The 57,671-nt window shown below is 60.8% G+C and carries 45 protein-coding genes and 1 tRNA gene (2 of these 46 running past the window's edge); 10 read left to right on the top strand and 36 right to left on the bottom strand.

All coding sequences use genetic code 11. The features are described from left to right. The 5 genes in view from mnmG to pheS are tightly spaced (at most 52 nt apart) and all read right to left on the bottom strand, a layout consistent with a single transcriptional unit that may run on beyond the window. Positions 1–870: the beginning of a tRNA uridine-5-carboxymethylaminomethyl(34) synthesis enzyme MnmG gene (gene mnmG / locus INF32_RS10985; RefSeq protein WP_226388450.1), read on the bottom strand. The gene continues 1,053 nt to the left of window position 1, outside the view; the window shows 870 of its 1,923 coding nt (coding positions 1–870); its start codon is at positions 868–870; its stop codon lies off the left edge, out of view. Continuing rightward, positions 867–1,307, bottom strand: a complete 441-nt coding sequence (gene ybeY, locus INF32_RS10990) for an rRNA maturation RNase YbeY (protein WP_226388451.1) — start codon at positions 1,305–1,307, stop codon at positions 867–869. The genes mnmG and ybeY overlap by 4 nt, the downstream gene beginning before the upstream one ends. A 13-nt stretch (positions 1,308–1,320) precedes the next feature. Beyond that, positions 1,321–2,508: a murein hydrolase activator EnvC family protein gene (locus tag INF32_RS10995; RefSeq protein WP_226388452.1), complete on the bottom strand. Its 1,188-nt coding sequence runs from the start codon at positions 2,506–2,508 to the stop codon at positions 1,321–1,323. Further along, positions 2,505–4,232 carry a tetratricopeptide repeat protein gene (locus tag INF32_RS11000; RefSeq protein ID WP_226388453.1) on the bottom strand — a complete coding sequence of 576 codons (1,728 nt, stop codon included), beginning with the start codon at positions 4,230–4,232 and terminating at the stop codon, positions 2,505–2,507. Before INF32_RS11000 ends, INF32_RS10995 begins: the two co-directional genes overlap by 4 nt. A 52-nt stretch (positions 4,233–4,284) precedes the next feature. Next, on the bottom strand, positions 4,285–5,307 hold the full coding sequence (gene pheS / locus INF32_RS11005) for a phenylalanine--tRNA ligase subunit alpha (RefSeq protein WP_226388454.1): 1,023 nt from the start codon (positions 5,305–5,307) through the stop codon (positions 4,285–4,287). A gap of 69 nt (positions 5,308–5,376) precedes the next feature. Here pheS and INF32_RS11010 point away from each other — a divergent pair, with 69 nt between their 5' ends. Beyond that, positions 5,377–7,671, top strand: coding sequence for a patatin-like phospholipase family protein (locus tag INF32_RS11010; RefSeq protein ID WP_226388455.1), 2,295 nt, complete (start codon positions 5,377–5,379; stop codon positions 7,669–7,671). Between the two features lie 109 nt (positions 7,672–7,780). Here the strand turns inward: INF32_RS11010 and INF32_RS11015 are convergent, their stop codons facing one another. From INF32_RS11015 to INF32_RS11055, 9 genes are read right to left on the bottom strand one after another with little or no spacing between them, the layout of a single operon-like run. Next, the gene (locus INF32_RS11015) at positions 7,781–9,973 is read right to left on the bottom strand and encodes an alpha-N-acetylglucosaminidase (RefSeq protein WP_226388456.1); all 2,193 of its coding nucleotides are present in this window, start codon (positions 9,971–9,973) and stop codon (positions 7,781–7,783) included. Between the two features lie 8 nt (positions 9,974–9,981). Beyond that, entirely contained in the window at positions 9,982–12,765 is a 2,784-nt protein-coding gene (locus INF32_RS11020; RefSeq protein ID WP_226388457.1) for a glycoside hydrolase family 3 N-terminal domain-containing protein, read from the bottom strand. A gap of 6 nt (positions 12,766–12,771) precedes the next feature. Continuing rightward, positions 12,772–14,685: a right-handed parallel beta-helix repeat-containing protein gene (locus INF32_RS11025; protein WP_226388458.1), complete on the bottom strand. Its 1,914-nt coding sequence runs from the start codon at positions 14,683–14,685 to the stop codon at positions 12,772–12,774. Between the two features lie 3 nt (positions 14,686–14,688). Further along, on the bottom strand, positions 14,689–15,672 hold the full coding sequence (locus tag INF32_RS11030; RefSeq protein ID WP_226388459.1) for a hypothetical protein: 984 nt from the start codon (positions 15,670–15,672) through the stop codon (positions 14,689–14,691). Between the two features lies 1 nt (position 15,673). Further along, positions 15,674–16,645, bottom strand: a complete 972-nt coding sequence (locus tag INF32_RS11035) for a hypothetical protein (protein WP_226388460.1) — start codon at positions 16,643–16,645, stop codon at positions 15,674–15,676. Continuing rightward, positions 16,635–18,332 (bottom strand): RagB/SusD family nutrient uptake outer membrane protein, encoded by a 1,698-nt coding sequence (locus tag INF32_RS11040; RefSeq protein ID WP_226388461.1) that lies wholly within the window; start codon positions 18,330–18,332, stop codon positions 16,635–16,637. The genes INF32_RS11035 and INF32_RS11040 overlap by 11 nt, the downstream gene beginning before the upstream one ends. Positions 18,333–18,343: 11 nt before the next feature. Beyond that, positions 18,344–21,559: a SusC/RagA family TonB-linked outer membrane protein gene (locus tag INF32_RS11045; protein WP_226388462.1), complete on the bottom strand. Its 3,216-nt coding sequence runs from the start codon at positions 21,557–21,559 to the stop codon at positions 18,344–18,346. Between the two features lie 24 nt (positions 21,560–21,583). Then, a complete protein-coding gene (locus tag INF32_RS11050; RefSeq protein ID WP_226388463.1) occupies positions 21,584–23,092 on the bottom strand; it encodes a hypothetical protein in 1,509 nt (502 codons plus the stop codon). Between the two features lie 18 nt (positions 23,093–23,110). Beyond that, positions 23,111–25,561: a fimbrillin family protein gene (locus tag INF32_RS11055; protein ID WP_226388464.1), complete on the bottom strand. Its 2,451-nt coding sequence runs from the start codon at positions 25,559–25,561 to the stop codon at positions 23,111–23,113. A 178-nt stretch (positions 25,562–25,739) separates the two neighbouring features. Here INF32_RS11055 and INF32_RS11060 point away from each other — a divergent pair, with 178 nt between their 5' ends. Then, entirely contained in the window at positions 25,740–29,681 is a 3,942-nt protein-coding gene (locus tag INF32_RS11060) for a hybrid sensor histidine kinase/response regulator transcription factor (RefSeq protein WP_226388465.1), read from the top strand. Between the two features lie 73 nt (positions 29,682–29,754). Here INF32_RS11060 and INF32_RS11065 read toward each other — a convergent pair whose 3' ends face one another. Both INF32_RS11065 and INF32_RS11070 read right to left on the bottom strand, forming a co-directional pair. Beyond that, positions 29,755–30,219, bottom strand: coding sequence for a dCMP deaminase family protein (locus INF32_RS11065; RefSeq protein WP_226388466.1), 465 nt, complete (start codon positions 30,217–30,219; stop codon positions 29,755–29,757). A gap of 4 nt (positions 30,220–30,223) precedes the next feature. Further along, positions 30,224–31,192: a type I phosphomannose isomerase catalytic subunit gene (locus INF32_RS11070; RefSeq protein WP_226388467.1), complete on the bottom strand. Its 969-nt coding sequence runs from the start codon at positions 31,190–31,192 to the stop codon at positions 30,224–30,226. An 85-nt stretch (positions 31,193–31,277) separates the two neighbouring features. Here INF32_RS11070 and INF32_RS11075 point away from each other — a divergent pair, with 85 nt between their 5' ends. Genes INF32_RS11075 through galE form a run of 3 tightly spaced genes read left to right on the top strand, consistent with a single transcriptional unit; the run spans position 31,278 to position 34,571 of the window. Beyond that, positions 31,278–32,198, top strand: a complete 921-nt coding sequence (locus INF32_RS11075; protein ID WP_226388468.1) for an ABC transporter ATP-binding protein — start codon at positions 31,278–31,280, stop codon at positions 32,196–32,198. A gap of 10 nt (positions 32,199–32,208) precedes the next feature. Further along, positions 32,209–33,528 carry an ABC transporter permease gene (locus tag INF32_RS11080; RefSeq protein WP_226388469.1) on the top strand — a complete coding sequence of 440 codons (1,320 nt, stop codon included), beginning with the start codon at positions 32,209–32,211 and terminating at the stop codon, positions 33,526–33,528. A 17-nt stretch (positions 33,529–33,545) separates the two neighbouring features. Continuing rightward, entirely contained in the window at positions 33,546–34,571 is a 1,026-nt protein-coding gene (galE, locus tag INF32_RS11085) for a UDP-glucose 4-epimerase GalE (RefSeq protein ID WP_226388470.1), read from the top strand. A 183-nt stretch (positions 34,572–34,754) separates the two neighbouring features. Here the strand turns inward: galE and INF32_RS11090 are convergent, their stop codons facing one another. From INF32_RS11090 to INF32_RS11155, 14 genes are all read right to left on the bottom strand, one after another. Beyond that, entirely contained in the window at positions 34,755–36,176 is a 1,422-nt protein-coding gene (locus INF32_RS11090; protein ID WP_226388471.1) for an amidophosphoribosyltransferase, read from the bottom strand. 70 nt (positions 36,177–36,246) lie between these two features. Then, on the bottom strand, positions 36,247–36,852 hold the full coding sequence (gene folE, locus INF32_RS11095; protein ID WP_226388651.1) for a GTP cyclohydrolase I FolE: 606 nt from the start codon (positions 36,850–36,852) through the stop codon (positions 36,247–36,249). A 97-nt stretch (positions 36,853–36,949) separates the two neighbouring features. After that, entirely contained in the window at positions 36,950–38,185 is a 1,236-nt protein-coding gene (locus tag INF32_RS11100) for an amidohydrolase family protein (RefSeq protein WP_226388472.1), read from the bottom strand. Continuing rightward, positions 38,094–38,966, bottom strand: a complete 873-nt coding sequence (locus INF32_RS11105) for a DUF4296 domain-containing protein (protein ID WP_226388473.1) — start codon at positions 38,964–38,966, stop codon at positions 38,094–38,096. The genes INF32_RS11100 and INF32_RS11105 overlap by 92 nt, the downstream gene beginning before the upstream one ends. Beyond that, complete coding sequence (locus INF32_RS11110; RefSeq protein WP_226388474.1) at positions 38,963–40,186, bottom strand: ABC transporter permease; 1,224 nt, start codon at positions 40,184–40,186, stop codon at positions 38,963–38,965. The genes INF32_RS11105 and INF32_RS11110 overlap by 4 nt, the downstream gene beginning before the upstream one ends. A 15-nt stretch (positions 40,187–40,201) precedes the next feature. After that, positions 40,202–40,543 (bottom strand): 30S ribosome-binding factor RbfA, encoded by a 342-nt coding sequence (gene rbfA, locus INF32_RS11115; protein WP_226388475.1) that lies wholly within the window; start codon positions 40,541–40,543, stop codon positions 40,202–40,204. Then, entirely contained in the window at positions 40,488–41,468 is a 981-nt protein-coding gene (locus tag INF32_RS11120) for a porin family protein (protein ID WP_226388476.1), read from the bottom strand. Before INF32_RS11120 ends, rbfA begins: the two co-directional genes overlap by 56 nt. 10 nt (positions 41,469–41,478) lie before the next feature. Next, complete coding sequence (locus tag INF32_RS11125) at positions 41,479–43,470, bottom strand: Ig-like domain-containing protein (protein WP_226388477.1); 1,992 nt, start codon at positions 43,468–43,470, stop codon at positions 41,479–41,481. Positions 43,471–43,506: 36 nt separating this feature from the next. Then, positions 43,507–44,106, bottom strand: a complete 600-nt coding sequence (locus INF32_RS11130; protein ID WP_226388478.1) for a hypothetical protein — start codon at positions 44,104–44,106, stop codon at positions 43,507–43,509. After that, a complete protein-coding gene (folK, locus tag INF32_RS11135) occupies positions 44,103–44,675 on the bottom strand; it encodes a 2-amino-4-hydroxy-6-hydroxymethyldihydropteridine diphosphokinase (RefSeq protein ID WP_226388479.1) in 573 nt (190 codons plus the stop codon). Before folK ends, INF32_RS11130 begins: the two co-directional genes overlap by 4 nt. Continuing rightward, positions 44,672–45,817 (bottom strand): DNA polymerase III subunit, encoded by a 1,146-nt coding sequence (locus INF32_RS11140; protein WP_226388480.1) that lies wholly within the window; start codon positions 45,815–45,817, stop codon positions 44,672–44,674. The genes folK and INF32_RS11140 overlap by 4 nt, the downstream gene beginning before the upstream one ends. Before the next feature lie 4 nt (positions 45,818–45,821). Beyond that, positions 45,822–46,025 carry a hypothetical protein gene (locus INF32_RS11145; protein WP_226388481.1) on the bottom strand — a complete coding sequence of 68 codons (204 nt, stop codon included), beginning with the start codon at positions 46,023–46,025 and terminating at the stop codon, positions 45,822–45,824. Between the two features lie 6 nt (positions 46,026–46,031). Further along, on the bottom strand, positions 46,032–46,463 hold the full coding sequence (gene dut, locus INF32_RS11150; RefSeq protein WP_226388482.1) for a dUTP diphosphatase: 432 nt from the start codon (positions 46,461–46,463) through the stop codon (positions 46,032–46,034). Continuing rightward, positions 46,460–47,965 carry an oligosaccharide flippase family protein gene (locus INF32_RS11155; protein WP_226388483.1) on the bottom strand — a complete coding sequence of 502 codons (1,506 nt, stop codon included), beginning with the start codon at positions 47,963–47,965 and terminating at the stop codon, positions 46,460–46,462. Before INF32_RS11155 ends, dut begins: the two co-directional genes overlap by 4 nt. 346 nt (positions 47,966–48,311) lie before the next feature. Between INF32_RS11155 and INF32_RS11160 the strand changes: the two genes are divergently transcribed. Beyond that, positions 48,312–48,578, top strand: a complete 267-nt coding sequence (locus INF32_RS11160; RefSeq protein ID WP_226388484.1) for a hypothetical protein — start codon at positions 48,312–48,314, stop codon at positions 48,576–48,578. Positions 48,579–48,773: 195 nt separating this feature from the next. Here the strand turns inward: INF32_RS11160 and INF32_RS11165 are convergent, their stop codons facing one another. The 3 genes from INF32_RS11165 to INF32_RS11175 all read right to left on the bottom strand — a co-directional run bounded on the left by INF32_RS11165 (position 48,774) and on the right by INF32_RS11175 (position 50,501). Beyond that, complete coding sequence (locus tag INF32_RS11165) at positions 48,774–49,208, bottom strand: thioredoxin family protein (protein WP_226388485.1); 435 nt, start codon at positions 49,206–49,208, stop codon at positions 48,774–48,776. Beyond that, entirely contained in the window at positions 49,205–50,305 is a 1,101-nt protein-coding gene (gene rlmN / locus INF32_RS11170) for a 23S rRNA (adenine(2503)-C(2))-methyltransferase RlmN (RefSeq protein ID WP_226388486.1), read from the bottom strand. Before rlmN ends, INF32_RS11165 begins: the two co-directional genes overlap by 4 nt. A gap of 122 nt (positions 50,306–50,427) precedes the next feature. Then, positions 50,428–50,501 (bottom strand) — tRNA-Ala (locus INF32_RS11175). 196 nt (positions 50,502–50,697) lie between these two features. On the opposite strand from INF32_RS11175, the gene INF32_RS11180 reads away from it, so the two are divergent. The 3 genes from INF32_RS11180 to upp all read left to right on the top strand — a co-directional run bounded on the left by INF32_RS11180 (position 50,698) and on the right by upp (position 53,496). Next, the gene (locus tag INF32_RS11180) at positions 50,698–51,378 is read left to right on the top strand and encodes an energy transducer TonB (RefSeq protein ID WP_226388487.1); all 681 of its coding nucleotides are present in this window, start codon (positions 50,698–50,700) and stop codon (positions 51,376–51,378) included. Positions 51,379–51,586: 208 nt separating this feature from the next. After that, positions 51,587–52,786, top strand: a complete 1,200-nt coding sequence (gene hflX / locus INF32_RS11185) for a GTPase HflX (RefSeq protein ID WP_226388488.1) — start codon at positions 51,587–51,589, stop codon at positions 52,784–52,786. A gap of 56 nt (positions 52,787–52,842) precedes the next feature. After that, positions 52,843–53,496, top strand: a complete 654-nt coding sequence (gene upp, locus INF32_RS11190; protein ID WP_226388489.1) for a uracil phosphoribosyltransferase — start codon at positions 52,843–52,845, stop codon at positions 53,494–53,496. Between the two features lie 245 nt (positions 53,497–53,741). Here upp and INF32_RS11195 read toward each other — a convergent pair whose 3' ends face one another. From INF32_RS11195 to INF32_RS11205, 3 genes are all read right to left on the bottom strand, one after another. Then, complete coding sequence (locus INF32_RS11195; protein WP_226388490.1) at positions 53,742–54,281, bottom strand: hypothetical protein; 540 nt, start codon at positions 54,279–54,281, stop codon at positions 53,742–53,744. 108 nt (positions 54,282–54,389) lie between these two features. Beyond that, positions 54,390–54,782, bottom strand: coding sequence for a hypothetical protein (locus INF32_RS11200; protein WP_226388491.1), 393 nt, complete (start codon positions 54,780–54,782; stop codon positions 54,390–54,392). A 171-nt stretch (positions 54,783–54,953) separates the two neighbouring features. After that, on the bottom strand, positions 54,954–57,110 hold the full coding sequence (locus INF32_RS11205) for an elongation factor G (RefSeq protein WP_226388492.1): 2,157 nt from the start codon (positions 57,108–57,110) through the stop codon (positions 54,954–54,956). Between the two features lie 249 nt (positions 57,111–57,359). Here INF32_RS11205 and INF32_RS11210 point away from each other — a divergent pair, with 249 nt between their 5' ends. Beyond that, on the top strand, positions 57,360–57,671 hold the beginning of the coding sequence (locus tag INF32_RS11210) for a S41 family peptidase (protein ID WP_226388493.1). It continues 981 nt past the right edge of the window; 312 of the gene's 1,293 nt are visible here — the first part of the coding sequence; its start codon is at positions 57,360–57,362; its stop codon lies beyond the right edge, outside the window.

Raw genomic sequence — 57,671 nt, forward strand, 5'->3', positions numbered from 1 at the left:
GTAACGGGGACCGATTCCCCGGATGATTCCCTGGAAAAGAGGGGAGTCGCCGAATCCGCGTCGCAGGGTTTCGTGCACTTCCGGAGAGGTGTAGACCAGATAACAGGGCATTTGCTCCTTTACGGGTTCGATTTCCGGTAAAAAGGAGAATTTGGAGGGTTCCGGATCTCCGGCCTGGGGTTCGAGCCGTTCGAAATCTATGCTTCTCGCATCGAGCCGGGCGGGGGTTCCGGTCTTCATCCGGCCCGCTTCGAATCCCAATCCGACCAGCGATTCGGTTAGTCCGAGCGAACTGGCATCGCCCGAACGGCCTCCTTCGGCATGGGTACGGCCGATGTGCATCAGTCCGTTCAGGAAGGTCCCATTGGTCAGAATGACGGCTTTTGCGCGGAATTCCACTCCCATACGGGTGCGGATACCGCATACTTTGTGCCGGTATGTTTCGGATTCCGACGGACCCGGATTCGTTTCCGCATCCGTCTTTTCGGTCAACAGTTCGGTTACGGAATCCTGCCAGAGGTACAGGTTGTCGATGTTTTCGAGTATCCGGCGCCACTCTTCGCTGAACTTTTGTTTGTCGCACTGCGCCCGGGGACTCCACATGGCCGGTCCTTTCGAGCGGTTCAGCATCCGGAACTGAAGGGTCGTGCGGTCGGTGATGATACCCATATAGCCTCCCATGGCGTCGATTTCGCGTACGATCTGTCCTTTGGCTACTCCGCCTACAGCCGGATTGCAGGACATGCTTGCGAATTTGGTCATGTCCATCGTCACCAGCAGGGTGGAGGAGCCCAGGTTCGCCGCCGCCGCCGCCGCTTCGCATCCGGCATGGCCGCCGCCCACTACGATGATGTCGTATTCCAGTCTCATTTTACACCCTCTGTTTCCGGACGCCGGGCCAGGTAGAAGTTCTCCTTTTCTCGCATGATCCGGGCTTCCGGATCGCTTTTGTCGCCGTAGCCGCACAGGTGCAGTACGCCGTGTATGATGACACGCTGCATCTCTTCACGGGGTGCGACACCATACTGCGCTGCGTTGTCGGCCACGGTGTCCACGCTGATGAAAAGGTCGCCGCTCACGATTCCCCGTTCCTTGTCGTCGTAGTCGAACGTGATGATATCCGTGTAGTAGTCATGGTTCAGGTACTTCCGGTTTATCTCCAGCAGGGAGGCGTCCGAACAGAATACGACGGATATGTCTCCAGTCGTAAGTCCTTCGTTTACAATGGTTTCTTTGATCCACCGGGAGGTGATCCGCTTGCCGCTGTAACGGTACGAACACCCCTGGGTATAGTAGTTTATTGCCATATATTTTTGTTAATCAACGTCTTAACCAAGATTCCGGATTCAGATTCTGGGTCTCTTTCCAGATTTCGAAATGGAGCATGCAGTCGTCGTCGTTGTCGCTGTCGGGGATGCGTCCGATCACTTGTCCCGTGGTCACTTTATCGCCCGTTTTAACGTGCACAGAGGCAAGATTGGAGTAGACCGTGATAAAGTTACCGTGACGGATCATGACGTTGTTATTCAGCCCTTGAAAGAAGAATATGCGGGATACCGTCCCTTCGAAGACGCAGTGTACCGCTGCTCCCCTCTCTCCGGCGATGTTTACCCCCTTGTTGTTGATGGTAAGACCCTTCTGGGTAGGATGGGCGTGCACGCCGTAACGGTCGATGACGACTCCGCCCCGGATCGGATAGGGCAGACGTCCCATGTTCTGGTCGAACCGGCCCGACAGTTCGTAGTCGGCCTGCTTCTGGGCGGCGCTTTTGGGGGTCGCCTTCGATTTGCGGGCCTCTTCGGCGATGATCCGCTGGATCTGCTGCTGGGCCCGTTCGATCTGGGCCTTTTTGGTGCGGAGTTCGCGCGAAATCTTGCTCTCCCGCGCCTTGAGTTGGTTGACGGCTCCCCGGTACTGGGTCTCGTCCTTTCCCAGCGAAGCGAGCTCCCGGGTCCGGCTGCTGCGTGTCTGGTCGAGTTGGGCCCGCTGCGTGTCGAGGGCCGATATTTCACCGGAGAGGCGTTTCGATACGGAGTCGATTTCGGCGGCCTTGATCTCCCGCATCCGGTTGTACCGCTTCATGAACGCTATGCGCCGCGTGGCGTCGTTGAAATCTTTCGAAGCGAACAGGAATACCAGGAAATTGTTGAGCTTGTAATTCTTATAGGCGGCGCGGATCATGGAGGCATAGTCCTCTTTCAAGGCGTCGAGCCGGGCGGTGAGAAGTTTTACCGTGTCGCTTTTCCCGTTTATATCGGTGTTTATCAGGTCTATCTGCTTTTCGAGCGACCGGACGATGTTCTGCCGGTTGCGGATGCGCGACTGAATCAGCTTGAGCTGGCTCTGGGTCATGCGCTGGTCTTTCCGGGTTTTGTTCAGCAACTCGGTGTTGATCCGTATCTCCTCTTCGGCCCGGCGTATCTGTTCGCGCAGCGATTCGAGACTCTGGGCTCCGACGCTTCCCGCTCCCAGGACCAAAAACAGCAGTATGCAGAGTCGTTTGATCATTTTCCTTTGATCAGTTTAAACCTTTCGGCGATTTCCTCGGCGTCATACCCCCTCTCGAGCGCCTTTTTCCAATAGACCGAGGCCATGAAATAGTCGTTGAGCCGGTAGAGGATGTCCCCATAGTGGAGCGACAGCTCGGCGCTGTTGCTCCGGTCGAGGGAGATGGCCTGCTGCATCACCTTCTTGGCTTCGGCATATTGTCCGAGCTTGTAGCAGGCCCAGGCATAGGTGTCCAGATAGGTGGGGTTCCCCGGAGAGAGTTCCGTCGCACGGCGGCCCATCTTCAGCGCCTTTTCCAGTTCCCGGTCGCTCGTGCTGAGGAAATAACTGTAATTGTTCAGTACCATCGCGTTGGAACTGTCGGCACGGAGTGCCTTTTCGTAGTAGGCGTAACTTTTATTTGTCTGATTTTTCTGATGAAAAGCATCTCCCATGATTCCATACACCACGCTGCGGAGCGAGTCGCTGCCGGCGTATTTCAGCGCGTTCCGGTAGGAATCCAGCGCCTCCCTCTCCCGTTTGAGGAAAGCGAGGATCGAACCGTGGCGGATATGGAGCTCGGCGTTGCGGGGAAAGTGGGCGAGGGCTTCCGTCGCGTATTTCGAGACCGAATCCGGTCGCTGCAGATAGGCTTCGATGTCGAGAATGTTGTTGTAAGCGTCCAGGCTGACCGAATCCGCCACGAAAGTTTTGTAGAGTTTCAACGCCTCCTCCGTACTGCCCGAGGCGATCAGATGGTTTGCGTAGAGTTTCAGCACCCGGTAATCTTTCGGATATTTGATCAGCAGCGTGGAGGCCAGGTCGTTCATCTGGAAATAGTGGTCCCGGTAGAAGGGAATGTCCCGGATCAACTCTTCGAAAAAGGCGATTTTCGTCTCTGCCGGCACATCGTCCAGATTGAAAAGCTGCCGGGCCGTGGCCATGAAATTGATGTCGTCGCCCTTTTTCTTGTAGTAGTCGTTCATGGCTCCCAATACGTTGGCGCTCGTCGGGTTGAGGGCCAGCGCCTCGTCGTAGCACACCCTCGCCAGCGAATCCTTGCCCGTGGCCGCGTAGAGTTCGGCCAGCACCAGATAGTTCTCCTCCTTGTAGGGAAAATCGCGGATCAGGGCCTTGCTTTCGGCGATCGCCTTGTCGTACAGTTTGACCTGGATGAGCAGCTGGAGCTTGAAACCGGCCAGCTCCTCCATGCGTCCCAGCCGGTTTTCCGCCGAGTCGAGCAGCGATATGGCCGTGAAGGGCTGTCCGTTCTGTTCGTAGAGAGCCGCCAGCATCCGGTAGTTTTCCGGATTGCGGGGCGCTTCGCGGGTGAGCCGTTCGTAGATGTCCTGCGCCTTGCCGAACTCCTTGTTGATGACCATCAGCCGGCCCAGCTGGCTCTGGTACCAGAGGTTCGCGGTATCCAGCCGGTTGGCCTTCTGGCTGTACGGGAGGGCCCGCGCGGGGTCGGTGCCGATCAGGGCATTGGCGGCTTCGTAGTAGGAGGGGGCATGGGTGGAGTCGGCCGCGATGGCCTTGTCGAAGATTTTCACGGCTCCTTCCGGATCGCCGTAGAGCATGCCCCGTTTCATCCCTTCGGTGTAGTAGAACGTAGGGAGCAGTTTTCCCGTATAGCCTGCGTCCTGGGGTGTAAACCGAGGAGAGGCGCTCTTTTGCGGTCTCAGGCCGCAGGAGAGCACCGACATGCCGGTCAGTATGATGCAGAGCGCTTTCTTTCCCCTCATCCGTCCTCGTTTTACCCCGGGAGGACCCGGGCTGTGGTTTGGCGGCCGGCCTTTACAGAACCGACTCGAATTGCTGCAGGAAGCGTATGTCGTTTTCGAAATAGAGCCGCAGGTCCTTTACGCCGAATTTGAGCATGGCGATCCGTTCGACGCCCATTCCGAAGGCGAAACCGCTGTATTTGCGGCTGTCGATGCCCGAGGCTTCGAGCACGTTGGGGTCCACCATGCCGCAGCCCATGATCTCCAGCCATCCCGTGCCTTTGCAGACATTGCATCCCTTGCCGCCGCACAGGTTGCACGATACGTCCACTTCGGCCGAGGGCTCCGTGAACGGGAAGTAGGAGGGACGCAGCCGGATACGGGCGTTCTCCCCGAAACACTCCTTGGCGAAGTAGAGGATCGACTGTTTCAGGTCGGCGAACGAGACGTGCTCGTCGATATAGAGTCCTTCGATCTGGTGGAAAATGCAGTGGGCCCGCGCCGAGATGGCTTCGTTGCGGAACACGCGGCCCGGGCAGATCACGCGGATCGGAGGCTGCTGTTTTTCCATCGTGCGCACCTGGATCGAACTGGTGTGGGTACGCAGCAGGATGTCGGGATTCTTCTCGATGAAAAACGTGTCCTGCATGTCGCGTGCCGGGTGTTCGGGCGGGAAGTTGAGCGCCGAAAAGACATGCCAGTCGTCCTCGATCTCCGGCCCTTCGGCCACGGTGTAGCCCAGGCGCGAGAAAATGGAGACGATCTCGTTCCGCACGAGCGAGATGGGATGGCGGGTTCCCGGCGCATCGTTCGATCCGGGGCGGGTCATGTCGCCGATCGACCCGGTGTTTTCGGGTTGCCGGGCGGCCTGCGCCTTGAGTTCGTTCACGCGTTCCAGCGCGCGCGTCTTGAGCCGGTTGAGCTGCTGCCCCAGTTCCCGTTTCATTTCGGGAGCCACGGCCTTGAACTCCTCCATCAGGGCGGTGAGTTCCCCCTTCTTGCCGAGAACCTTGATGCGGAACTCCTCTATGTCGGCCGCGGCCTTCGGTTTGAACTCCTCCACACGCCGGAGCAGGTCGTTTATTTTTTCGATCATTTTTTGTTATTTTGAGCTTTATACCTACTTTTATCCCAGTTTAACAGGCAAAGTTAAGAAAATTTGCGGATGATACGCATCAAAATAGCATTAATCCTCCTGTTTTTGTCTTCCGCCGCGGTGTCGGAGGCCCAGCGGGTAGGACTGGTGCTCAGCGGCGGGGGAGCCAAGGGACTCTATCATATCGGCGTGATCCGTGCCCTGGAAGAGAACGGGATTCCGATCGACTATGTGACCGGAACCTCCATGGGAGCCATCATCGGCGGCCTCTATGCCACGGGTATCACGCCGCAGCGCATGGCCGACGAGTTCATGTCCGAGCAGATCGTCTACTGGCTCACGGGCCGGATCGAACCCGCCTATATCTACTATTTCAAGAGGATGAGGCCCAATGCGGCCATGATTACCCTGCGGTTCGATCCCAGGGCCAAAAAGAAAGTTTCGCCCATTCCGGCCAATTTCGTTTCGTCGAGTCAGATCGACCTGGCCTGCGTCGATTTCTTTTCGTCGGCCACGGCGGGCTGCGACGGTGATTTCGACCGCCTGTTCGTGCCGTTCCGCTGCGTGGCGACCGATGCGGCCAACCACCGGGAGGTGATCCACCGCAGCGGCGACCTGGGCAAGGCGATCCGTACTTCGATGACTATTCCGTTGTTGTACAAGCCGATCCGCATGGACTCCGCCGTGCTTTACGACGGCGGACTGTACGACAATTTCCCGTGGCGGGTGATGGACGCAGAGTTCCATCCCGACGTGCTGATCGGCAGCTCCTGTGCCGAGGGGCATGCCGATCCCGAGGAGAACAACCTGACCGACCAGATTTTCGCCCTGACCACCATGCACACCGACTATGACCTGCCGGCCGACCGGGGGGTGATGATCCGCCGGGTTTTCGACGATGTGACCACGCTCGATTTCAGCAAGGCGGCCTATGTGATCCAGCAGGGTTACGACGATGCCATGGCCGTCATGGACCGGATCAAGGCGAAAGTTTCCCGGCGGGTCGATCCCGACCGGCTTGCCCGGCGACGGGAGGAGTACCGCAGCCAGCTGCCTCCGCTGATTTTCGACCGCTACGACATCGGCGGACTTAACCGGGCCCAGCAGGGATACGTGCGGAAACTGCTCCGCCTCGACCGCCGCAATGCCTCCTACGACCTCGACCGGTTCCGTTCCGAGTATTTCAAGATCCTTTCCGAAGGGGAGATCGAGGGCGATTATCCGGACGTGACCTACAACGATTCCACGGGCCGGTTCGACCTCAGCATGAAGATGCACACGAAACCCAGTCTGAAATTGATGTTCGGCGGCAATATCTCCTCCACGGCCCTGAACCAGGCCTATATCGGACTGGAGTACAAACGGATCGGCCGCACGGCCCAGAGCTACAATCTGGACGGCTATTTCAGCGCCTTCTACTCTTCGGTGGCGCTCAGCGGACGCACCGACTTTTTCATCAAGGTTCCCTTTTATCTGGAATACGGCTTTACGGGGAACTACTACAACTATTTCCGCAGCAATTTCGGGTTCCTGTCCAAAAACCACGACCTGACCTATTCGAAATACAACGACAACTATTTCACCGCCTCGATCGGCATGCCCGTGGGGCGTCATGCCGTGGTCAGCATCCGGGCCAACGTGGGGCAGAACGATTACCGCTATTTCCAGCAGTCGGGCTTCGACAAGGATGTGGATACGCTCGACAAGACCCGGTTCCGGTTCGTGGGGGCGAAGATCGAACTCGAACGCCGCAGTCTCAATTACCGGTTCTACCCCACGCGGGGCATCCATCAGTCCATGTCGCTCATGTTCATCGACGGCAAGGAGTATTTCTGGCCGGGCACGACGGGACGCCTGGCCGGCCAGCTCGGCGACGAGGGACACCGTTTCTGGTTCGGGGCCCATTTCCGGCGGGAACATTTCTTCCCCGTTCATCCCGTGAAGTGGTTTTCGTGGGGATATATGGTCGATTGCGTGCTCTCTTCCCATGCCGATTTCCTCAATCAGTACGCCACCAATATCTCTTCGCCGGCCTTTACGCCCACGCCGCACAGCAAGATCGTCTATCTGAAGGAATTCCGCAGCAGTTCGTTCCTCGGGGCGGGTCTCGTGCCCACCTTCGAGTTCGGCCCCAACTTCTATTTCAAGGCCGGAGCCTACGCTTTCCTGCCCGACAACTATCAGGGATTCGAAGAGGGAATCCGCCAACGGCTGCGCTACATTTTCGACGGCACGCTGGTCTACCAGACCCTGATCGGCCCGATCAGCCTCTCCGTTTCCAAGTACGACACTAACCGGAACAACTGGTTCATCACCTTCAATTTCGGGTATGCGATCTTCAACAAAAAGGGGCTCTTCTATTGACGGCCGGGGCGGAGGACGGTCCGGTCAGGCCCGGAAAAACGATCGTCACCCCCGCCGGAACGAACTCCGGCGGGGGTGAAACGGTTCAGATCGGACGGTTCCGGGGAGTTTAGTTCCCGGCTATTTTTTCCCTGTATTTCCCGTACATCCGGCGCGACAGTGCGACAGGATCTCCCTGGGGTTCGGCAGGGAAGGGATCGGTGCGGCCCACCCATTCCCATTCGAAATCGTACATCCGTTCCTGCAGGGCCTCTTCGTCGAGCGGTTTTCCTTCGTCCAGCGACCGGATCAGCGCCTCCCGGAACATCTCCCAGCGGGGTTTGTAGTAGCTCCCTACCAGTCCGGCCCAACAGCGGTTCGCATAGTCGTTGAGCGACTGTTTCCGGCCGCCCCAGGTGGTGAGGATATTGCGTGCGTCGCGTTCGAAATAGGCCTTTTCCGGAGCGGTTTCCCCCCATCGGCGGGCGTCCGCGATCCATTTCCCCAGCAGGAAATAGGCGTCGCTGCCCAGCAGCGCCTCCAGGTCGTCGAGCAGGTCGAGCATCTCTGCGGATGCCGTTTCCACACCGGTCCGGTCACCCCTGCGGTAGGCTTCGAGGTTTCGTGCGGCCAGTTTCCCGAAATGGTTTTCCAGACATTGCCGCCCGATGTTCACGCAGTCGAACCGGTAGGAGGGCGAATCGCTTCCGCGGGCCGCGAGCAGTTCGCCCCATGCCTGGAGCAGCGTGCGGTTGTCGTAGCAGATTTTGGAACTGTTCCATTTACCGTATCCTTTGAGGTCGGGTCTCGCGCAGACCATCGAACCCCGGTTGGTCGAAGCTTCCCGGTAGATGCTGTCGCAGAGCAGGCGCCATGCCTTCCGCATGTGTTCGTCCCCGTGGCCCAGACGGCGGTCGGCCAGCCGTTCGATCCACTCCCGGTCGGAAAGAGGCAGGTCCCACGCGCGGTCGAGCACGTATTCGTACATGAACGGGTTGACGTCCAGTCCTTCCAGTGTGCAGCCCACACCGGAAAAGCCGGGGCCTGCACTCCTGTAAGCGCTGTCCAGTTTCGAGCCTGCGTCGTGCAGGTCGCCGGCGAGCATGGTGTTGCCGCCGAAGTTTCCCAGGTAGCACCAGATGAAGGGCCGGCCGTAGAACGATTCGGTACGGCGCCAGATTTCCGTGCGGTCGCAGTAGTAGTCGAGCATCAGCAGCCGCTCTTCCGGTACGGCGGTCAGGTAGGCCCGCAACCGTTCGGGCGTCCAGTGTTTCCGTTTGTGGTAGAAGACCCACGCCATTTGCAGCCACACGGCCTCCGGATCGAAACGGGCCATCGACTCGTAGGTGAGCCGGGCGGCCCGGGCCAGATAGTCCGGTTCCCAGTCGGGCGGGTCCAGTTCGTTGAAGGGGTCGGCTCCGTAGATGTGGCTGCGGCCGAAAAGCCTCTCCTGTTCCTGCATGAAGGCTTCCTGGATCCGTCCGAAAAGGGGGTCTTCCGGATTCAGGTAGTAGGTGTTGTATGCCTCGCCGAATCCTCCCCACGGATTCAGCCGGCTGATGTCGGCCCCGGGATAATGCTCTTTCAGCACGCCGGGGACGTGTCCCGTGAACGAGGTGAAGATCGGCCGGATCCCCAGCTCCCGTTCCCGGGCCACGATCCGCTGCTGGAGCCGGAGCTGACCTTCGAGCCAGCTTTCGGGCAGGGGGCCGTGCCATGCGTCGACGTTGGCCATGCGGTGCCAGCCCAGGTAGGAGGGCCCCGTGAAGTAGGAGAGTATCTCCCCGCGGCTCAGCCCCATATCGCTCCACACCTTGTACCATACCGATTCCTGGGCCGTAGTGGCCAGCGCCATGTTGACGCCGTTGAGGGCCATCCAGTCGATCAGCCGTTCCCAGTCCTCCCATTGCCACCAGTTGAGCGAATATCCCGACGTACAGTAGTTCAGGAAGAAGCGGTGAGGGACTTTCGCGGACGCCTCCACCGTGCCCGTCACCTGCGGCAGACGGTCGGGTTCCCGGAGCGTGTCGCGCCGGTACCATGTGACGGTCAGGTCGCAGTAGTTTTTCAGATAGTAGTTCAGGCCGAAGGCCATCGACCCGGCCGAATTTCCCCCGATCACGATCCTGTCGCCTTCGCTGCGCAGGGTGAAGCGGTCTCCGTTCTCTTGTCCGGGAAGTTTTTCGAACCCGACCGCTCCGTGGTTGCGGGGCAGTATCCGGCGGGTCAGGGCTTCAGCGGCCGTTATGTCCGGGTCGGCAGCTTCCCGGCAGGCGGGAAACAGGATCAGCGACAACAGAACTGCGGCGGCCGTTTTCATCATCGTTTTCCTCATTTCTTTACGGGTGTAAGGTTGATACTCTCCACGGCACCGCTTCCTCCGGTGATCAGGATGCGGATGTCGCTGGCATTGGTCAGCGGGAAGGTGTAGTTCACGAAATTCAGGTCGGCGTCCACTTCGCCCCGGTGTACGGTGAGAAACTGTCCGCCGCCCGAGGTGAGCTGGATTTCGAAGCGGCACCGCGTGCCGTTCATCCAGCCGATCCCGATCTCCCGGACCCGGGCCGCCTCGCCCAGCGGCAGGGTGAGGTATTCCCCGGCGGCTTTGAAACGCCACGGATAGCGCGGGCCGTTCTGCTCCTTGGCCGGGGCCTTCGTTGCGACCACCGTGAGGGTCGATTTCAGCCGGATGTCGCCCGACGAGGCTCCGACCATGATGTCGAAGTCGCCCGGTTCCACCACCCGGTGCATGTCCCGGTCGAGCAGCGAAAGGTCTTTGGGCCGGAGGGTCATTGTCACGCGGCGGGTCTCGCCCGGTTTCAGATGGATGCGGTCGAAGCCGCGCAGGTTCTTTTCGTAGGTGGTCACCGAGGAGACCACGTCGCGCGTGTAGAGCTGCACCACTTCGTCCCCGGCCATCTTTCCGGTGTTGGTCACATCGAACGATACCTCAGCCGGCTCGTGGGGCGTGACGACGGCCGGTTCGATCTGCAGGTTCGAATATTCGAACGTGGTGTAACTCAGTCCGTAACCGAATTCGTACAGGGCCCCGTTCACGCGGCTCTGGTCGCCCGACGGTCCCGGCTTCACCCCTCCGTCGAGGTTGGCGGCCGGTTTGCTGGGAAAATTGAAGGGAATCTGCCCCACGTGTTTGGGGAAGGTGACGGTCAGTTTACCTCCCGGGTTGTACTCGCCGAAGAGGACTTCGTAGACGGCCTGCCCGCCCTGCGCTCCCGGATACCAGGCTTCCAGGATGGCGTCCACATGGGCGTCGGCCCAGTTGATCGAATTGGGGCGGCCGTTTATCATCACGAGGATCACGGGCTTGCCTGTGGCATATACCGCCCGCAGCAGTTCTTCCTGCCGTCCCGGCAGTTCGAGGCTCGAGCGGGAGCGGTTTTCCCCGCAGGTGCGCGTTCCGCCTCCCAGCACCACGATCGCCACGTCGCTCCGGCGGGCGGCTTCCGCTGCCCGTTCGATGCCGGCCCGCTCGCTGTCCGTGAGCTCTTCGTGCAGGATTTCGGACTGGGGCCAGTTGGCGTCGACCAGTTCGCAGCCCTTTTCATAGAGGATTTCGCAACGGCCGCCGAGGTTCCTTTTCAGCCCGTCCAGTACCGAGGTGACCTCCACGGCCAGCGGTCCGTAATGGAGCAGGGCGTAGGACCGTTCGTCGGCATTGGGTCCGCAGACGGCGATCCGTTTCACTTGCGAAGCGTCCAGCGGCAGGATTCCGTCCCTGTTTTTCAGCAGTACCAGCGACTCGCGGGAGGCCTGCAACGCCACTTTCCGGTGTTCCGGGCCGTCCACTTCGCGGTCGGCCGCCTCCAGGTCGGTCTGGTAGGGACGGTCGAACAGGCCCACCGTGAATTTCACCCGCAGCACGTCGCGCACCCGGTCGTCCAGCGTCTCGCGGCTGACGGCTCCTTCGCGCAGCAGCTCCCGCAGGGGTGTCACGTAGGTCTCCGGTGCGCTGAACGTGCAGCGTACGTTGAGACCTGCCTCGAAACTCTGGCGGACGGCCTCCTTCATGTCCGGTGCCGTGCGGTGCTTGGTGTGGAGATACTCCACCGAACCGCTGTCCGAAACCACGTACCCGCGGAAACCCATCTCCTTTCTCAGACGCTGGGTCAGCCAGTAGCGGCTGCCCTCGATCGGGATGCCGTCGTAGTCGTTATAACTGCACATCACGCCCAGGAGTCCGGCCCGGCCGATCACTTCGGCGAAAGGATAGACGTGAATGTTTTCCACCTCGCGCGGGGCGATCTGCGGGTCCACGCGCGACATGCCCTCGCGTCCTCCCTTGTTGTTGCTGTACGCCACGAAATGTTTGGCGGTGGCGGCGATCTGACAGTCGGTCTGCATGCCGCGGGCCATCTCCACGCCCAGTTCCGCCACCAGGTAGGGACTCTCGCCGTAAACCTCCTCGTAACGGCCCCAGCGCTGGTCGCGCCCCACGTCGAGTATCGGGGCGTAGACGTTGGTGTAGCCCAGCAGCCGTGCTTCGCGGCCGGTGATGTAGCCCACCTGCCGGATCAGTTCCCGGTTCCACGTGTGTCCCAGTCCGAGCTGGCAGGGGAAGTTGGTGGCCCGGTAGGCTTCCACTCCGCGGATGCCCTCGTTGGTCATGTCGGCCGGGATGCCCAGCCGGGTCCGTTCCACGAAAAAGCGCTGCACCTCGTTGATCGCCCATGCATGGCGCGATGCGGGCCACACGTTGGGATCGTCGCAGACCGGTTTCCCCCATTGCAGGAATCCGTTCAGGTGCTCGTCGATGGCACCGATCCCGTCCTTCCAGAGTTTCGTGTCCCACTCGGGCGTGGGCAGCGCGTCGCGCAGGACCCTTCGGAATCCGTAGAGCGTGACCAGCTGGCAGGTCTTCTCCTCGTCGGTCATCTGCGAGAGAAGGTCTTCGATCCGGTCTTCGACCCGGGCCGCGGGGTCTTCGTAAATGTCTTTTTTCCCGTTCTTGTTGAAGTCGATCCATCCCTTCCGGTAGATGGAGTTTTTCGGCAGGTCATATCTGCGCACGGGCTGTCCGGGTTCGGGCGTCTGCCCTGCGCAGGGACCCCCTGCGGCCAGCAGGGCCGCCAGACAGAGGATAGTCGGTTTTTTCATCGTCGTTCAGTCTCTTTTTTCTGCGGGATCGAATCCCCTGTTATTCTCCATGCGGACTCCCTCCCGGCTGAAAGGGTCCGTATATATGCCCCGTTCGTGGCACGGTTTCCGGTTTTCCAGCCGGTTTCCGGTCAGTTCCACCTCTTTCGAGCGGAGAATGAACACGTTGCCCATTCCCCGGTAGTTTTTCTGGACGGTCGGCCGGGTGTTGGAGTCCAGGAAGAGATTGTTCCGCACGGTCACGTTCTCCGCCGAGAAGAGGGCGAAGGCCGCGCAGGCGGAGTTTTCCACCCGGTTCTCCTCGATCAGGATGTCCCGCACCACGGGTTCCTCCACCGGCAGGTAGTTGGAGGGTGCCCGGTCGTAGCCCGCCCCTACGAAGAGCGAAGCCGGGTCGCGCTGGGCGGTGTTGTTGTCCGTCAGGATGTTGCCCCGGATGATGACGTTCGAAACGGGGTTCCCGATGAACCAGCGGTCCCACCGCAGCACCGTGTTGACCACCAGCGGAGGATAGGCGAAGTTGGTGAAACGGTTGTTCTCCACCAGGCCGTTCGAGAGTCCCAGGTAGAGCGCATGGCAGAGCCCGCCCCGGAAAACGTTGCCGCGGATCACGTAGTTGCCCGTGAACATATCCTCGTTCCAGAGCTTGTCGTCCTCCCTCAGGTCGGCAGGCAGCGGGTCGCGGAAACGGATCTTCACCCGGTGGGCGTTGGCGCTCTTGTGCACGTTGAACTCGTATGCGTATTCGGCGATTTCGGAGCTCCAGCCCCGGGGCCGGAACTGGGCGTCGCGCAGCTGCATCCGGGCTCCCCGGTAGAGCAGGTCCTTGCTCGACCACTGTTGCAGGTAGTTGGCGTACACCGTGCGGTCGTCTATGCGGGTGAGCCCGCCGCCCAGATAGTGGTTCGACAGATGGAGGTTGTCGTCCCCGATCCCTTCCACATGGCAGTTTTCGAGCCGGAAATGTCCCCTGACCTGGTGGATCTCCATGCCTCCGTAGGTGGAGAGCACCCGGTCGGCGCCCGGTCGGGGTTCGATCCGCGAGCCGACGATCTGGAAATAGTCCGTGGCCAGCGAATTGACCGCGATGTAGGGTGCGCTGTAAATGGTGATGCCGTCGAAGGTCAGATGCCGGCAGTCGTGCACGCCGATGGCCGACGGCCAGCCGTGTTCCGGTTTGAACGAGAGCTGTATCTGCTGCCCGACCTTCACGCGCTCCATGTCGTGAGACTCCTTGTACCGCACCGAAATCCGGTCGGGTGCGGTCTTCGTGCGGGAGAGAATCCGGTCGGGTGCGGGGAACGTATATCCCTCGTTCCGGCTGCGGTTGCCGATGGCGGGATTCCATTCGCGGTTCACGCCGAACAGGAGCGGTTCGGCGTCGGGAATCGCACCGTGGACCCTTTCCAGGATCACTTCGGCCTTTTCCCGGTTCACTTCCGCCACGCGGGCGATGGCGAACAGCGGGAAATCGGCCCAGTCCCAGTCGAGCGTCACGCCCGAGAGCCTCACGCGGCGGCACCGCTGGAAAAAGATGTAGTTTTCGTGTTTGCCTGCGGCGTGCCGGCCGAAGACCAGTTCCGCCCCGTCGCCTTCGACCGAGAGGTCTTCCAGGTCGGTGAAGAGCAGGTCGGAGGGACGTTCCGCTCCGATGCGGTAAACGCCCCGGGGAATCTCCAGTACGGAGGCTTTCGTCCGCCGCACTTTCTCCAGGGCCCGGTCGAACGCTTCGGCGTTCTGCCGGGGCGAGGCGTCGGGCGAGGCTCCGAATTCGGCGACCGACACTTTCCGACCGTTCTGCCGGGGCAGCTCCACTTCGAAAGGGGCTGACCCCGTGACCCGCTGCGGTTGTGCGGCCGGGCCTGTCTGGCAGAGCGAGACGGCCAGCGGCAGAATCCACCATCTGATGCGGTTTTTCATCGGCTATTCGATTATATCCAGTTTAAAAATAGTATTTGCTTTCCAAATCTCGCCTTTTTTCGCAGCGTATTGTCGGCAGAAGTCGAAATAGAGTTTGTTGTAGTTCGGCGAATACATGCTGCAGAAGAAGCGGCGTCCCGGCAGTTCGGGTTCGTAGCGGACCGTCACTTCGGCCGTCACACCGCTCTCCCGTCCCCATATCTTCACGTGTTCCACGCCGTCGCCGCCCACCTTGAGGTTGCGGTCGGTGCGGCTTACGTCGTACTCTTCCGGGTCTCCCTCCATCGAGAGCCGGTCGGTGATCTGCCGTCCGTTCCGCTGGCTGCGCACGACGGGCAGCATCGTCAGGTAGGCGTTTTCCACCCGGGCATCCTCGAGCCATTCGATCTCCTGCTGCAGTTCGATTCCTGCCGGAATGAACCGGTAGCGTTTCAGATGGTTCGCCACGGGCCGGCCGGTTCCGTAAAGGTACAGGACGGAACGTTGTTCGAAGCAGAGTTCCGCTCCGTTCAGTTTTTCGTTCCGGGTCAGGTCGATGTCCCTGCCGTCCAGCCGGGCTTCCACGCCCGTGAAGAGTTCGTAGCCGTGGAATCCGCCCATGAAATCGGCCATCCTGCGGCCCTCTTCGGAGAGCATGACCGCACACTCCCACTCTCCGGGCCGGACGATCTCCTCCCCGAGCCGGTCGGCGAAACCGGAGTCGCCGCGCCTCTCCACGTCGAATACCCGGGTCAGACGCCAGAGGTCCATCCGTTTGGACGAGTCCGTCATGCGGCGCAGGCAGATCCGCAGGTAGCGGTCGCCCGGAGCGGTGCATTTCAGGTAGAGGTCTATCTGCCGTCCGGCCGTGGTCGATATGAAAATGCCCGGAGCCGGCTCCTCCGCCCGGCAGAGCGGAATGGCGATCAGGCCCAGGACGGCCAGTATCGGGATAAGGGCGGCTTTCATGATCCGGTATCGGTTCCGGAAATTGCGTTCTGTCTCCATGTTATCGGATTATGTCGAGGATATAGGTGGTGCGTATCTTCCATTTCTCCCCCTTCTTCACGTCGCGGGGGGAGCAGAAGTCGAAATAGAGTTTGTTGTAGTTCGGCGAATACATGCTGCAGAAAAAGCGGCGTCCCGGCAGCTCGGGTTCGTAGCGGACCGTCACTTCGGCCGTCACACCGCTCTCCCGTCCCCATATCTTCACGCGTTCCACGCCGTCGCCGCCCACCTTGAGATTGCGGTCGGTGCGGCTTACGTCGTACTCTTCCGGGTCTCCTTCCATCGAGAGCCGGTCGGTGATCTGCCGTCCGTTCCGCTGGCTGCGCACGATGGGCAGCATAGGCATGCGGGCGGTCTCCACCCGGGTGTCTGCGAGCCATTCGATCCGCTGGAGGAGTTCGATCCCTTTCGCGATGATGCGGTAGCGCTTCAGGTGTTTCGCCCGGGGCCGGTCGGTCCCGTGGAGATACATCACCGATCGCTGTTCGAAGAGCAGCACCCGGCCGATGCACCGATCGCTGCGGGAGAGGTCGAGCCGCTTTCCGTCCACCTCGGCCTTCACTTCCGTGAGAAGTTCGTAGCCGTGGAATCCGCCCATGTCGTCCTCCGTCCTGCGACCCTCCTCGGAGAGCCGGATCGCACACTCCCACTCTCCGGGCCGGACGATCTCCTCCCCGAGCCGGTCGGCGAAACCGGAGTCGCCGCGCCTCTCCACGTCGAACGCCCGGGTCAGACGCCAGAGGTCCGTCCGTTTGGCCGGATCGGTCATGTGTTGCAGGGAGACCTGCACGAAGCGGTCGCCGGAGACGGAACAGGGCAGGCAGAAGTCGATCTTCCGGTCCGCCGTCGTGGAGACGTGCAGTTCCGGAAGCGGCTCCGCCCGGCAGGGGCCGGCGAGCAGGAGGCCCGCCGCGGCCAGTACCGGAGGGAGAGCCGCTCCCGAAGCCGCACGGCATATCCGTTTAATCCACATAGATCGGATTCTGTTCGAGGTTGGTGTTCAGGTCGATTTCCAGCTGCGGAATCGGCAGCCAGATTTTGTACTCCCGCCAGTTGTCCTTGAGCGTTCCCACGCCCAGCACCAGGTTGTTGGTCCCTTCGGCGGGCAGGTCCTGGATGTATTCGGTGATCTTCCCGAAACGGATCAGGTCCACCTTGCGTTTGGATTCGAAGCAGAGTTCCCGGGCACGTTCCTCGAGCAGCTCTTCGATGAAGTCCTCGCGGAAATAGGTCGTGGTCAGATTCTCCAGTGTTCCGTCGGAGGCGACCACGCGGCTGCGCACCTTCTCCAGCTGTTCGCGGGCACCGCTTTCGTCGTTACAGAAGTAGAGCGCTTCGGCGTATTGCAGGTGGACGTCGGCCATGCGCATCAGCGGATGGTTCATTTCGCACTGGCGGATTCCCAGCACCGTGCGTCCCTTCGGGTCGGAAACCCGGAACTTGCCTGTCGCCCAGAGCGTGTAGGACATGCCCGAAGCGGCACCCGACGAAGGATCGGGCAGGTAGTATTTCACGCCGTTGACCGTCTCGAACGGCACGCCGGTGGACACGTTGTTGTACTTGCCGTTGGGGTTGTAGATGCCGGTGATGAAACGGTCGCGCCGCACGTCCTTGTCCGCGTAGGACTTGTAGAGCTTCATCGTCGGGAAAATCCGCTGGTAGCTGCCTCCGTAGTCGATGCCCGCCGGCGAGAGAATGTAGTAGATCGAGGCGGCTTTGCTGGTGTTGTTGGCGAATTCGGACTGGAAGAGACATTCGCGGTACTGGATGTCCTTGGACATTTCGTAGAACAGGTAGCGGTAGTCCTCGGCGGGAACCAGTTCGTAGCTGCTGTTTTCGATCACGTCGAAGAGGATGTCCCGTGCGTCGCGGCTCATCTGCTCCTCGTTCACCCACGAGAAGCTGTTGAGCGGGCAGAGTTTGACCAGTTTGGCGCCTACCCCGTAGCGTTTGCAGCTGGCCAGGTAGTTGTACACGCTGGCCAGATAGGCTCCGGCCGTCCATTTGTTGGCGCTCGAGCGGAACGTTCCGGTTTCGGTCAGGTTGTCGTAGGCGAACCGGAAGTCGGCGATGATGTGGCCGTAGACGGTTTCGAGATTGTCACGGGCCGCCTGCGGATCGGCTTCCGGCGTGTCGTAAAAAGGTACGCCGCCGAACATCTGGGCCAGGTGCAGATAGTAGAATGCGCGCATGAACCGCGTTTCCCCTTCGAACCGCAGTTTCTGTTCGGGTGTCAGTTCGCTGCCGTCGAGCGAGGCGAGCAGATAGTTGCAGCGGGAGACGCCGTTGAAGAAGGCGATCCAGAAGGCCCGTATTTCCGCCTGGTTGGTCTGGTAGGAGCCGCGGACCAGGTCGTAGTGGCTTCCCGATCCGACGCCGGCGATGGCGATGTCGCTGCATCCGTCGAGCATGTAGAAGAGTCCGTAATTGTAGGTTCCCAGCGCCACCTGCGCCGTGGTCACGCCGCTGGCGCCCCCGATCGAGGAGGCGTTGATCACGGCATAGCATCCGGTCAGGGCCTGTTCGAAGTCGGTCTCCGTTTTATAGAAGGTCTCCGGCGTGGAGGTGGAGTAGGGAAGCTGGGTCAGGAAGTCGTCCAGACACGATTGGAGTCCGGACACCGAAAGAATCAGGGTGATGTATAAAACGATCTTTTTCATGGTTTCTGGCATTAGAAGGTGAGGGTGAGTCCGATCATGTAGTTACGGGTGCGGGGATAGGCCGACTGGTCCATGCCGCGCAGGAACTTTTCGTAGGAGCGTACCTCCGGGTCCAGGCCCGAATAGTTGGTGAAGGTGTAGATGTTGTCGAGGATGGCGTAGATCTTCAGGCTTCCGATGCCGGTGCGGCCGAAATACTTGCGGCCGAAGGTGTACCCGATATTGATGTTCTTGATGCGCAGGTACGAACCGTCCTCCACGTAGTAGGACGAGGTCTGCTGGTCCAGCTTGTTCATGATGCCCGGATAGGTGTCGGTGGGGTTTTCCGGCGACCAGCGGTTCTCCCACACTTTGGCCAGCATGTTGTTCGTGTAGTTGTTGGCGCCGCCCTCGATCATCCGGCGGAAGGCGTTCAGGATCTTTCCGCCGTACGAGCCGTCGAGGAAGAATCCCAGTTCGAAGTTCTTGTAGGTGAACTGGCTGCCGAATCCGAAGTTGAATTTGGGGTTGGTGTCGCCGATGACCTCCCGGTCGTTCGGGTCGATGGTGCCTTCACCCGTCAGGTCTTTGTACTTGCGGTCGCCCGGGGCCACCGTCACGCCCTTGTAGCTGACCACGCCCTCTTTCAGCGTGTAGTTATACCGGCTCATGTTCTCCGAGGTGATGGTCGAGGGGTCGATCTGGGCTCCGGTGGCCTTGTCCGTCCAGACGAAGTCGCCCACCTGGTAGTTGCCGTCGTAGCGGTATCCGTAGACCAGTCCGATCGGTTCGCCCACGATCACGCGGCCCACGTCGGTGAAAGCCCCGTAATTGAGCGACACGGGGAAGAACTGTTCGCCGCCCAGCGAAATCACCTGCGTCTTGTTGGTGTCGAAGTTGAGGGTGGTCGTCCACGTGAAGTTCTTGGTCACGATGTTTCGGGTGGTGAGCGTGAGCTCGAATCCCCGGTTGGTCATGCGGCCCATGTTGCGCCACTGGCGGGAGAAACCCGACTGGGCCGGCACGTTGGCGTTATAGAGCATGTCGCGCGTGTCTTTCAGGTAGATGTCGGCCACGAGCGAAATGCGGTTCTTGAGCAGGTCGAGGTCGAGTCCCAGGTCGTACTGGTAGGTGGTCTCCCATTTCAGGCCCGGATTGCCCGACGAAGCGGTGTAGAGGCCGAAATTGGCGGCTCCGTTCTCCCCGTAGTAGGTCGATCCGAGCACGGAGAGGTAGGAGTAGGCCGTGATGCGGTCGTTGCCGGTGACGCCGGCGCTGGCGCGGATCTTCAGGTTGTCGATCGCCCCGGCTCCCTTCATGAATCTCTCTTCGCTGACGCGCCAGGCGAGGGCCATCGAGGGAAAGTAGCCTACGCGGGCATCCTTGGCGAAGTTGGACGAGGCGTCCACGCGCAGGTTGGCCGTCACGTAGTATTTGCCCTTGTAGTCGTAGTTGATCCGTCCGAAGGCCGAGGCCCGGTTGGTCTGGGTGACGTTCGAGGAGGGTTTTTGGGGAATCTGTCCCTTGCCGATGTCGAATACGCCCGTCCGCTGGTCGTCGAACTGGTCGACCCGCATGCTCGACGACTCGTAGTGGTAGCCGTTGATTTCGGCGCCGAGCAGGGCGGTCAGGCGGTGCACCTTGTTGAAGCGTTTGGCGTAGTTGGCCGTGGCCGTGACGGTGTATCCGGTCGAGTTGATGTTCTGGATTCCGGCCCGTCCGCTGGTACTGTATCCCCAGCGGCTTTTCGAGGAGTAGAATTCGCTCATCTTCGAATAGGTGTTCGAAAGGGAGGCGTTGACCCGCAGGGTGAGGTCGCCGATCGGTCTGTACTGGATGTAGGCGTTGCCCAGCAGACGGTCGAACAGCGTGCGCTTGTAGGTTTCCGAAGAGGTCATCGAGCTGAGGGGCGTGTATCCGTTGGCGAATTCGCCCGCGATTTCGCCCGGGGTGTAGAGCGCCACGGGACGTTCCGTGTACATCAGCTGCACGATGCCCGTGTATCCGCTGGTTCCCGAGGTTCCGCCGCTGCTGATGGCTCCCTGGGTGTCCACGCGTCCGTAGGTCATCGAGACGCCGGCGTTGACCTTCTTACCCAGCTCCTGGTCCAGCTTGAGCCGGGCCGAAAGACGGTCGAAGGTGTTGTCGTTGATCGTGGCCTTTTGGTCGAAATAGCCCAGGCTGGCGGAGATGCGGGTCTTCTTGACCACGGAGTTGACCGACACGTCGTAGTTCTGCATGAATCCCGTGCGGGTCATCTCGTCCTGCCAGTTGTAGGTGCCGAGCCCCTCTTTGGCGACATCGCGCGGAACCAGCCCTTCGCCGTAGTCCTTGCCCCATACATCCATGTCGCTGCCGCCGCGGGCGAACTTGTAGTTCACGTAACCCTGACCGTCGAGCATATCGTATGTCTTGGCGATGCGGTTGATGCCGAAATAGGTGTTGAACGAAACGTCGGTTTTCGAGGAACTCCCGCTCTTGGTGGTGACGATGATGACGCCGTTGGCACCGCGGGCCCCATAGATGGCTGTGGCGGAGGCGTCTTTCAGAATGTCGATCGAGGCGATGTCGCTCGGATTGATCGAGGCGAGGGGATTGTAGGTGGTCTGTCCGCCCACGGACGAGTGAGCGAATTCGTTCGAGTTGATGTCGATCTGCATACCGTCGATCACGTAGAGCGGTGCCGTCCCGGCGTTGAGCGAGTTGGTGCCCCGGATGGTGATGTCCACCCCGGCTCCGGCCTCGCCCGACTGGGTGGTCACTTTCACCCCGGCCACCCGGCCCTGGAGAGCTCGGGTGAAGTCGACGGTTCCCGTTTTCATGATCTCCTCGGAGCGTACGGCCGCCACGGAACCGGTGAGGTCCTTGCGCCGCACTACGTCGTAGCCGACCACGACCACTTCGTCCATCTCCGTAGCCGCCTCTTCGAGCACTACCTCGTAGCGGGTCCTGTCGGTCACGGCGATTTTCCGTGTCTGGTAGCCGATATAGCTGAACGACAGGCTGTCGCGCACTCTGGCCGTGATGTTGAACATGCCCTTCACGTCGGTGGTGGTGCCCTGCGAGGTGCCGACCACGACGATGGTTACGCCGGGCAGCGGGTTTTTCTGGTTGTCGGTCACCTGCCCCGTGATCCTCACCGTCTTGCCCTTGGCCTGTTGTGCCTCCGTGCGTGCAGGGAACAGAAGCGCCGACAGGCACATCAGCGTCAGGGAGAGACATATCTTTGCAAACGATCTGTTTTTCATAAATATCGAAGTTTTTGGGTTGTTTTACTTGGCGTCGTAGTGGTCGGCCAGCCCGTAGACGTTGTCGTTGAGCTGTTTGACGTACTCCATGAAATCGACGTAGGGGTAGTAGTTGAGGGCCAGCATCCCCTTGTTCGTATAGCCCTGGTATTTGGCGTCCTCGTAGGTGTCCACGTAGTTGAAGTGGTACCATCCCACGCAGTTCTGTGCGGCGATCAGGCCGATGCCGATGTTCTGGTGGAACTTGCCCCGGTCTTTCTGGGTCTTGACGATCCATCCGCCGCCGGGTCGGTTGCTGTACGGCTCCCCGTCGACGTTGGCGTCGGCCCCCTTGGTGTAGAATTCGGTCACGATGAACGGTTTGTCGAACCAGCTTTTCAGGTTGGCGATGTAGGCCGGGTCGACCGACCAGGCGTTGTAGTAGTTGATCGACACCACGTCGCAGTATTTGGCGCAGGCCTTCATCACCCGTTCGTCGTACATGTTGCTGGCGTAGATGCGGTTGCCGAGGATCAGGTGGTTCGGGTCGTGGCGGCGGATGGCCTCGGTGGTGGTCTTGAAGTAGTAGTCGGCCATCACTTCCCGGAATTCGTCGTAGACGGCCTGTGTGATGACGTCCTGCGGGGTGTATCCCCGGTCGGCGACGAACTTCTCGGCGAACTTGCGGATACCCGACCCTTCGGGCATGTCGAGCGCCATCCGTATGTCGAGTCCCTGGCTGCCGTTGGTGTTGCTCATCATCTTTTTGTAGTTCAGCTCATTGTCGAGCATGTAGCCGATGAAGTGCACGTCGTCCTTGTACATCGCGCAAACCTTTGCAGCCCACTGGTCGAGATAGTCCAGGTAGGTCTCCTCGAACATGACGTACAGACGGTTGTGCACGGCGTCGTCGAATTTGAAGGAGAAGTTCTTGGAGTAGTTGTAGTCCCACAGGTAGGAACGCAGCATGTAGACGATCTCTGCATAGGCGATTTTGCGGCCTTCCACCGGATTCAGTATCAGATCCTTGTACTCCGCAGGCATGACCGCGGGCCTCAGTCCGCCCTGAAGGGTGGCGTTGAGGTTGTTGTCCACCAGAAACTGTCCCGCTTCGGCCGCCCATGCCACGTCGGTCGCAAAGCGAGCCTTGTAGGCGTCCGTCGTGCCGGGCCGGACGTCCTGCGTCCCGCGGAGGATGACGGGCGAGTTGTCGGGGGCGATCAGGTACCACCGCTGTCCGATCTTCCCGACCCGGAAGAATCCTTCCGTTCCGGTCACCTGGGTGAACGTGTAACTGCCTGGCCGGCCGCCCCATTCGGTCTGGGAGCGTCTGGCCACGGGGGTATAGTTTCCCACGTTGTCCACGATCAGGGTCTCTCCCTCCAGCCAGGTCGCGTCGGTCGGGAGTTTCTTGTAGGAGACGCTTTCGTAGCGGTCTTCCGTGTTGCCGGCGGGCGGCTGCGGTCCCGGTTCCTCCCCGCCCTTGGGATCGTCCCCGCAGGCGGAAAGGGCGAACAGGAGTGCGGCCGCGCCGAACAGTATATTCGTTTTCATGGAATCGGATGTTTGGGGTTATTGGATTTTCACGCAGCGTATGCCGTTACCCGTCGCCCTCGGCTGATACTGGTTCGGGTCCACTTCGTTGTTGAGGAAGTAGAGCACCGCTCCGTTGGCCGATCCGGCTCCGCTGGGACAGTTGTTCCAGTAGCGGGCGCGGGCTCCCAGATAGCCGCTTGTGGCGCTGGAACCGATGTTCCCGATGGCGGGGAAGAATATGCCGGTCTTGTCGGCGCTGTTGGCCTTGAAGTAGAATCCGGCGGCGGCCCCGCTTCCGAAGTTGCCCACGATCTGGGCGGTCGTGACGCTCTTGCCCGAGGGGTTGAATCCTGTCCAGACGTCGCGGGCCGGAACCGTATAGCCGGGAGGACACGGGTCGTAGATGGATTTCACGCCCCGTTTGGTGCTCCCGTCGCTCTCTTTCGCGTAGCCTTCGGGATTGCCCCACAGCTTGTCGTTTTTGGTTGCGAGCCAATCGTTTCCGTTCTTATAGAAGATGCCCGGATGGGATATGCCGTCGGCTATCGTGATTCCCGTTCCTCCGGCCACTGCCTCGAGGGCGGCGATTTCGTTGTTCTCCCCGTCGAAGCGGATGAATTTGGGAGCCATCGAGGAGGTGAACGGGGTCACGAACGGGTCCTTGCGTCCCCATTGGTATTTCATGCCGTGCGTCATGTACTGGCCGTAGGCTCCGGTAGTCGTGACACCGGCCTGGTAGACCTCCACGGAGAAGGATTTCCCGGTGGGCACGGCTTTCGTGTCGTCGGCGTACTGGGTGATCGTGATCGTGCCGTTGCGCGGCGAGACGGTCGATTGCGGGCCGCTCGGACTCGACGCCATGGCACCCAGGTTGCGGTCCATCATCAGGAACCTGTTGGTCCCGTTGGCCACGGCCGTCGCATTGGTGTTGGCGTTGGTCACCTCGATGTCGTCGCCCAGCGGTTCGGTGAACCATATCTGCCACGACCATACGATCTTGCCCGATCCGTCGTAGAGGGCGATGACCGCGTTGCCCGGGAAGACCGTTTCGGCGGTCGTGAATTCGATGGCCGATCCCTTGAGTTCCACGGAGGCGATCTGGTCGACGCACTCCTGCCACAGCACTCCGGCGCTCACACCGCCCGTAATCGAGGCCGACGAGATCGTGGAACCGTTGTAATCGGTGAAGTCGCTTCCCGCGGGGATTCCCGTGTCGCCGTTGCCCATCACGTCGGCCCGCAGGCTGTAAGTGCCGGGGGCGTGCACCATGTAGGTGTTCGCCGTTCCGGAGGCCGACAGGTCGGTCACGGCGGACTGGGCGGTCCCGGTGAGCGGCTTCAGGTTCGGCAGTACGGTCACGGCGATGTCGGCCTTTCCGGTGCCTTCGCTCTGGCTGAGCCGGATCCAGTCGGGACAGGTCGCTTCCCAATATACGTCCCGTGTCGCAGGGGCCGAACCCTCGTATTCCTCGGTCACGCTGCTGGCCGACACGGTGATGCCCTTCTGGGCGCTTTCGGTGTTGCGGAACGCACCCTGGAAGTTCAGGCGGCCCGTATTGGCCTGGAGGCCCAGCACGCCGCTCGTGGCCGTGAAGGTGTATTCGCGGCTTTTGGGGCCCGGAACCAGCTGCTGGCTGATCTTATAGACGGTGCCCTGTTCGAAGTCGGCCGCGTCGCATACGGCCAGTTCCAGTGCGCTGGAAGGGGTCGTTCCGGAAAAGGTGAATTTCTTGCCTTCGAGGCGCACGGGGAGCACCACGGCATAGGCCTTGTAGTTCTGTCCGGTCACCATCGGCAGTCCGGTCTCGCCGAAGTCGAGGGTCACGGCCTCGCCGGCCGATTCGCGGGTGTTGACCGAATTGTCGGTCACGTCGAGCTTGTAGTCACCCGTGATGCCTTTCCCGGCGGACGTGCCGCTCACGGTCAGGGTGAGGGTTTTCAGGGTCATGTTCTTCTCGCAGCTCAGGTCGAGTTCGAGCAGCGACAGGGCCGGTTCGAATTCGAGTTTCACCTCTTCGCCGGGTTTGACCGACGCGGCGGCACTGCTCACCATATAGGCGGAATAGCCCGCCCCGTGGGATTGGGTCGCGGGAAGGGTCATCGCCACGGCGGAGGGGTCGGCCCCTTCCCGTTCCGCGATCGACTGGCCGGGGACAAGGCCGTAGAAGACGTGGTTCCGTACGTTGTTCTTCCAGGCCTGGCGGCCGGTGAAGGCCCCTTCGAACGTTTCCGTCCCGATGCTTTGCGCATCGACGGCGAAAGTGCTCCATTCGCCCAATGCCGAATAGTAGAGATCCATCCGGTCGTCTGCGTTCCACGGATTGCGCAGCTCCCCGCCGGTCTGGTCCGCCGGCGAGAGGACCGGGGTCGCGGCTGTGATGCGGGTCACTTCTCCCAGATTGCCTCCGGTGTCGAACCGGTCGGGTTCGATGCAACTGGCGAACGCCGCAGCGACCAGAAGCAGGAACAGAGTCATTCTTTTCTTCATGCTGGTTTGGTTTTAGGTTAGAATTTCTATTTTAGAAATTATAGATAATGCAAATATAGCTTCGGCAGCCCTTCCCGGTAGTGGTAATATCGGTCGGAAATGGGGGCAAGATCGTTCGCCCGCATTGCGATTGTCGATTTGTTTCCCTACATTCGCAGGACTGCTAACCTTTATTGTCGTGAACCGTTTTCTGAAACGTTACAGTATATTTCTGTTTGCCGGGACCCTGTTCTGCGGCCCCCTCGGAGCCTCTTCCCCCCAGTTCGTCGAGATCGGTCCGCTGAAGACGCTGGCCACGAGCACCGTCTCCTCGATCTGCCAGGACGGGGGCGGGGCCGTCTGGCTGAGCACGACCTACGGACTGATCCGCTATAACGGGACTTCGGCGGAGTATCTGGGACCGACCCACACCATGCGGCCGCTGTGCGGCAACGGGGCGGATCTGGTTTATGTCGCCGCGGGGGGAGCCGTCCTGCGCTACGATATCCGGACGATGACGCCCCGCAGGTTCGTGTTCGAGGGAGTCGACGTCACGCGGGCCTCCCTCTGTGCCGAGGGGGATACCCTTTGGATCGCTTTCCGCAACCGGATTCTCTCCTCGGCGGACGGGCGCGTCTCCCTGCTGGCCGTGCTGCCCGGAGAGGAGACGGAGATCACGGTTCTGCGCCGGGAACGGTCGGGCCGTCTGGTCGCAGGGACGCGGAAGGACGGGCTGTGGCGGGTCGGTTCCGATGGACGTTCCGAACGGATTCTGGATTACGGGCGCGAGATAACCGCCTGTTATCAGGACGAACGGGGCGGCCTGTGGGTCGGGACGGTCTCCGGAGGAGCCTGCCGTCTCGACGGGGAGCGTGTCCGGTGGTTCCGCCGGGGCGACGACCCGCAAAACTCCCTTTCGAACAACTATGTCCGGAATTTTTGCGAGGATTCCCGCGGCAGGGTATGGATCGCCACGATGAACGGGCTGAACCTGGTCGACACGGCGGGCCGGTGTTCCCGCGTCCCGTGGGTGGGCGACAGCCGGCAGCGCTCGGTCTGGAGCCTTTGCCGCGACAGGCAGGGCGGTATCTGGGTGGGCACGTTCTACGGCGGGGTCTACTATACCCATGCGGACGATACGCTTTTCACCCCGTTGGGGACGGAATTGCCCAAGGGCCGTCATCTGCGGATGATAAACGCCGCGGTCGAGGACCGTCGGGGCGACCTGTGGCTGGCGACCGACGGCTACGGACTTTTCCGGCTGCGGGGAACGAAGGTCGATTACGTGGAGGGATCGCAGGAATACAAGTTCAAGGCGGTCCTGTACGATCCGCGGCAGGACGTTCTCTGGCTCGGCACCCACATGGACGGGCTGAAGAAATACGACCTGCGGACCCGGAGGTGGAGCCATTACCATTTTGTCAACCGGTCGGGAGAGCTGTATAAGGAGGCCGTGACGGACATCCGCGAGCACGGGGGCGTTTTCTACCTGGCGACACCCCGGGGCGTGGTGGCCTACGACCGGAAGAGTCCCGTGATTCTCCACGAAAGTCTGGGGACCTATACGGGGATGGTCTATTCGATCGTGACCGACGACCGGGACAATATCTGGATCGGCGGACAGGATCTATACTGTTACAATCTGCGGACCCGCCAGACCCGGAACCTTCCCCTGCGCGGAATCCGGCAGGAGGCGGTCGGGCTCATCAAACTGTTCCGCGACGACCGGGGCCGTATCTGGGGGGCCAGTCTGGGCAGCGGTTTCTTCCTCGTGGAGAACGACCGGGTGCGGAACTTCGACCAGGCGAACGTGGGGCTGGCCGACAATTTCGTCAGCTGTATCGGGCAGGTTCGGGACGATCTGATGGCCGTAGGAACCAATCGGGGACTTTCGTTCTTCGACGTGAAGGAGGGGCGCTGTTACAACTACTCGTCGGACAACGGGCTTCCGATCCGTTCTACGCGCAGCGGCTGCATTCTGCGAAGGAGCGGCGGAGAGATGGTCGTCGGGGGAATCGACGGGGCCGTTGCGTTCCGGCCGGAGCAGGTCTGCCTGACGCGGGACTCGGTAGATTTCACTTTCGACAAGCTGAGGATCAACAACCGCCCCGTGCTGCCCGGTTCGCCGGACGGTATTCTCGAGAGGAGTCTTCCCTATACGCCGGAGATCACGCTGAAACACGACCAGACCAATATCGCGGTGGAGATCGCCTGTTACGATTTCGCCCGGGCCTATCCCATTTTTTTCGAATACCGTCTCGAAGGCCACGATCCCGAATGGCTCCCGCTCCACGTGGAGACGCCGATTACCTACATGAATCTTCCTGCGGGCCGCTATACGCTGCGGGTAAGGGCTGCACTGGAGAGCGACGCGGGCCATGCCCAGGAGATCGCGCTCGGCATCCGGGTCCGGGCCGCGTGGTACGCCACGTGGCTGGCCAAGACGGTCTATGTGCTGCTTCTGCTGGGCATCGTCTTCTGGCTCTTCTATTTTTACCATGTCCGGGCGCTTTTCCGGGAGCGGCTGCTCCAGCAGAGCCGCGAGAGCCAGTCCCGTACCCGTTTCTTCACCAATCTCTCCCATGAGATACGGACGCCCCTCACGCTGGTGACCGGCCAGCTGGAGATGTTCATCCGCGATGCGGAACAGGGTACGCCCGGGCTCGGCAACATTCTGAGCGCCTACAACAACAGTAGGAAGATTCAGCGCATGGTGACCGAACTGCTCGATTTCGAACGGCAGTCGCAGGGGTATTCCGGCATCCGGATACGGGAACAGGATGCCGCGGCCTTTCTGCGTGAGGTGCACGCCTCTTTCGCCGAATATGCCCGATACCGGGAAATTGATTTCCGGTTCGATGCTCCCGGGGTTCCGGTTCCCCTCTTTTTCGACCGCAGCCAACTTCAGCGGGTGGTCTACAATCTGCTGATGAATGCGTTCAAATACACGCCGCAGGGCGGAACGGTCTCGCTCTCCGTGTCGGAAGCGGGGGAAAAAGAGGTGCGGATCGTCGTTTCCGATACGGGAACGGGTATTCCGGCCGAGTCGCTGCCCCGCATTTTCGATCCGTTCTATCAGGACCCGGTGAGCCGCTCGCAGGATAGCCGCAATCCGGGCACCGGAATCGGGCTTGCCCTGAGCAAGGGAATCGTCGAACTGCATCACGGTACGCTGACGGCGGCGAGTGTGCCCGGGGAGGGATCGGTGTTCACCGTCTCGCTGCCTGCGGGCGACCGGTGGTTCGCGGGCGATCCGCGGGTCACGCTCTCCGACGGGGAGGATGGCCAGCCCGCCAAGAAGATCGTGATCCGCAACGAAACCGTGCCCGTTCCGGTTCCCGCACCGGGCGGGCGGCCTTTCGCCCGGTCGATGCTGATCGTCGAGGACGACCGGGAACTGCGGGAGATGCTGGTCTCCGTCTTTTCGGACAGTTTTACGGTCTATCAGGCGTCGGACGGGCTGGAAGGGTACGATGCCGCCCGCAAATTGCAGCCGAGCATCATCCTGAGCGACATCATGATGCCGGTGATGGAGGGTCTGGAGCTCTGTTCCAAACTGAAGGAGGATTTCGAGACCTGTCACATTCCGCTGATCCTCATTACGGCGCAGGGCTCCGAACAGATGAACCTCGACGGTCTGCGCCGCGGGGCTGACGACTATATCGTCAAGCCGTTCAGCATCGACCTGCTCCGCGCCAAATGCAACAACATTCTGATAAACCGCAACATCCTCCGCAACAAGTTCAGCCGTTCGCTGGTTCCGTGCGATCCGGTCACCACCAACAGCCGCGATTCGGAGTTCCTGCATGCGGTCATGGAAGAGATCGAAAAGAGGCTCTATTCCGAAGAGATCACCGTGCCGGTCCTGTGCCGGGCCCTGGGTATGGGGAAGACGATGCTTACGCACAAAATCCGGGGAATTACGGGCCAGAGTCCCGGCGAACTGATCGAAAGCACCCGTCTCCGCAAGGCCGCCGCGCTGATCCGGCAGGAGCCCGGCAAGAACATTTCGGAGATCGCTTACGAGCTCGGGTTCAGTTCGCCGAAGTATTTCGGAATCCGGTTCAAGAAACAATTCGGCATGACTCCCACCGAACTCCGGCGCAACGAGGAGAAGACCGCCGCTGCGGATGCGGGCTGACCTTCGCCGTTTCCCGGCCGTAAGGAGACCGTCCCGCGGGAGACCGTCGTTTCCCCGATCTGCCGCTTCTGTTTTACAGTCCGGCCGCTTCCACTTGGCGGGCGCAGGCCTCTTCGTCCACCTGCACGGTTTCGATGCCCACCTTCCGGAGCAGTTCCAGCCCCTCGTCGGAGTGGTAGCTGTCGCAGTACACCACCCGTTTGATGCCGGCCTGTATGATTAGTTTCGCACACTCGATGCAGGGCGACGCCGTGATGTAGAGCGTGGCACCTTCGCTGCTGTTGGCGCTTTTGGCCACTTTCGTGATGGCATTGGCCTCGGCGTGCAGCACGTAGGGCTTGGTCTTGCCGTTTCCGTCCTCGCAGACGTTTTCGAAGCCCGACGGCGTGCCGTTGTAGCCGTCGGAAATGATCATCTTGTCCTTGACGATCAGGGCTCCCACCCGGCGCCGCACGCAGTAGGAGTTCTCGCTCCAGATGCGTGCCATGCGGATGTACCGTATGTCCAGCTGGCGCTGTTTCTCTTCCCTGTATCCCATGGTTTCAGCAGATATAGACTTCGAGCACCGTTCCCTGTCCTTCCAGGACGATCTCCTCTTCTTCGGCCGGAACCAGCGTGGTTTCGCCGCGTACGAGCGAGGTGGAGCCTTCCGCTCCGCGCACCTGGAGCTCGCCGCCCAGGCAGATGTAGATCACGAAGGAGTCGAGCCGCGTGAAGTCGCGCTCCACCATGCCGTGTATCTGGATGACGTTGGTGGTGAAGTAGGGGCACTCCTTGATCTGCACGGGCGTGTTCAGCACCGGGGCCGAGGTGACGTCGTAGTTCTGCGGTGCGCCGAAGTCGATGGCGTCCACCGCCAGTTCCGTGTGCAGCTCCCTCGGCTTGCCGTCGGCGCCCACGCGTCCCCAGTCGTCCACCCGGTAGGTGATGTCCGACGTCTGCTGGATTTCGGCGATCAGCAGCCCCTTGCCGATGGCGTGCACCGTACCCGCCGGAATGAAGTAGGCGTCCCCGGCCTTCACCTCCACCTTGTTGAGCAGAGAGGGCAGCGTACCTGCCGCCACGGCGTCGAGGTACTCCTGCCGTGTCACCTGACGGTTGAAACCCACATAGAGGGAGGCGCCCGGTTCGGCCGCGATCACGTACCACATCTCCGTCTTGCCGTAGGAGTGGTGACGCTCTTCGGCCAGACGGTCGTCCGGGTGCACCTGGATCGAGAGCACGTCCTCGGCGTCGATGAGTTTGATGAGCACGGGGAATTCGAGTCCGTACCGGTCATAGATCTTCTCGCCCACCAGATCGCCCATGTAGACCTCGATCAGCTCCTGCAGGTCGTTGCCTTTCAGGCAGCCGTTGGCCACCACCGACACGTCGCCCTCGACGCCCGATATTTCCCAGCTTTCGCCGATCTTTACCCCTTCGGGCACTTTCTTGCCCATGGCCGAGGCCAGCCGCTGGCCGCCCCAGATGCGCTCCTTGTAGAGCGGTTTGAATTTCAACGGATACAGCATAGTCCTTTTCAGAGTTTGTGAGACAAAGTTAGTTAAATTTTTAAGAATTTACTACATTTGTTCCGGATCGGAAATATCGTACCCCATGGAGATAGTCAGAGTAGAGCACGTAACCAAACAATATGCCGGACACAAGGCGCTGGACGATGTTTCCCTTTCGATTCCCGAGGGTTGCGTCTACGGTCTGCTGGGTCCCAACGGAGCGGGCAAGACGACCCTGATCCGCATCATCAACCGCATCACGGCGCCCGACAGCGGCACGGTCTGGCTCGACGGCCGCCCGTTGCAGCCGGACGATGTCTACCGCATCGGCTACCTGCCCGAGGAACGGGGCTTGTACAAGAAGATGAAGGTGGGCGAACAGGCTGTCTATTTCGCCCGGCTCAAGGGGCTTTCGCGCCGCGAGGCCACGCTGCGCCTGCGGGAATGGTTCGACCGTTTCGGCATCCGTCCCTGGTGGAACAGACGCGTGGAGGAGCTCAGCAAGGGAATGGCCCAGAAGATACAGTTCATCGTGACGGTGCTCCACCGGCCGCGGCTGCTCATCTTCGACGAGCCTTTCAGCGGTTTCGACCCGATCAATGCCAACCTGCTCAAGACGGAGATTCTCCGGCTGAAGGAGGAGGGCGCCACCGTGATCTTTTCGACCCACAACATGTCCTCGGTCGAGGAGATATGCGACCATATCACGCTGATAAACCGTTCCCGCAATATCCTCAGCGGCCGGGTGGAGGAGATCCGCCACCGTTACGGGGAGAATCTGTTCCAGATCGACTTCCTCGGTGACGGGGATGCCCTGCGCCGGGTGCTGGAGGAGCGCTTCGGCGCGGTGGAGGAGGGCGGAGCTTCGTCGCTCTACGGTTCGTTGCGGGTGCGCCTCGAGGGGGCCGACCGGGTCCGGGAGCTGCTCGCCCTGGCCAACGACCGGGTCTCTGTGCGCGGTTTTCGGGAGATCATTCCGGGTATGAACGACATATTCATCAAGGCGGTCGAAGGTAAACTGTAAACAGGACAAGATGGGAAAAACAGGCATAATCGTCGCAAGGGAATTCAACGAGCGGGTGCGCAAGCGCAGTTTCATTCTCACCACGATTCTCACCCCGCTGCTGCTGGTAGGGCTGATGGTGGCCCCTGTGCTGGTCTCCCGCCTCGGGTCCGACAGGGAGAAGGAGATCCTGGTGGTGGACCGCAGCGGCGTGGTCGCTCCGCAGCTGGAGAGCGGCGACCGGCTGACGTTCCGTCCCGAGACCCGGCCGCTCGGGGAGCTGAGGACCCAGAGGCAGGAGGTGTACGGTATTCTGGTGATCGGAGCCGACGTGCTGACCGATCCGCACGACGTACAACTCTATACCTACGAGGCTCCCACGCTGGAGGTGGAAAACGCCCTTTCGGACCGGATCGCCCGCGTGATCGAGGCCGAAAAGCTGAAGGCATACCGTATCGACTCCCTGCCGCAGATTCTCGAGCGGGTCGAAACCGACGTTTCGCTCCAGGTGTTCCGCATCGACGGGGAGGGCCGCGAGCAGGAGCGTTCGGGCGTGCTCTCCACCGTGCTGGCCTATCTGTCCGGTTTCCTGATCTATATGTTCGTCTTCCTCTACGGAGCGATGGTCATGCAGGGGGTGATCGAGGAGAAAAGTTCCCGCGTGCTGGAGATTATGGTCTCTTCCGTGCGGCCTTACGAACTGATGATGGGCAAGATCCTGGGGATCGCCGCCGTGGCCCTCACCCAGTTCCTGATCTGGGTGGTGCTGATCTTCGTGCTGGGCGGGGCGGCCATGTCGCTGGCTGCGGGCGATGCCCTGGCGGAAGGGGCCGCGGCCGTGACCGGAGGAATGTCCGGAGCCGTGGGGCCTCTTTCGGGGCTCGACGCCGACAGTCTCGACGCCCTGCGGCGGGTGACCGATCCCGCCTTTCTGGGCCGGATCTTCGCCGGATTCGTGGTCTATTTCATCGGGGGATACCTGCTCTATGCGGCCATGTTCGCCGCCATCGGCAGTGCCGTGGACAACGTGGCCGATTCCCAGCAGCTCCAGATGCCCGTCACCATTCCGATGGTGCTGGCACTGGTCGTGATGCTCGCCGTGATGAACGACCCCGACGGCGGGCTGGCCTTCTGGTTCAGCATGATTCCGCTCACTTCGCCCGTCATCATGATGGCCCGTCTGCCCTACGGGGTTCCCTTCTGGGAGGTGGCCCTCTCCGTGGCGCTGCTTTACGCCAGTTTCGCCGGCATGGTGTGGGTGGCCGGCAAGATCTACCGGGTGGGGATTTTCATGTACGGCAAGAAGCCCGGCCTGAAGGAGCTTTTCAAGTGGGTGCGTTACAAATATTGATCTAAAACATAGAAGCTATGAAAAAACGAGTGTTGGTAACGGGCGGCGCGGGTTATATCGGTTCCCATACCGCCGTGGAGCTGATCGAAGCGGGCTACGACGTGGTGGTCGCCGACGATCTGTCGAATGCGGAGATGACGGCTGTGGAGGGCGTGCGCAGGATCACGGGTGCGGAGGTTCCCTTCGTGAAGGCCGATTGCAGCGATCCCGCCCAGCTTTTCCCGATCTTCGAGCAGTATCCGGTCGATGCCGTGATCCACTTCGCCGCTTTCAAGGCCGTGGGGGAATCGGTCCATAAACCGCTCGACTATTACCGCAATAACCTCTCCCTGCTGATTACCGTGCTGGAGGCCATGCGCAAATACGGCGTGGAGAATATCGTCTTCTCCTCCTCCTGCACTGTCTACGGACAGGCCGACGTGCTGCCCGTCACCGAACAGACCCCCCGCAAGGAGGCCGAATCGCCCTACGGCAACACCAAGAAGATGTGCGAGGATATTCTGCGCGACTCCGTGAAAGCCTATCCCGGGCTGAAGGGAATCGCGCTGCGCTATTTCAATCCGATCGGGGCCCATCCTTCGGCCCTGATCGGCGAACTGCCCCGCGGCGTGCCCAACAACCTGGTTCCCTACGTGACGCAGACGGCGGCCGGGCTCCGCGAGCAGCTGAGCGTCTTCGGAGACGACTACAACACGCCGGACGGCTCCTGTCTCCGTGACTATATCGACGTGGTCGACCTGGCCAGGGCCCATGTGGCGGCGATCGGCCGCATGGTCGGGGGGAGGAGCAAGGCTCCTTACGAGATTTTCAATGTCGGAACGGGCCGTCCCGTGTCTGTGCTCGAACTGGTGCACACGTTCGAAAAGGTGAACGGCGTGAAGGTCAACTATAAGATCGTGGGCCGCAGGGCCGGCGACATCGAAGCGGTGTGGGCCGACACCTCCTATGCCAACAGCGAATTGGGCTGGAAGGCCGAAAAGAGCCTCGAAGAGACGCTCGCCGGTGCCTGGAACTGGGAAAAGCACCGGCGCGGGATCGAGTGACCGGTCCGCGCTTGCCGGTAAGGCCGTGTGCGGAACGGTTCCGCATCCGGAAACGACGGAGACGGGCCTCGGCGAGTTTTCAGAAACAGAATAGAATCACCCCTGTCGGAGATGATTCCGGCAGGGGTGGTTTCGTAAAGGGCGGACTTCTTCGGGGAGTCCTGCCCGTATGTGAAGGGGAATTTACTCCATGTAGCTCGAATTGTCCCAGCAGTGGGTGCAGAGCTCCTCTTTGGGCAGGCCGATGGCTTTGACCAGATCGTCCAGCCGCTGGAAACGGAGCGTGTCGGCGCCGATCGTCCTGCGCATCAGCTCCACCATGCGGGCATGGCGCTCCGAATCGGGATCGGCGTACTCCTGCAGCAGCTCCTCCGAAAACTCCTCGGTGCCCTCCAGTTCCCGGATCACCCGCCGGGTGAAGAGGTCGAACGTGGAGCGCGAGGTGGAGAAGTTGAGGAAGACGCAGGGGTAGATCAGCGGCGGGCAGGCGATCCGGATGTGGATCTTGTCTGCACCCGATTCCGTGAGTTTGATGATATTGTCCTTGAGCTGTGTGCCCCGTACGATCGAATCGTCCAGCAGCACCATTTTCGCCCCTTTGGTGAACGCTTCGTTGGGGATGAGCTTCATCTTGGCCACCAGGTCGCGCATGTTCTGGTTCTGGGGCATGAAGCTGCGCGGCCACGTGGGGGTGTACTTCACGAAGGCCCGCTTGTAGGGGATCCGTTTCTCGTTGGCGTACCCGATGGCGTGCCCGATGCCCGAATCGGGAATCCCCGCGGCATAGTCCACCTCCTTCAGATCGTCCCGTCCGGCCAGCGCCGCACCGCAGCGGTAGCGGGCGTCCTCCACGTTGATCCCTTCGTACCATGACGAGGGATAGCCGTAGTAGACCCACATGAACGAACATATCTGTTTCCTCCGTCCGGGGGCGATGACCTGTTCCGTGCCGTTCTCCGTCACGAAAACCGCCTCTCCCGGCCCGAGTTCCCGGCAGGGCAGGTACTCCAGGTTGGCGAACGCCGAACTCTCCGTGGCGACCGCGTATCCGTCTCCGTTTTTGCCGATCAGCACCGGCGTGCGGCCGAACCGGTCGCGCACGGCGTAGATGCCCCGTTCGGTCAGGATCATCATCGTGCACGATCCTTTCACCTTCCGCTGCACCAGTTCGATCCCCTCCCGGAAGTCGGTCCCGAGGCTGACCAGGATGGCGACCAGCTCCGTGGGGTTGATCTTCGAACCGGAGAGTTCGGCGAAATTGATCTTGCGCTCCAGCAGTTCGCCGGTCAGCTCTTCGATGTTGTCCACCCGGCCGATCGTCACCACCGAGAAACGTCCCAGGTGGGAGGTGAGGGTGATGGGCTGCGACTCCCCGTCGCTGATGACGCCGATGCCCAGCCGCGAGCCGGCGAATTTGGGCAGGTCGCCCTCGAACTTATTCCGGAAATAGGCGCTCTCCAGCGAGTGGATCGTGCGCACGAACGACTGCCCGTCCCAGAAGGCCATGCCGGCCCGTTTGGTGCCCAGGTGCGAATGGTAGTCCGTGCCGTAGAATACGTCCGCCACGCAGTCCCGCTTGGAGACACAACCGAAAAATCCGCTCATAACGTGTTTGCAGTTAGTGTGTTCTATTAAAAAAGGGCGACCGTTCCGTCACCCGCGATGTTCCTGTGTTCTATCTGAGCCGGCTGCCGATCAGGTGGATGAACTCCTCCCGCGTGCGCATCTGCGAGAGGAACACGCCCGTGAAGGCCGATGTCGTGGTGGCCGAATTCTGTTTCTGCACCCCCCGCATCTGCATGCACATGTGACTGGCTTCGATCACCACGGCCACCCCCATCGGGTTGAGCGCCTCCTGGATGCAGTCGCGGATCTGTACCGTCAGCCGTTCCTGCACCTGGAGCCGCCGGGCGAATGCCTCCACCACCCGCGCGATCTTCGACAGCCCCGTGATGTATCCGTTGGGGATATAGGCCACGTGGGCCTTTCCGTAGAAGGGAAGCATGTGGTGTTCGCACAGGGAGTAGAGTTCGATGTCCTTCACGATTACCATCTGCTTGTACTCCTCCCGGAATTTGGCCGACAGCAGGATCTCTTTCGGGTCGGCATGGTAGCCCTGCGTGAGGAATGCCATCGCCTTGGCTACCCGCTCCGGGGTCTTGAGCAGGCCCTCGCGTCCGGGGTCCTCCCCCAGGATAGTGAGGATTTCCCGGTAGTGGTGCGAAAGCCTCTCGATCGCTTCGGGCGAAAAATGTTCCTCCTTGCAGTAGTTCTCTTCCATGTCGTTGCGGCTGTTGTGGGGCAAAAGTAGCAATTTTCCCGGATATAGCGAAAAAAGCCGCGGGATTTTCGGCGGGCCGGCCTTCCTTCCGCCGGGGTTACACCAGCCGCCGGAGCGAGGACGCCGGGGTCAGACGCATGTTCCGCAGATCGGCGCCTTCGAGCAGCGCCACGCCCGGCCGTTTGCCCGCCTCCAGCGATCCGTACCGGTCGTCGATCCCGAGTGCCCGGGCGCCTCCTGCCGTAGCCCAGCCGAGCAGCTCTTCCAAGGGGATTCCCTTCAGCGCCTGCATCTCCCCGAGCATCGAGAGCGTTCCGTTCGAGGCGGCCGAATCCGTGCCCAACGCGATCCGTGCGCCGTGGCGGCGAAGCAGTTCCACGGGCGGATACCCGCCCGTGACGTATGCGTTCGAACGGGGACAGAGCACCCACGTCAGTCGTTCCCCGAAGTGCTCCTGCAGGGCGGCGATCTCCTCCTCGGTGGCGAACGTGCCGTGGACGAGCAGCAGGTTACGGTCGCGGGGCACGAGGCGGAGGATGCGTTCGGCCGGGGAGCCTTCGCCCGTGAAGTCGGCCGGCAGTCCGCACTCCCGGTACCATTCCCACAGGGCTCCTTCGCCCCGGTAAAGAGCCCGTTCCTCTTCGCTCTCCATGAAGTGGATCGACAGCGGGCCGGACATTTCCGCACCCTTTCCCCGAGTGTCTCCGGAGGAGTGCGGAACGAACGTTCCGTCCGCTTCGTCTTTCCGTCCGTCGTCCGCTGTCCGGGAGAAAACGTCCCGACTCAGCGAATAGGTCGAGTGGGGAGTGACCGAAAAAGGCAGGCCGTAGGCCCTGCATGTTTTCGCCAGCGGCTCCAGCGGGCCGGCCGAGGTCGTGCGCAGTCCGAACAGCTCCAGGAAGTTGTGGAAGTAGAGCGGACTCTCCCGTTTGATCCGGAAAGTTCCGGTGCCGTTGCAGGTGTCGCCCACGGCGACTGTTCCCTCGGCCCGCATCCGGGCGATCCGGTACCGGGCCGCCTCCTCTCTCTCCTGCGGGGTGCGGGACCGGCGCAGCATCCCTACGGCCCGTGCGAATGCCGCGAGGCCGCATCCCGCAGGGACGGCCCCTTGCAGGTGGGAGAGCTCCAGATGACAGTGGGCGTTGACCGTTCCCGGAATCAAGATGCCGCTGTAAAACTCCACGCCCGGGAGCGAATCCACCCGGTCGCTTGTTTCGACCGCCGCGATGCGGCCCTCCGCGTCAACGGAGAGAATCCCGCCCCGGAGAAATCCACGGGGCGTGTAGAGATAATGTGCCGCTATCCTGCGAAAGGTACGGGTACTCTTTTCCATCGATCAGCAGTTTGTAGTTCATCAGTTCGCGGGTGAGCGAATCGCGGGCCGCCTTTGCGGGCAGGTAGTAGGTCACGGTCAGCGAGTCGATCCTCAGCGACGGGGCCTTGAGTCCCTTGCCGTAGTTTCCGAAACGGATTTCGAGCACCCGGGCGCGGGGCGTGGCGGATATCTTCGTCTCGTAGCTCTGGCGGTTGTTCTTCTTCATCCAGTTGACCGACGAGGAGACCTGCCGGCCCGCCGAGTCGCGCAGCAGGTGGTTCGTGCGCAGACTGCCGTTCCGGTCCGTGGAGTCGATCAGGTAGCTGTACCGGATCTTGTAGCTGCCCTCTTCCACGGGGATCAGGATGCGGAGCCTGCCCGTGTCGGCGATGCGCCGGGCCACGATCAGCGAATCCTCGTACACCGTCCGTTTGAACCGTTCGCCCGCGATCAGGTCGATCGTGTCGAGCACGGCCACCTTGTCCTGGTACCATTCGTACTCCTTTTCGAGCTGGTCGATCGCCTCGTTGATGATGTCCGACAGGCGGGAGCTTTTGCGTTTGGAGAAGTCGTTGATCGTGTAGATCATGTCCGTGGGGCGGTAGCCGTATTTTTCGAAGATGGGTTCGTAGATGTCCATCGAATCGCAGTCGATGCGCCCGTTGTTGCAGAAGGCGTTGGCGAGGTATATCTCCTTGAAGATCGACCGCAGGTCTTCGTCGGCGATGGTCTTGGGCCGGGAGCAGCCGCCCGCCAGGAGCAAAGCGGCGGCGAAGAGGATGACTCGTGAGGTTTTCATGACGTAAGTGCTGAGCGCGGGATCATTCGGACCGCCGTGCATTTCGTTATCAGATAGTTGACCAGAAGGACCGTCGCCGCGATACCGGCAATGTCGCCCGGCTGGATCACCACCGGATAGGCGTCCACCAGGAACGTTTCGGCCGGAATGCGGATGAATCCCAGCTGCTGCTGCAGGATGCAGAACGCCAGTCCCGCGACCAGTCCGCCCGCCGCCCCGACCAGCGAGATGAGCATACCCTCGCGGACGAAGATGCTCCGCAGGAAGGGAATGTCCGCCCCGAGGGTGACGAGCGTGCGGATGTCCTTCTGTTTTTCGATTACCAGCATGATCACCGAACCCACCACGGAGAAGGAAGCGATGACCAGAACCAGCAGCCCGATCAGGAAGACGCCCCATTTTTCGTAAACCATGATCCGGTAGAGCGACGCCTTCTGCTGCTCGCGGGTCAGCACCCGGAATCCGTCGCCCGCGGCCCGGGCGATCGCATCTCGGGCCCGGTCGGGATCGGTGCCGGGCGTGAGCCGGATCATCACGGCCGAGAGTTTGTCCGGATAGTCGAACAGCCTTCGGGTGAAGGAGATAGGTGCGATGACGTATTTGTTGTCGGTTTCGGCTTCCAGCGCGAAGGTCCCGGCCGGGAAGATCCGGTCCTGTCGGTAACTCTCCATCGGCAGCAGCGAACTGAACGAGGCTCCCCGACGCGGGGCGTAGACCCGGATCGGGTCGTACAGCGCCCGGCGGACACCCAGGTTGTAGGCGAGCCCCTGGCCCACCACCGCCTGTTCCATATCGCCGAACATCAGGTCGTACTCCCCATCCACGATCATCTTCTCCACGGGGATCACTTGCGGGTAGAGCGAGTCCACCCCGCGCACCGTGCCGATATACTGCCGTCCCCGGTACTCCAGCAGGCCGTTGTCTTCCAGGACGGCCGACAGCGCCTCCACCTCCTTCAGTCCCCTCAGACGTGCCGTGTCGAGGCTCGCCGCGTCGAACACCTTACCTTCGGCGGCCGTGACCGCTATGTCCGGGTCGAACGTCCGGTACATCGAGCGCACCAGCTCCCCGAATCCGTTGAACACCGAGAGCAGGATCACCAGCGCCGCCACGGGAACCCCCACCGCGAACGCGCTCACCCCGGAGATGATGTTGATCACCGAGTGGGACTTGCGGGCCAGCAGGTAGCGCCGGGCGAAGAGCCGGGAGAGCCATCTCATCGTCTTGTCCGGATTTTATTCCTCCCTGAGCAGGTGGTCGATGTTGTCGATGTACTCCAGCGAATCGTCCAGCCGGAAGTCGATCTCCGGGACCTGTTTGATCTGGTTCCTCATCCGGCTGCCGAGCGCCTTGCGGATCATCCAGTTGTTCTTCCGGAAACTCTCCAGCACGGCCTCATTGCGGTCGAAGGGGAAAATGCTCAGGTAGATGCGTGCGAAACTCAGGTCGGGACTCACGCGCACGGCGGTCACCGAAACCATGACGCCCTTGACCAGTGCGGCCGCTTCCTTGAGCAGGATGTCACTGATGTCTTTCTGTATCTGCCGGGCTATCTTTTGTTGTCTCGTCGTCTCCATGGTCGTTCGTTTTTTCGTTGTCGGCCGGCGCGGTCGCAGGATCGTCCTGTCCGTTTTCCGGTCCGGTTTGTGATCGTATTTGGTCGCCGGAGTTCCCCTCCGCGGTTTTTCCGGTATCCGGTGCGGTGCGGTCCGTCCGGGCCGCCTCTTCGTCGCGGGCCATCTGCTTTTTCTCCCGGCGGCGCAGCTTCTCGGCCACGCGGTCGCTGGGAGCCGAAAGGATGCCACCCTTGCCCAGCCGCCAGTAGAGTCCCACAGAGATATTGATATTGTCGAGCGGCGACCGCAGCGGATTGTCTTCGTATTTGTTCCGGTTTTTCAGAATGTCGGAATAACCGAAATAGTAACGTCCTTCGAACATCAGTTCGAGACGCCCGAGCAGGAAGCCCATGCCCGCTCCCCCGCAAAGACCGTACCCCCAGCGGTTGTCCCGCGTGAGTTCCATGCGGTAGGGTTTCGATTCGAGCAGCCCCGACCACTCCGAATGCCACTCGTAACGCGAGTCGATGTTATAGGAGAAGGTGAGGCCCAGGTTGATGAACACCCGCATCGTCCGCTTGAAAAAGTAGAAGTGCGGCTGCCAGATCAGGGGCAGCATCAGCGAATTGACGGTCCGGTGGTAGGTCGTCGTCGTGTCGTCCGGCAGGTAGGGGAATCCTCCCTTCATCAGCTCCTTGTAGCCCCGCTGCATGAATTCGAGATCGGCTTCCACGGCACCCACGTACTTGACCGGGCTGTAATATTTCCAGGACACGCCGCCCGAGTAGAGACCCCAGATCATGCCCGTCTCGGTGGGGGGGAAGATGCGGACCGACCCGCTGCCGTAACCGGCCCGGATACCCACGTAGTGCTGGGCCCGTACGCCTCCCGCCCCGAGGAGCAGGAACAGGGTCACCGTTATGATCGTCGCTTTTTTCATCGTCATGGCGCGCGTGCTATTGTGTGCCGCCCATTCCTTCGAATGCGGCGTTGTTGCGGTTGGCGTTGGTCTGCGGTTTGGGGGCGGGCTGGTTCAGCCGTTTGGCCAGCTGCTCGAGCCGTTTCTGCATCCGGACCGCCTCGGCCTGCCGGAGCTTGTCTACGATGCTCTCCGTGGTGACGGGGGCGAACAGCCGGTTCATGTCGAGGTCGAATTCCAGCTCCCAGTTCTCCTTGGTCGTGATGATCCCGTCCCCCTCTTCGGGTAGGTAGAGTTCCACCCGTTCGGGCTGGCGACGCAGGATCAGGTCGCCCCGGTCCCACTCCCCGTTGCGGTTCAGGTCTTCCAGCACCCGCAGTTTCACTTTGCCCGGCGCCACGTAGCGGAACGTGTGCTTCCCCTCCCTGGCATGGCGGATCTCCTGCAGGAGCGATCCGCTCTCGCTGAGCAGTTGCAGTACGTATTCGCTTTCGGGCGTTTTCCCCTTCACGTTGGCTACGATCGTGGCGAACTTTTCGGGGCTGGCGACCGAGAATTCGGATTTGAGCGAGTCGTTGCTCTCCCCGGCCACATTGTGGAATACCCCCGAAGGGATCAGCAGTTCGTATTTCTGTCCGGGCATCCACTGCGCCTGCAGAATCCAGCGGCGCAGGTTGGCCGTATCCCGTTCGAAGGCGAACTTCACCCGGTAGCGTTTCTCGTTCTCCGCCGTCCGGATCAGCGAGACGAGTCCGCTGTCGATCGCCGTCAGCGGATAGTCGAACTCGAACGGGATTCCCTTTTCGGGGTTGACCTCGTTGGTCGCATCCACCTTGTATTTGAAGGGATTGACCGGTTTTTCGGCCTTCTCCTCCTCCTTTTTCTCCTTGCGGGTGCGGGTGTCGAAGAACTTCCAGCCGAGTTTCAGCCGCTGGGTGTCGGGCCGGAGCACGTTCACCGAGTCGTGTTTCAGGTAGATGAGTTCGGCCCGGATCGTGTCGGGCAGCTCCTCGGAGGGGACGTTGAACCAGAAGGCGATCGAATCCTTGTTCCGCGAAAGGTATTCCGTGATGATCCGCGTGGAGTCGATCCCCTCGAAGACGAGTTTCTCGATCTTCGGGAATTTGGCGCCGAAGGTGAGGATCGCCTTGTGCTGCAGGGGGCGTGAGTGGTCCGACAGATACTGCCGGCGGAACGACTCGTCCATGAACAGGCGCATGTAGATCTGCGGGTCGGCCACCAGATACTTGCGCGTGGTGTCGAACCATGCGCTGAAAGCGGGCATCGTGGCCGGATTGCACACCGTGTCCAGGAACCCGATCTTGTCCACGCCGGGGTCGTAGGTCTGATTGCCGTTCGAATCCTCGAAGGCATAGATGCGGTAAGGTACCGGCTTGAGGTTTTCGGTGATGAATATTCCGTTGCTTTCAGCCCGTCCCACCACCTGCGGAGGCAGCCGGAGCAGGGTGGAGTCATAATCGGCGGTCATGCGGCTGCCGACCGAGTCGATCGTCGTGTCGTAGAAGAAGACGAAGGACTTGGCCACGCTGTCCTGCGAGTAACCGTCCACCGTGTAGCCCGACATCACCAGCGAGTCGATGCTTTTGCCCGTCGAGAAGACGTACCGGAATCCGTTGAGGGGATTGCCCTCGTTGTTGTCCGCCACGCTGCTGCCGAAGTTGAGGGCGTAGGTGGTGTTGGCCAGCAGGGAGTCCTTCAGGTCGATCTGGATGCCCCGTCCCCGCAGGGTGACCAGCGGTTTCTTGCCCATCTGGGGCGAAGTGTAGAACTCCTTCTGCTGGTCCTTGAGCTGGAGGTATTCGTTGAATTCGATGTAGATGCGCTTCTCCTTGAAGTCGAGCGCCCCGAATCCGGGTTTCATCTCGACCACCTGCGGCGGAAGCGTGTCGCGCGGTCCTCCCTGCGGCGACATGATGTTGGCGCAGCGGGCGAAGAGGCCCGTGCCGAAAAACAGGAGCACGGCCAGCTTCAGGATATGGTGGCGTATGTGGGACGGTCGTATCCGCATGGAAGTCTTCGATTGTCTGCGCAAAGATAACTAAATTTACCGAAAGTCGTTCCGGGCCCGGAATCCGCCGGAAGAAGGCTGCGGATTCCCTTCCGTGCCGCTCCCGTCCCCCTCTCCGGGTTGTTCGGGTTCTTCGGGCGGGGCAGGGGGCGTCTCGTTCACCATGAACCAGTTGGCCTCCTTGTAAAGGCTGTCCGTCCTCCACGGCCGGAACCGCATGCGGACGATCAGCTGCGGCAGGTTGGCGGGAATCTCCACCTGCCGCCAGGCATAGATGCGGTTGGGTACGTCGCATACCACGAGGATCGTCGGGTCGTTGCGCAGGGGGCCGATCTCCAGCACCCCCTCTTCGTTCTGTTCCGTTTTCACGTCGGCCTGCCGTTCCCCTTCCCTCCTGCGGGCGGTGAGGATGCCCGCCTCCGCATCTGCGTAGGAGGCGACGGCCCAGTCGGCCGTGTCGGCCGCGAAAGCGTAGGCGATAACCCCTTCGGCGATGGTCTCGGGACCCTTCTCTTCCGTCTGTACGTAGGGTGTGAGCCGGAAAACCAGTTCGGTGTTCACCTTCTTGCATCCCGGTGCGAAGGCCAGCATGAGGGCCAGTGCCGCCGCAGGGATCGGGCTTTTGGTCTGTTTCATTTCATGTCGTTTTTGTCGTTCCGGCCGGAATACACCTCGGCATAGGGCTCTTCCGGCAGCCGGCGGTGCAGCTCTTCCCGCAGCTCCCGCATCGTGCGCCCCAGTTTCGGGTGCCGGTATTCCGGCATCACCTGGCACAGGGGGGCCAGCGCGAATTCCCGCTCCTGCAGCCGGGGATGCGGCAGGGTCAGCCGCGGGCTCTCCTCGATCCGTTCGCCGTAGAACAGAATGTCTATGTCCATCGTCCGCGAAGCGTACCGCTCCCTTTTCCGTGAAACGGGGTTCACGCCGGAAAGTTGTTCCGCCCCGCCGCTTTTTTCCCGCTCCCGGCCCAGCTCCCGTTCGATCTGCTGCGTCCGTTCGAGCAGTTCTTCCGCTTCGAGCGGGGTATCTATCACCACCGCCTGGTTCAAAAAGCGTTCCGGAGCCGAAAATCCCCAGGCTCCGGTCTCTACGACCGACGAGAGCGCTTCGATCCGGCCCGCCCGTTCCGCGATCAGTCGCCGGGCCCTGCACAGGTTCTCTTCCCGGTCGCCCAGATTGCCTCCCGTCAGCAGCACCGCCCTCATAGCCGTACGATCAGTTTGCTCACCACCAGCGCGAAGTGGGCGAAAATCAGCTTCGGATTGCCGTTCTGGGCGATCTGGGCCGATGCCAGTTCCATTTCGCGTACCAGCGCTTCGATGTTGTGGTTGCCGATGAAGGGGGCGAATTTCCTGCAGAAGGCCAGTTCGTCGCCCCAAAGATAGGCGATTTCGCCCATGCCCGCATGGAGCATGTAGCTGTTGCGCAACAGCCGGACGGAGTTCTGGAGGAACCGTTTCTGCTCCTCGCGTCCCAGCGCGGCCACCGTTTCGGCCCATTCGAGCAGCTCCATGTGGCGGTCGTTGTAGCTGAGCCGCATGAGCTGGACGAAGAGGTCGAAATTCTCTTCGCTCGCTCCGTCCCGTCCTCCCTCGGCGAGCCGGGCCGCCTCCAGCACGTTGCCGCCCGAAAGCCGGGCGATCGTGGAGGCCTGTCCGGGCTCCATGCCGTATTTCCGGATCAGGTGACTTTCCAGGTCCGGCAGCCCGATGCGGGGTACGGCCACCTCCTGCGTGCGCGAGACGATCGTGGAGAGCAGCCGTACGGGCGATTCGGAGACCATCAGGAAGAGGGTCTTCTCCCACGGCTCCTCGAGGATCTTGAGCAGCGTGTTGGCCGCCTCCGTGCGCATTTTTTCGGGGAGCCAGATCACCATCACCTTGTATTCGGCCTCGAACGACTTGAACGAGAGCTTGCGGATGATCTCGTCCGCTTCGGCCCGGGTGATGATGCCCTGCTGGTTGTCGATGTTGATCGCCTCGTACCAGCGCCGCTCGTCGAAATACCCGCCCGTCTTCAGCACCAGTTCCCGCCACGGAGCGATGAAATAGTCGCTCAACGGCTTTTCCGATCCGCCCTTCCCTTTTGGGGAGTTGACCGGAAAGACGAAATTCAGGTCGGGGTGCACCAGTTCGGCCATCTTCCGGCACGAGGGGCACATCCCGCAGGAGTCGCCGTCCCGGCGGTCGGTGCAGTTCACGTACTGGGCGTAGGCCAGCGCCAGCGGCAGCGCCCCGCATCCGGCTTCGCCCGTGAAGAGCTGGGCATGGCTCACCCGTCCCTCGTCCGCGCTGCGGACGAGCATCCGCTTCAGGGCGGCGTGGCCTATGACGTCCCGGAACTGCATGGCCTTAACGTTTCCGGTTGCGTTCCGCCCGGTTCAGGTTGCGGATGTTGAGGATCATGCCCGCGATCACCAGCGCCTGGGCGAGGGCGATCACGGCCCGGCTGCCGGCCGGGGCCCCTTTCAGGAAGAGCGTCCATACCAGCACCAGCGCGGCGGCGCAGGCGATTGCGACGTAGATCGTACGGTGTGTCTGTGCTTTCATCTTCATGGCGTGTTATTTTCCCGTGTGTCCGAATCCCCCCGCTCCGCGTTCCGTCTGCGACAGTTCCTGCACCGGTTCCCACTCCACCTGCGTGAAGCGGGAGACCACCATTTGTGCGATCCGTTCGCCCGGTTTCAGCTCGTAGGGTTCCGAGGAGAGGTTGGCCACGATGATCTTGATCTCGCCCCGGTAGTCGGCGTCGATCGTGCCGGGGGTGTTGAGCAGGGTCAGACCGTGTTTGATGGCCAGGCCGCTGCGGGGACGGATCTGCATTTCGTACCCTTCGGGCAGCTCCACGTAGAGGCCCGTGGGCACCAGCGTCCGTTCCAGCGGCTTCAGGACGATCGCCCCGGCGAGGTCGGCACGTACGTCCATGCCCGCCGAAGAGGGGGTCTCGTAGCGGGGCAGTTCGTTGGCCGAGCGGTTGATTACTTTGACTTTCATGGGTTCTTATCGTTGGTTGTCTGTTTGCGGTGCAGTACGGAGCGGACGAGCCCTCCGACGTCGATCCTCTCCCGGCGCACGGCATAGAGCGTGAACAGGGCCACGAAGCCCGCGTCGAGCAGGTAACGGGGCAGGACGGGCAGATGCGCCGTGCAGAGTCCCGCTCCGTAGAGTGCGGCCCCGAGCAGGAAGTAGCTCCCGATACGCGGCAGGTCGTAGGGGGTGGGGTAGTATTTGCGGTTGAGGTAATAGCTCATGCCTGCCATTCCCGCGTTGCAGAGCAGACGGGCCCAGGCGGCTCCGGCGTAGCCCTGCCACGGCACCAGCGCGAGGTTGAACCCCACGGTGAGCAGCAGTCCGAATCCCGTGACATAGATTGCGTAACGGGTGGCGTCGGCCTGCTTGTACCAGAACGAGAGGTTGAGCACGACGCCCGACAGGATGTTGGCCAGCAGCACGACGGGCAGGATGAAGATGCCCTGCCGGAAATCGGCGCCCACGATCAGGGCGAACAGGTCGGCGAAGAGCGCGATGACCAGGAAGATCGCCACCGAGACGATCACGAAATATTTGAGCGCCTCGGCGTTCGTGCGCACGAAGTCCTTCTTGTCGAAACCCATGAGGAAGAAGGGTTCGGCCGCCAGCCGGTACATCTGCGTGAAGAGCATCAGCACCACCCCGATCTTCACCACGGCTCCGTAGATGCCCAGCGCCCCCATCGCCTCGTCCGGGGGCATGAGGTATTTGATCATCTGCCGGTCGATGAATTCGTTGGCCGTTCCGGCGATCCCGCTCAGCAGCAGGGGGAACGAGTAGACGAGGATCGTCCGCAGCAGTTTCCGGTCGATGCGCGGCAGGGAGCCCCGGCACGAGGGGAGCAACAGCAGCAGGGTGGCGAAACTGGCGGCGAGGTTGGCCGCGAAGACGTATCCCGCCCCGAAGTCCGGATTCCAGAGCGGGGCGAAGGGCCCGCCCGAAGCGGCGAGGCGGGGCAGGGCCGCGTAACAGAAGATGCACAGCGCCACGTTGATGACCACCGAAGCTACCCGCACCAGCACGAAGCGTCCGGCCCGGCCCTCTTCCCGCAGGCGGGCGAAGGGGATGGCCGTGACGACGTCCAGCGCGATGATGGCGGCCACCATCCAGATATAGGAGGGATGGGCGGCATAGCCCGTGGCGGCGGCGACCGGTTTCAGGAAAAGGAGCGCCAGCGCCAGAAAGGCCAGAGCCGCATAGCTCACGGCCGCCCAGGTGGTGGAGAAGACCTTTTTTTTCTCTTCGGGCGACGAGGCCCGGCCCGCGAAACGGAAGTAGCCCGTCTCCATGCCGAAGGTGAGCACCACCAGCGCGAAGGGGATCAGGGCGTACATGTCGGTAATCACGCCGTACTCGGCCGGCGACATGATCCGGGTCAGGTAGGGCGTGAGCAGGTAGTTGAGCAGCCGTGCCACGATGCTGCTGATGCCGTAGACGGCGGTCTGACCTGCGAGTTTCCTGAGCATGCGAAAAGTTTTCCACAAAGATAGGATTCTAATCCGATTCGGGGAAGGGTTTGCGCTTTTTTTGCTTATATTTGTCCCCGGCAAAACGTCGTATGAGGCGGTTGCCGGACTGCTTCCTCGCAAATCTGGAAAATTTGTCCCCCGAAGCGGTACAAGCAAAACCCGGCCGGTTTTTTCCCGGAACGGGTTTTGCAGGTCCGAGCCATGGAGCGCGGGCCGTTGTACCCGTTTCGGGAAGGGCCTTTCCAGAGCCTGCGAGGGAACGGTGCTGCAACGGTTCCGCGCTTCTCTCGTTTATGAACTGTCCCGACCGGAGCCCGGGACGTCCACGAATGAATCGGGACGGATGAAACAATCGGATGAAAAGCGGATTTTGGGCCTTCTGGCCTCCCTCGGTGTCGGTCCGGAGGCTCTCGACGAACCCTCCCTGCTCGTCGATGCGCTCCGGCGCGCCCACCGTCAGATCTCTTTCTACCGGGAGACGGTGCTCCACTACATGGAGGAGAGCGCCAGGCTCGAACAGGAGAACGAGCGAATGGCCTGCCGGTTGGCTTGGCTCGAGGAGGCCGTGCGCCGGCTGGAACTCCGTCCGGAGGGTGTGCGGGAGGATTGAGCGGGGCCGCGGATTCCGTATCCGGCGGGCGGAATCCTGCTGCGGGCGGGCGTGTCCGTGAAGCCTGCCGGAGGATGGTGCGGCGGGACGTGAAGGTTTCGTCCCGTGCGGGAAAATAAATAAAGATACGCCCCGTGCACGACATTCCATGTACGGGGCGTATTCTTTGCGTGTCTGCCGCGACGGCCGGAGGGGTTATTTCTGGGCGTCGGCCTTGGCCTTGAGTTCCTTCACCTGGCGGATGAACTCGTCGGCCGGACTGCCGCCCACCATTTTGCCGACCAGCTTCCCGTCGCCGTTCAGCAGCAGGAAGGTCGGGTAGGCGTTCACGCCGTAACGCGCCGCGATCGTGCGGCCTTCGCCCACTTCGGCGTCGAATTTGGCGTTGACGAAAGTGGCGTTGAAATAGTCGCCCACCTTTTTCTGGGTGAAGACCTCGGCGGCCATCCGTTTGCAGGGACCGCACCACGAGGCGTAGACGTCCATGAACACCAGTTTCTTCTGAGCTTTGGCCTTGGCCAGTATTTCGGCGAAGGTGCCCTTTTCGAATTTGATCCCCTGGTCGTTCTGTGCCAGGGCGACGCTTCCGATGAACGCCAGGAGGGCGGTCAGTAACATGATCTTTTTCATACTCGTTCGTTTTTATGGTTTTCCGTATCGTGTTCAGCAACTGTTGTGCCGAGGCCGGGTGCCCCGCGGCGGGCGGCGGTCTGCCGGCTGCGGGTGGAGAGGAGGCCGCAGGCGGCCTGGATGTCTTCGCCCCGCGAGGCGCGGATGGTGGTGGTGATGCCCCGCCGGGTGAGTTCGTCCCGGAAGCGGATCATCTCTTCGGGACCCGGACTGACGAAGGGCGAGCCCGGGATGGCGTGGAAACGGATCAGGTTGATCCGGCACCGGAGTCCGTCCAGCAGGCGGCACAGTTCCCGGATGTGGGCCGGAGTGTCGTTTATTCCCCGCAGAACGATGTATTCGAAACTGACGCGCCGCTGCCCGCTCCAGTCGTACCGTTTCAGCAGGGCGATCGTCTCCGCCACGGGATAGACGCGTTGCAGGGGCATGATGGCGGCCCGCTGGTCGGGAAAGGGATTGTGCAGGCTGACGGCCAGGTGGACTTTCGTCCGGTCGAGAAAAGTTTTTAGGGCGGGTGTCACCCCCACCGTGGAGAGGGTGATGCGGGTGGGACTCCATCCGTATCCCCAGGGGGCGGTGAGTATCTCCAGCGAATCCAGCACGTTGCCGAGGTTGTCGAGCGGCTCCCCCATGCCCATGTAGACCACGTTGGTCAGGCTGTCCCGCTCGGGCAGGGAGGCGATCTGGTTGAGGATCTCCCCGGCCGGGAGGTGCTGCTGGAATCCCTGCCGGCCCGTGGCGCAGAAAGCGCAGCCCATCTTGCAGCCTGCCTGCGAGGAGACGCACAGCGTGGCCCGGTCCCGGTCGGGGATGTAGGCCGATTCGACGCTGTGTCCCCCGCCGGTCGGGAAAAGGTATTTTTTCGTGCCGTCCTGCGAGACGGAGACCGCCGAAGGAGGCGTGAGCCCGATCTGGTAACGTTCTTCGAGCAGGGTGCGGTTCCGCAGCGAGAGGTCGGTCATCTGTCCGATCTCCGTCGCGCCCTTCCGGTAGAGCCACGAAGCGATCTGGCCCGCCGCGAAGCGGGGCATCCCGAGTTCCGAGGCGGTTTCCCGGAGCCGGTCGAGCGTCATTCCGAAAAGGTGTTCCTGTGTCATGCGGTTTCGTGTGTGCGGGTCCGTCTCCGTGACCCGGGATAATACATAACGGGCGTTTCTCCGTCGAATTGTCGTGAAAACCGAAAAAGGGGCCGTTCCGTCACCGAAAACAGCCCCTTTCGTGGAGAATACGAGATTCGAACTCGTGACCTCTTGCATGCCATGCAAGCGCTCTAGCCAGCTGAGCTAATCCCCCGTTGAGAGCGCAAATATAATACTTTTTGATAAAACCGCACGAATTTTGCAGGAAATTTCTGCACGAAGGACGATTTTCTTCCTTTTTGCCCGAATTTTTTCGGGAGGAATGCAGTGCGATTAAATGTTTTTTCCTATCTTTGTAAAAAGAAATGCCGTACTTACTTTTGTTTTAATCAAAAATTAAGCATACAGTCATGGAAATCAAAAAATCGCCCAAAGCCGATCTGCAGAATAAACGGGGTCTGTTTCTGGAGATAGGTCTGATCGTTTCGCTCGCGCTGATGATCGGTGCGTTCGCTTACAGCCAGACCGAGAAAGTTGTCCAGGTGATGGACATGGGTACCGTTGCGGTAGAGGAGGAGATCGTGGAGATCACCCGCCAGGATCAGAAGCCGCCTCAGCCCGTCAAACAGACCATCGCGGTCGTTTCCGACATCATCAACGTGGTGAAGAACGACGTGAAGATCACGACCGAGTTCGACTTCAATGACTTCTCGGAGGATGCGATCGTGGTTCAGCAGGTAGGTGTTACGGAAGAGGTGGCCGAGTCCGACGAGCCCTTCATCGTGGCCGAGGAGATGCCTTCGTTCATGGGCGGCGACCTGACCAAGTTCCGTGCGTGGGTGATGGAGCGTATCAAATACCCGACCATCGCCGCCGAAAACGGAATTTCCGGTAACGTGACCCTTTCGTTCGTGATTGAGAAGGACGGTTCGCTCACCAACATCACGGTGCTTCAGAGCCCCGACCGTTCGCTCTCCGAGGAGGCCATCCGCGTGCTGCAGATGTCTCCGAAGTGGACGCCCGGAAAACAGCGGAGTACGCCGGTGCGTGTGAAATACACGCTTCCGGTTCAGTTCAAGATCCAGAACTGATCCCGTTTCGGGAAAGACCGGAACGGTTCCGTGTCCGGTGTCGGAAATCTAACCACAAGAGGGTGTCCGTATCGACGGGTACCCTCTTTTTTGGCCGCAGGAAAACGGGAGCGTCGGGCCGGGTTCCCGTTTCCTTTCTGCCGGTTCGTGCGCTCCGCAGGGAAGCGGCGGCCGGAAACAGAACAAGTTGAATTTATATTTTAGCGATTTGAAAGAAGATACGATAAACAGGGAATACGAGCGGGAACGGGCCGTACTGGTGGCCGTGGCCCGTGACAGACAGGACGAGCGTCAGGTGACGGAGTACCTCGACGAACTGGAGTTTCTGGCCGAGACGGCCGATATAGAGACGAAGGCCCGTTTCGTGCAGAAACTGCCGATGCCCAACAACCGGACTTTCGTGGGGCCGGGCAAACTGGAGGAGATCGTGGCATATGTGCAGGAGCAGGAGATCGACGTGGTGATTTTCGACGACGAGCTCTCGCCTTCCCAGACACGCAACCTGGAGAAAGAGCTCGGCCGGCGGATACTGGACCGTACGAGCCTGATTCTCGATATTTTCGTGAGCCGGGCGACCACGGCCTATGCCAAGACGCAGGTCGAGCTGGCGCGGTACGAATACCTGCTGCCCCGGCTGGCCGGCATGTGGACGCACCTCGAGCGGCAGCGGGGCGGTACGGGGACCCGGGGGGGGGCCGGTGAGCGCGAGATCGAGACCGACCGCCGGATCGTGCGCAACCGCATCGCCAAACTCAAGGAGGATCTTCGGAAGATCGACCGGCAGATGGCCGTGCAGCGCGGCAACCGCGGTTCGCTGGTGAGGGTTTCGCTGGTGGGCTACACCAACGTGGGGAAATCGACCCTGATGAATCTGATCAGCAAGAGCGAGGTATTCGCCGAGAACAAACTCTTCGCCACGCTCGACACGACCGTGCGCAAGGTGGTGCTCGACAACCTGCCCTTCCTGCTTTCGGATACGGTGGGGTTCATCCGAAAACTGCCCCACCAGCTGGTGGAGTCGTTCAAGTCCACGCTCGACGAGGTGAGGGAGGCCGATCTGCTGCTGCATGTGGTGGACATTTCGCATCCCAATTTCGAGGAGCAGCTGGAGGTGGTCAAGCAGACCCTGCAGGAGATCGGTGCCGGGGAGAAACCCGTCTTCCTGATCTTCAACAAGGTGGATGCCTATACCTGCGTGCCGAAGGACGAGGATGACCTGACGCCTGCCACGCGCGAAAACCGTACGCTGGACGAACTCAAGAACAGTTGGATCGCCAAGGCGAACACCCCCTGCATCTTCATTTCTGCCCGGGAGAAGATCGGAATCGACAAGCTGCGGCGCGATCTCTATGGTATGGTTCGTGAGATACATGCGGGAAGGTTTCCTTTCAACAACTTTTTGTACTGATTCGTTTGGCGGTTCGGTCTAAATTCATAACTTTACTGTACTTAAACAGATAAAAGATGTTGCATATCCTCGATCAGCAAAACACGATTCTCAACAAGTTCGTCGCCGAATTGCGCGACGTGAACGTCCAGACCGACAGCATGCGTTTCCGGCGCAACCTGGAGCGCGTGGGGGAGGTGATGGCCTACGAGATCAGCAAGACGCTGCGGTACAGTACCGTTTCGGTGGAGACCCCCCTCGGGGAGGCCGAAGTGGCCCTGCCGGACGATCAGGTCGTGATCGCCACCATCCTGCGGGCGGGACTGCCCTATCACCAGGGGTTCCTGAACTACTTCGACGGGGCGCAGAACGCTTTCGTTTCGGCCTATCGCAAGTACAGCAAGGACGGAACCTTCAACGTGAAGGTGGAGTATATTTCCTGCTGCGACCTGACCGACAAGATCCTGCTGCTGGTCGATCCGATGCTCGCCACGGGGACTTCGCTCGTGCTGACCTATAATGCCCTGCTCGAAAAGGGCGGCGTTCCGCGCCACACGCACGTGGCTTCGATCATCGCCAGCGAAGAGGGGATCGAGTACGTCAAGAAACATGTTTCGCAGGAGAAGATGACCATCTGGAGCGCCTCGGTCGATCAGGAGCTTACGGTGAAGTCCTACATCGTGCCGGGAATCGGCGATGCCGGTGACCTGGCCTACGGCGACAAACTCTGAGATGCGGATTCGTATAGAATGGGGAAGCCCCCGGCGGAAACGCCGGGGGCTTCTTTTTATCGGATGCTAACCTGACCGAGTGTTCGGGTTCATCCGGCAGGGCGTGAAAACCTATCGGGGAGAATATATAATCGGCACAGACTTGTCGTTTTATTGTATCGCATTTTAAAGTGATATGGTATGTTTATTTTATGGAATATGATGAAAATAATGTCCTGCCGGATGAGCCCTTATGCAGTATGTTTTCAGGCGATATCGCCCGAAAGCCTGTAACGGGATTTGTCGAATACGAGCGTATCGGTGACCGGTTCGTGGTGGTAGGGTACGTATTCGAACACCTGCGCCAGGAGGATGTCTCCGGTGGAGGTCTTGTAGATCACGACGAGGATCGCCGAACTTTCGCTGTGCGGCAGGCCGACCAGGGCGTCGAAATCGCCCGCCTGTACGTATTTGTTGACGGTGTCGCGGTAAGCCGCGTCGAAAAAGAGTTCGTATCGTTTGAGGCGTTCGCCGGAGGGTTTGTAGACGGGGACAGCGGATTTTCCGTAGAGATTCATCAGTAGTTTGACGATTCCTATCAGGCCGAAAACCGCACCGGCCATCAGCACGGCCGAGGAGAGGTTGGGGCTGTTGTAGATGCCGGGAACCAGATAGTTCACCGCGAAGAAATCCGCTCCAATAAAAAGGAACAGGAGCGCCATCAGGGGGCTTTTCTTTTTGCAGACGATATTGTCGGGGTCGATCGAATAGATGGTTTCGTCGATGGATTGATATTCGGGATTCATGTTTTTTTCGCTTTTTCGTGTTTGGAAACAGATACGGCTCCGCCTCTCCCGTTCCGGGTGCGGTTTCCGGCGGACGCCCGGGGGCGGCCTGTGGTGAAAAGCGAAAGGTTAAATGAGTATTTTCCTCAGTGCGAAGACGTGGTAGTCCACGGCATGTCCGGAACGGACAGAGGGGCGGGAGAGTCGCTTGCAGTGATACCGTACGTGCACGTCGGTACCGGTGTCCGGAGTGCAGAGTCCGGTTCCCCCGGCAGGAGCGTAGGGACGGACCGGCGTCTCGCTCCGTTCGGGAACGCTGATGCGTGCCCGTTCCGGATGTTCGAAAAACCGGATGTTGTCCTGCAGGTCGTTGAACGTCAGCCCGTCCTGCGTGCGAACGCTTTCGGTTTTTTCCGTCCGGGGTGTTTGTTCCGGAGAGACGGCCGGGGAAAACCCGTATCCTGCCATGATCCACAGCAGGGCGAACAGTAGTCCCGAAAAATAGGCCGCGAAAGTGCGCATACGATTCTCTCTTTCGGACAAATATAAACTATTTTATCGAATGAAAGGTTTTTTGCGGTGAAAATTTCATGTGTCCGGACCGGATTTTCCGAAAAAAAGACCGCTCCGAACATGCGGAACGGTCTTTTCGAAGGAACCGGAAGCCGAACCGTCGGCTTCCGTTCGCGGATATTATTCGTCCTTGTCCGTGTCGGAATAGGCTTTGAGGAGCTTCTCCTGCACGTCGGCGGGAACCTGCTCATAGGAGGTGAACTTCATGGTGTAGGTGGCCCGTCCGTTGGTCAGCGAACTGAGAGTGGTGGAATAACGGTACATTTCCGCCAGCGGGACGCGGGCCGTAAGGCGGTCGAATCCCTTGTCGGAAGTCATGCCCTCGATCATGGCGCGGCGGTTCTGCAGGTCGCTCATCACGTCGCCCATCTTGTCCGAAGGGACGAGCACTTCGACGCTGTAAATGGGTTCCATGATCTTCGGACCCGCCTTTTTGAAGGCCTCCTTGAAGGCGTTCCGGCCGGCCAGCTTGAAGGAAATTTCGTTCGAGTCCACGGGATGCATCTTGCCGTCGTAGACCACCACGCGGATATCGCGGGCATAGGAGCCGGTCAACGGGCCTTCGTCCATCTTCTCCATCACGCCCTTGAGGATGGCGGGCAGGAAGCGGGCGTCGATCGCGCCGCCCACGATGGCGCTGTAAAACTGGAGCGTGCCGCCCCATTCGAGCTGGTATTCCTCCTTGTTCTTGACGTTGACCACCAGCTCCCGGCCCTCCACCTTGTATTTCGAAGGTTCGGGCATGCCTTCGTAGTAGGGTTCGATCACCAGATGCACCTCACCGAACTGCCCGGCGCCTCCCGACTGCTTCTTGTGACGGTAGTCGGCGGCGGCCACCTTGGTGATGGTCTCGCGGTAAGGGATCTTCGGGGCGAAGAACTCCACGTCGAGTTTGTACTGGTTGGCCAGCGTGGTTTTCAGAATGTTCAGGTGGTGTTCTCCCTGGCCCTGTATGATGGTCTGCTTGAGTTCTTTGGAGTAGTCCACCAGGATGGTCGGGTCCTCGTAGCGGGCCTTGTTCAGCGCATCGCCCAACTTCTCGTCCTCGCCCGTTTTCGTGGAGCGGACGGCGGCCCGGTAACGGGGTTCCGGGAAGACGATCGGGGCGATCGTGACGGGAGCCGACGGGGCGCAGAGCGTGTCGTTCGTGCGGGTGCCTTTCAGTTTTACGGTGCAGCCGATATCGCCCGCCATCATTTCGCTCACCTTGATGCGGTTCTTCCCGGCTACGGCGAACAGCTGGGAGATCTTTTCGCGGCTGCCCGTGCGGGTGTTCAGCAGCTCCATGCCTTCGGTGAGCCGGCCCCGGATCAGGCGGAAATAACTGATTTCACCCAGATGGGGCTCGATGGCGCTCTTGAAGACGAACAGGGCGGTCGGACCCTCGACGTCGGCAGCCACCTCTTCTCCCTCCACGGTGCGGAAATTGGGAGCCTTGAGCGGGCCGGGGGCTACGTTGATGATGAACTCCATCAGGCGCTTGGTGCCGATGTCCTTCTTGCCCGAAGCGCAGAACACGGGCATCAGATCGCGTTTGGCCAGACCGATTTTCAATCCCGAGCGCATTTCGTCCTGCGTGAGGCTGCCCTTTTCGAAGTAGAGTTCCATCAGCCCCTCGTCGTTTTCGGCGGCCGCCTCGACCAGCGTGTTGTTGAGCTCTTTGGCCCGTTCCATCTCCGATTCGGGGATTTCCATCTCCTCGCGGATGCCCGTATCGTCCTTGAACTTGTACATTTTCATCATCAGCACGTCGATGAAAGTGTCGAAGCCGGGGCCCGGGTTGACCGGATACTGCACGATCACCGGCTTGACATGCGACGAGGATTCGATCGACTCCATAGTCGCCTCCCAGCTGGCCTTTTCGGCGTCGAGCTGATTGACCAGCGCGATGATCGGTTTCTCCTGTGCACGGGCGTAACGGGCCTGTATCTCGGAGCCCACCTCGAATCCGTTCTGTGCGTTGAAGACCATCACACCCACGTCGGCCACCTTGAAGGCGGAAAAGAGTCCTCCGCAGAAGTCGTCCGATCCCGGGGTGTCGATGATGTTGAGCTTGCGTCCCATGAACTCCGTGAAGAGGATCGTCGGATAGATCGAACGCTTGTAGAGATGTTCCAACTCGGTGTTGTCGGAGAGGGTGTTGTCCGTCTCGATACTACCCCTGCGGTCTATGACCTTACCCTCGAAGGCCATGGCTTCGGCAAGGGTAGTTTTTCCGGAGCCCGGCGCTCCGATCAGCACGATGTTCTTGATCTCGTTGGTCTGGTATGTCTTCATCGCCGATATGGTTTTAAAGTTTTAGAATTAGGTTCCTAAATATAGAAAATATAATGGAAAATTCATAATCATTCCCGATAATTGTCGTTTTTGAATTACTTTTACGGTCAGGTTTAAAAATCGGAAAGGTTGGAACGTTTTGCTATATATATAGGCAGGGTCGCGGTGTCGGCGGCGGCTTTGCTTGCTTTGGCTGGGTGCCGGAAGGGCGAATCCGTGGTCCGGGACACCGATAAAATAGACCGGTGGGTGTATCGGACTCTTGCGGAGAACTACCTGTGGAGTTCGCAGATGGCTCCCCTCGAAACCACCGATCCCTCGATGAGCCCGGAGCGCTATTTCGAAACGCTCCGCTACCGGGCCGACCGTTCGGTGGCCGTGGCCGACGACATCTACGGCGACCGTTTCTCGGCACTGAAGTATGCGGGTCCGGCCACACGCGGCGGAGAGTCCTTCTCCGATACGAAGAAGACCGATTTCGGTTTCGAGGTACGCTATTTCACGGGCAGCGACGGGATACGGTTCTGCCAGATACTCTATGTGCTGCCCGGCTCCCCGGCC

This window comes from Gallalistipes aquisgranensis (assembly GCF_014982715.1).
GTDB lineage: Bacteria > Bacteroidota > Bacteroidia > Bacteroidales > Rikenellaceae > Gallalistipes > Gallalistipes aquisgranensis.

What these genes read in the sequence shown, in the direction of transcription:
- INF32_RS11055 (WP_226388464.1), bottom strand. Translation starts at nt 25,561, where the DNA reads ATGAAGAAAAGAATGACTCTGTTCCTGCTTCTGGTCGCTGCGGCGTTC.
- ybeY (WP_226388451.1), bottom strand. Translation starts at nt 1,307, where the DNA reads ATGGCAATAAACTACTATACCCAGGGGTGTTCGTACCGTTACAGCGGC.
- INF32_RS11090 (WP_226388471.1), bottom strand. Translation starts at nt 36,176, where the DNA reads ATGAGCGGATTTTTCGGTTGTGTCTCCAAGCGGGACTGCGTGGCGGAC.
- INF32_RS11045 (WP_226388462.1), bottom strand. Translation starts at nt 21,559, where the DNA reads ATGAAAAACAGATCGTTTGCAAAGATATGTCTCTCCCTGACGCTGATG.
- INF32_RS11195 (WP_226388490.1), bottom strand. Translation starts at nt 54,281, where the DNA reads ATGAATCCCGAATATCAATCCATCGACGAAACCATCTATTCGATCGAC.
- INF32_RS11155 (WP_226388483.1), bottom strand. Translation starts at nt 47,965, where the DNA reads ATGCTCAGGAAACTCGCAGGTCAGACCGCCGTCTACGGCATCAGCAGC.
- INF32_RS11015 (WP_226388456.1), bottom strand. Translation starts at nt 9,973, where the DNA reads ATGATGAAAACGGCCGCCGCAGTTCTGTTGTCGCTGATCCTGTTTCCC.
- rbfA (WP_226388475.1), bottom strand. Translation starts at nt 40,543, where the DNA reads ATGGAGACGACGAGACAACAAAAGATAGCCCGGCAGATACAGAAAGAC.
- INF32_RS11025 (WP_226388458.1), bottom strand. Translation starts at nt 14,685, where the DNA reads ATGAAAAACCGCATCAGATGGTGGATTCTGCCGCTGGCCGTCTCGCTC.
- INF32_RS11035 (WP_226388460.1), bottom strand. Translation starts at nt 16,645, where the DNA reads ATGTGGATTAAACGGATATGCCGTGCGGCTTCGGGAGCGGCTCTCCCT.
- INF32_RS11030 (WP_226388459.1), bottom strand. Translation starts at nt 15,672, where the DNA reads ATGGAGACAGAACGCAATTTCCGGAACCGATACCGGATCATGAAAGCC.
- INF32_RS11110 (WP_226388474.1), bottom strand. Translation starts at nt 40,186, where the DNA reads ATGAGATGGCTCTCCCGGCTCTTCGCCCGGCGCTACCTGCTGGCCCGC.
- INF32_RS11200 (WP_226388491.1), bottom strand. Translation starts at nt 54,782, where the DNA reads ATGCGCACTTTCGCGGCCTATTTTTCGGGACTACTGTTCGCCCTGCTG.
- INF32_RS11020 (WP_226388457.1), bottom strand. Translation starts at nt 12,765, where the DNA reads ATGAAAAAACCGACTATCCTCTGTCTGGCGGCCCTGCTGGCCGCAGGG.
- INF32_RS11040 (WP_226388461.1), bottom strand. Translation starts at nt 18,332, where the DNA reads ATGAAAAAGATCGTTTTATACATCACCCTGATTCTTTCGGTGTCCGGA.
- dut (WP_226388482.1), bottom strand. Translation starts at nt 46,463, where the DNA reads ATGAAAGTCAAAGTAATCAACCGCTCGGCCAACGAACTGCCCCGCTAC.
- folE (WP_226388651.1), bottom strand. Translation starts at nt 36,852, where the DNA reads ATGGAAGAGAACTACTGCAAGGAGGAACATTTTTCGCCCGAAGCGATC.
- INF32_RS11120 (WP_226388476.1), bottom strand. Translation starts at nt 41,468, where the DNA reads ATGACGATGAAAAAAGCGACGATCATAACGGTGACCCTGTTCCTGCTC.
- folK (WP_226388479.1), bottom strand. Translation starts at nt 44,675, where the DNA reads ATGAGGGCGGTGCTGCTGACGGGAGGCAATCTGGGCGACCGGGAAGAG.
- INF32_RS11100 (WP_226388472.1), bottom strand. Translation starts at nt 38,185, where the DNA reads ATGGAAAAGAGTACCCGTACCTTTCGCAGGATAGCGGCACATTATCTC.
- INF32_RS10995 (WP_226388452.1), bottom strand. Translation starts at nt 2,508, where the DNA reads ATGATCAAACGACTCTGCATACTGCTGTTTTTGGTCCTGGGAGCGGGA.
- INF32_RS11065 (WP_226388466.1), bottom strand. Translation starts at nt 30,219, where the DNA reads ATGGGATACAGGGAAGAGAAACAGCGCCAGCTGGACATACGGTACATC.
- INF32_RS11000 (WP_226388453.1), bottom strand. Translation starts at nt 4,232, where the DNA reads ATGAGGGGAAAGAAAGCGCTCTGCATCATACTGACCGGCATGTCGGTG.
- galE (WP_226388470.1), top strand. Translation starts at nt 33,546, where the DNA reads ATGAAAAAACGAGTGTTGGTAACGGGCGGCGCGGGTTATATCGGTTCC.
- INF32_RS11075 (WP_226388468.1), top strand. Translation starts at nt 31,278, where the DNA reads ATGGAGATAGTCAGAGTAGAGCACGTAACCAAACAATATGCCGGACAC.
- upp (WP_226388489.1), top strand. Translation starts at nt 52,843, where the DNA reads ATGTTGCATATCCTCGATCAGCAAAACACGATTCTCAACAAGTTCGTC.
- INF32_RS11160 (WP_226388484.1), top strand. Translation starts at nt 48,312, where the DNA reads ATGAAACAATCGGATGAAAAGCGGATTTTGGGCCTTCTGGCCTCCCTC.
- pheS (WP_226388454.1), bottom strand. Translation starts at nt 5,307, where the DNA reads ATGATCGAAAAAATAAACGACCTGCTCCGGCGTGTGGAGGAGTTCAAA.
- rlmN (WP_226388486.1), bottom strand. Translation starts at nt 50,305, where the DNA reads ATGACACAGGAACACCTTTTCGGAATGACGCTCGACCGGCTCCGGGAA.
- INF32_RS11080 (WP_226388469.1), top strand. Translation starts at nt 32,209, where the DNA reads ATGGGAAAAACAGGCATAATCGTCGCAAGGGAATTCAACGAGCGGGTG.
- INF32_RS11180 (WP_226388487.1), top strand. Translation starts at nt 50,698, where the DNA reads ATGGAAATCAAAAAATCGCCCAAAGCCGATCTGCAGAATAAACGGGGT.
- INF32_RS11145 (WP_226388481.1), bottom strand. Translation starts at nt 46,025, where the DNA reads ATGAAGATGAAAGCACAGACACACCGTACGATCTACGTCGCAATCGCC.
- INF32_RS11205 (WP_226388492.1), bottom strand. Translation starts at nt 57,110, where the DNA reads ATGAAGACATACCAGACCAACGAGATCAAGAACATCGTGCTGATCGGA.
- INF32_RS11165 (WP_226388485.1), bottom strand. Translation starts at nt 49,208, where the DNA reads ATGAAAAAGATCATGTTACTGACCGCCCTCCTGGCGTTCATCGGAAGC.
- INF32_RS11050 (WP_226388463.1), bottom strand. Translation starts at nt 23,092, where the DNA reads ATGAAAACGAATATACTGTTCGGCGCGGCCGCACTCCTGTTCGCCCTT.
- INF32_RS11140 (WP_226388480.1), bottom strand. Translation starts at nt 45,817, where the DNA reads ATGCAGTTCCGGGACGTCATAGGCCACGCCGCCCTGAAGCGGATGCTC.
- INF32_RS11010 (WP_226388455.1), top strand. Translation starts at nt 5,377, where the DNA reads ATGATACGCATCAAAATAGCATTAATCCTCCTGTTTTTGTCTTCCGCC.
- INF32_RS11070 (WP_226388467.1), bottom strand. Translation starts at nt 31,192, where the DNA reads ATGCTGTATCCGTTGAAATTCAAACCGCTCTACAAGGAGCGCATCTGG.
- INF32_RS11105 (WP_226388473.1), bottom strand. Translation starts at nt 38,966, where the DNA reads ATGAAAACCTCACGAGTCATCCTCTTCGCCGCCGCTTTGCTCCTGGCG.
- INF32_RS11125 (WP_226388477.1), bottom strand. Translation starts at nt 43,470, where the DNA reads ATGCGGATACGACCGTCCCACATACGCCACCATATCCTGAAGCTGGCC.
- INF32_RS11130 (WP_226388478.1), bottom strand. Translation starts at nt 44,106, where the DNA reads ATGAAACAGACCAAAAGCCCGATCCCTGCGGCGGCACTGGCCCTCATG.